Source organism: Streptomyces canus, assembly GCF_041435015.1.
In the GTDB taxonomy this organism is placed as follows: Bacteria; Actinomycetota; Actinomycetes; order Streptomycetales; family Streptomycetaceae; genus Streptomyces; species Streptomyces canus_G.
Window position 1 is genome coordinate 5194524 of record NZ_CP107989.1, and the last position, 57156, is coordinate 5251679.

Consider the following 57156-nt stretch of genomic DNA (forward strand, 5'->3'; position numbering starts at 1 on the left):
CCGCCAGATCGTCAACCTCGCGCAGATCCCGAAGGCGATGCAGTATGCCGTCGTCTCGCAGGAGAACAAGACCTTCTACACCGACAGCGGCATCGACCCCAAGGGCATCGCCCGTGCCGTGTTCAACATGGCCCGGGGCGGCAACACGCAGGGTGGCTCCACCATCACCCAGCAGTACGTCAAGAACGCGCGCCTGGACGACCAGTCCCAGACCGTCACCCGTAAGTTCAAGGAGATCTTCATCTCCATCAAGGTGGGTGCCACGGTCAATAAGGACGAGATCATGGCCGGCTACCTGAACTCCGCGTACTACGGTCGCAACGCCTACGGCATCCAGGCGGCCGCGCGCGCGTACTTCAACAAGGACGCCAAGAACCTCGACCCGGGCGAGTGCGCCTTCCTGGCTGCCATGCTGAAGGGCGCCACGTACTACGACCCGGCGGGCGCACGGTCCATCGACCCGGCGAACGCCACGCCGGACGCCAACGCCAAGCGTGCTCTACGGCAGATGCAGGACACCCTCGACAAGATGGTCGAGTACGGCCACCTCAGCGCGACGGAGCGCGCCAAGTACACCGCGCTTCCCGAGTGGCAGAACCCCCGGTCCAACACCCAGCTCAAGGGCCAGACCGGCTACCTGGTCGACCTCGCCAAGGCCTACCTGATCAACAACAAGATCGTCAGTGCCGACAAGCTCCAGCAGGGCGGCTACTCGATCTACACGACCTTCGACAAGAAGAAGGTCAGCGAGCTCGAGGCAGCGGTCAAGAAGGTCCGCAAGGAGAACATCGATCCGAAGAAGCGCCCGACGAAGGACACCTATGTCCAGTTCGGCGGGGCGTCCGTGGAGCCGTCCACCGGGGCGATCCGGGCCTGCTACGGAGGCGAGGACGCGACCACCCACTTCACCAACAACTGCGACTCGACCGGTGCCCAGGTCGGTTCGACATTCAAGACGTTCGTGCTCGCCGCGGCGATGAAGTGGGGCGTACGCAATCCGGATCTCGGCGAGAGCCAGGCGCAGGACGAGCGCACGGTCGTCAACGCAAAGAGCCTGTTCAGCGGCAAGAACGACCTCAAGATCCAGAACTACGACCGTTCGATCTGGAAGAACGAGGAGGGCAAGGAGTGGCTCCAGGAGAACGACGGCAAGCAGTCCTACGGCTCTCCGCCCAAGTACCAGATCGACCTTCGTGAGGCGATGCGGGAGTCGGTGAACTCCGCCTTCGTGCAGCTCGGCATGGACGTCGGCCTGGACAAGGTGAAGGAGTCGGCCATGGATGCGGGCCTCAAGGAGAACAGCCTGGCCGGTACCAACTTCCCGTCCTTCTCCATCGGTATCTCCGACCCCAGCGCGATCCGGATGGCGGGCGCGTACGCCACCTTCGCGGCCAGCGGCAAGCAGAACGAGCCGTACTCCGTCGAGAAGGTCACGAGCAAGGACGGCGACGTCTTCACACATGAGGCGAAGCCCAAGCAGGCCTTCGAGAAGAAGGTCGCCGACAACGTCACTGATGTCCTCAAGACCGTGGTGGATGACGGTACGGGCACCAACGCCCAGCTGACCGGCCGTGATGTGGCGGGGAAGACCGGCACCACGGACGGCAACAAGTCCGCCTGGTTCGTCGGGTACACCCCGCAGCTGTCCACGGCGATCACGATGTTCCGGCTGGACGACGACGAGACCAAGAAGAACCGCACCTTCCTGGAGATGTACGGCACGGGTGGCCAGGAGAAGATCCACGGTGCCTCGTTCCCGTCGGAGATCTGGCACGACTACATGGAGCAGGCACTGAAGGACGAGAAGTCGATCGACTTCCCGACGCCGGAGCCCATCGGCGAGATCCTCAACGACGAGCCCAGCCCGACGCCCACTCCGACACCCAGTGAGACCGAGTCGGCCACCCCGACTCCGACTCCGACGCCGAGCCAGACGCTCATCACACCGACGCCCACTGCGTCCGAGTCCTGCCGGTTCGACTGGCAGTGCAGCGACTCGGGCGGCACGAACAACGGTGGCACCGACGGAGGTGTGACCTCGACGCCTACGGCCACATCGACGGACACGAACGGCGGCAACACCAACGGCAACGGGAATGGGGGCCTCTTCGGCGGCTCAAGCGGTTAGCCGCCATATGCCCCGTCGAGGGTGTTTCACGTGAAACATGGGCCGTCGCACCCACCAGGTGCGGCGGCCCTCGGCGTACTCCTAGCCTCGTACGGCAGGATGGGTCGCATGCCCAGTGCTGAATCGACGCCAACGAGCGTGCACGAGTCGGACCCAGTGCATCCGACCAAGGACGACGAGGTCTCCAGGAGCGGCAGCGAGTTCATCGGCGGCCCTCTAGGGCGGCGTGCCCTGCTGGGGACGTCCTGGTGGACCCCCGTCCGGATCATCGCGCTCGTGGCCATCGGCGTGTTCGCGCTGGGCCTGGTCCAGAAGGCGCCCTGCTACAACGGTGGCTGGTTCTTCGGCGCCAGCTCCCAGTACACCCACGCGTGCTACTCGGACATCCCGCACCTCTACCAGGGACGCGGCTTCGCCGACGGACTCGTCCCGTACTTCGACAAGCTCCCAGGCGACATGCAGTACCTCGAATACCCGGTGCTGACCGGTGTGTTCATGGAGGTCGCCGCCTGGCTGACGCCCGGCAGCGGCAGCATCCAGCACCAGGAGCAGTGGTACTGGATGGTCAACGCCGGGATGCTGATGGTGTGCGCGGCCATCATCGTCGTCTGCGTGAGCCGTACGCATGCCCGTCGGCCCTGGGACGGTCTGCTCGTCGCTCTGGCGCCCGCCTTCGCGTTGACGGCCACCATCAACTGGGACCTGCTGGCGGTCGCTCTGACGGCCTCCGCGATGCTGATGTGGGCGCGGGGACGCTCGCTCGCCTTCGGCGTCCTCCTGGGGCTCGCCACGGCCGCCAAGCTCTACCCGATCTTCCTGCTCGGGCCGCTGTTCGTGCTGTGCTGGCGGGCGGGCAAGTGGCGGGACTTCGGCAAGGCCCTGGGCGGTGCGGCCGTCTCCTGGCTCGTGGTGAACCTGCCGGTGATGTTCTTCGCCTTCGACGGCTGGTCGAAGTTCTACACGTTCAGCCAGGAGCGGGGCGTGGACTTCGGCTCCTTCTGGCTGATCCTGGCCCAGAACTCGACCGACCCGTTCAGCACCGACACCGTCAACACGCTTGCCACGCTGCTGATGCTGCTGGCCTGCGCCGGTATCGCGGTGCTCACCCTGACCGCTCCGCGCCGGCCGCGTTTCGCCCAGCTCGCGTTCCTGATCGTCGCCGCGTTCATCCTCACCAACAAGGTCTACTCGCCGCAGTACGTCCTGTGGATGGTGCCGCTGGCCGTGCTGGCGCGGCCGAAGTGGCGGGACTTCCTCATCTGGCAGGCGTGCGAGGTGGCGTACTTCCTGGGGATCTGGCTCTACCTCGCGTACACGACCAGCGGCAACGCCCACAAGGGCCTGCCGACCGACGGCTATCACTGGGCCATCGGACTGCATCTCCTGGGCACGGCCTACCTGTGCGCGATGGTCCTGCGCGACATCCTCATGCCGGAACGGGACGTGGTACGGCGGGCCGGCGACGACGATCCCTCGGGCGGTGTGCTCGACGGAGCGGAGGACGTCTTCGTGTTCGGCCCCGCCGCCCATCCACCACGGCACGCGGCCCACTTCGACGGACCGCAGGTGGAGTGGGGCAACGATCAGGGGGCCGCCGACCGTTCGCTCTGAGCGAACAGATCCGGCGGAGCGTAGGCCAGTTGGGTCACGTACGAGAAGGGCCGTACACGGAAGCTTCCGTGTACGGCCCTTTGTCCGGTCCAGGGGGGCTCAGCGGTCGACGATCCGGTCGAACTGCGTGGTGGTGTGCCGCAGATGGGCCACCAGTTCCTCGCCGACCTTCGGTTCCGGGGCGTCCGAGGGCACGAACAGGATGGACACCTGCATGTGTGGCGGTTCGGCGAACCAGCGTTGCTTGCCGCCCCAGACGAACGGAGAAAGGTTCCGGTTGACCGTGGCCAGGCCGGCGCGGGCGACGCCCTTGGCGCGCGGCATGACGCCGTGCAGGGCCTTCGGAGCCTCCAGGCCCACGCCGTGCGAGGTACCGCCGGCCACGACGACCAGGAAGCCGTCGGAGGCCGCCTTCTGCTGCCGGTAGCCGAAGCGGTCCCCCTTGGAGACGCGGGTGACGTCCAGGACGGCGCCGCGGTACTCGGTGGAGTCGTGGTCCCCGAGCCACAACCGGGTCCCGATGCGGGCGCGGAAGCGGGTCTGCGGGAACTGCTGCTGGAGCCGGGCGAGGTCCTCGGCCTTGAGATGACTGACGAACATCGTGTGCAGCGGCAGCCGAGCCGCGCGCAGCCGGTCCATCCAGCCGATGACCTCCTCGACGGCGTCCGAGCCGTCGGTGCGGTCCAGCGGCAGGTGGATCGCGAAGCCCTCGAGGCGGACATTCTCTATAGCGGCGTGCAGCTGCGGCAGATCCTGCTCGCTGATGCCGTGCCGTTTCATCGAGGACATCACCTCGATGACCACGCGCGCGCCCACGAGGCCGTAGACCCCGTCGATCGACGACACCGAGCGGATCACCCGGTCGGGCAACGGCACGGGCTCCTCGCCTCGTCGGTACGGCGTCAGCACCAGCAGGTCACCGCCGAACCAGTCCTTGATCCGCGCGGCCTCGTAGGTCGTGCCGACGGCGAGGACGTCCGAGCCCAGCCGGGTGGCCTCCTCCGCCAGCCGCTCGTGCCCGAAGCCATAGCCGTTGCCCTTGCAGACCGGGACGAGCCCCGGAAACTGCTCCTGCACGTGCTTGTGGTGCGCCCGCCAGCGCGCGGTGTCGACGTAGAGCGTGAGCGCCATGGCCGGACCCGGAACCTTTCTAGTGGCTGCGGTGTATCAGAGGTATGGAAGCTATTGAAGCGAAGATCGCGACGTCAGCGGCGCGACATGTAGATGTCGAGCGCCTTGTGGAGCAGCTTGTTGAGCGGGAAGTCCCACTCGCCGAGGTACTCGGCGGCCTGGCCGCCCGTGCCCACCTTGAACTGGATCAGGCCGAAGAGGTGATCGGTCTCGTCCAGCGAGTCGGAGATGCCCCGCAGGTCGTAGACGGTCGCGCCGAGCGCGTAGGCGTCACGCAGCATCCGCCACTGCATCGCGTTCGAGGGCCGGACCTCACGGCCGATGTTGTCGGAGGCACCGTAGGAGTACCAGACGTGCCCGCCGACGATCAGCATGGTCGCCGCCGAGAGGTTCACGCCCTCGTGCCGGGCGAAGTACAGCCGCATCCGGTTGGGGTCCTCGGTGTTGAGGGCCGTCCACATACGCTGGAAGTACGACAGCGGGCGGGGCCGGAAGTGGTCGCGCACCGCGGTGATCTCGTACAACCGCTGCCATTCCTCGAGGTCCTGGTAACCGCCCTGGACGACCTCGACGCCGGCCTTCTCGGCCTTCTTGATGTTGCGGCGCCACAGCTGGTTGAAGTTCTTGTGCACCTCTTCCAGGGAGCGGTTGGCGAGTGGCACCTGGTAGACGTAGCGGGGCTGCACGTCACCGAAGCCGGCTCCCCCGTCCTCGCCCTGCTGCCAGCCCATGCGACGCAGCTTGTCGGCGACCTCGAAGGCACGCGGTTCGATGAAGTCGGCCTCGATGTCGCGCAGGCGCTTCACGTCCGGGTTCTGGATGCCCGCCTTGATGGAGGTGGCCTCCCAGCGCCGGATGATCACCGGCGGACCCATCTTCACAGAGAAGGCACCCTGGTGCTTGAGGTGCGCGAGCATCGGTTCCAGCCACTCGGTCAGATTCGGCGCGAACCAGTTGATGACCGGGCCTTCGGGCAGATAGGCGAGGTAGCGCTTGATCTTGGGCAGCTGACGGTAGAGGACGAGACCTGCGCCGACGAGTTCGCCGGTCTTGTCGAACCACCCGAGGCTCTCGGAGCGCCATTCAGCCTTCACGTCTGCCCAGGCCGGAACCTGCATGTGGCTCGCCGACGGCAGGCTCTGGATGTATGCCAGATGCTGCTCGCGACTGATCGTCCTCAGGGTCAGGCTCATTGTGGGGCGCTCCTCGGGCTGGTGTGTCCCCATGGGTACAGGGGCTCCGGCTCTCGCGCCGAAGCCTACTGCGCCTGGCGAGCGCCCCGACTGGGCATACGGAACCTGCGCCCCGGCTCATGGGCCGCCGAGGCGTAACGCGGTGCTTTGGGTGGTGTCAGGCGGACCGTGCCCGTGGCGTCGGCTAGAAGAGTCCACCGAAGAGGCCGCCGTGCGCCATGCCGAGGAAGAAGCCGACCGCGGACGCGCCGAGACCGAGGATCAGTCCGAAGCGCTCGCGGGTCGTCTCCGAGATCCACTGGCCGTACGCGCCGGTGAGGATGCCCACCAGGCCCGTCCAGGAGCTGAGCAGGTGCAGGTTGTGGAACATCGCCGTGACGAACGCCGTGATGCCCAGCACCAGGGTCACCGCGAGCAGCGTGTCCTGGAGGGGGTGGGGCTTTCCGTCCGTGGCGAAAAGGCCTCCGGCGGTGTTCGGTCGCATTGCCTGTGCCATAGGGCACCTCCTGCGGAAGACGGCGCACGGTAGCGCCATACACACCCGATGTGTACAGAGTGACCGCCTCCGGGGCCGGATTTCAACCGGAAGCCGGTGTGCGGGTAGTCTGTACCGTCTGCACGGTGTCTGCCCATGTCACGACCGGGACTACCGCGAGGAAGCCCCGATTGTCAGTGGCGGCCGATACCGTTGCGTACGCATCACAACCCTCCTGCCACGGAACGACCGTGGCCGTTGAGTCCAAAGGAGGTGGGTTCCACATGCGTCACTACGAGGTGATGGTCATCCTCGACCCCGATCTGGAGGAGCGCGCTGTCTCCCCCCTGATCGAGAACTTCCTCTCCGTCGTCCGTGAGGGCAACGGCAAGGTGGAGAAGGTCGACACCTGGGGCCGTCGTCGGCTCTCGTACGAGATCAAGAAGAAGCCCGAGGGCATCTACTCGGTCATCGACCTGCAGGCCGAGCCTGCGGTCGTCAAGGAGCTCGACCGCCAGCTGAACCTGAACGAGTCGGTCCTCCGGACCAAGGTCCTCCGCCCCGAGACCCACTGAGCTTTCCCGCTCAGCTGATCTCGGGATTCGAGTAGCAGCAACCAAGCAGCCAGAGCAGCAAACCCGCCGAGAGGTTCCCCATGGCAGGCGAGACCGTCATCACGGTCGTCGGCAATCTTGTCGATGACCCCGAGCTGCGCTTCACCCCTTCCGGTGCGGCGGTCGCGAAGTTCCGTGTCGCGTCCACCCCTCGCACCTTCGACCGCCAGACGAACGAGTGGAAGGACGGCGAAAGCCTGTTCCTGACCTGCTCGGTCTGGCGTCAGGCGGCGGAGAACGTCGCCGAGTCGCTCCAGCGAGGCATGCGCGTCATCGTGCAGGGCCGGCTGAAGCAGCGGTCCTACGAGGACCGTGAGGGCGTCAAGCGCACGGTCTACGAGCTGGACGTCGAGGAAGTCGGCGCCAGCCTGCGCAGTGCCACGGCCAAGGTCACCAAGACCGCCGGCGGTGCCGGGCGCGGTGGCCAGGGTGGGTTCAGCGGCGGTGGCGGTGGCGGCCAGGGTGGCGGCGGCTGGGGTGGAAACTCCGGCGGCGGCCAGCAGGGCGGCGCTGCTCCCGCGGACGACCCGTGGGCCACCGGTACTCCCGCCGGTGGCAGCCAGGGCGGCCAGGGTGGCGGCGGCTGGGGTGGAAACTCCGGCGGCGGCCAGCAGGGCGGCGGCTACTCGGACGAACCCCCCTTCTAGGCCTCGGCCCGGAGGGTGGGTCGTACCCACACTTCTTGATCACACAGGAGAAACACCATGGCGAAGCCGCCTGTGCGCAAGCCTAAGAAGAAGGTCTGCGCTTTTTGCAAGGACAAGGTCACGTACGTGGACTACAAGGACACGAACATGCTGCGGAAGTTCATTTCCGACCGCGGCAAGATCCGTGCCCGCCGCGTGACCGGCAACTGCACGCAGCACCAGCGTGACGTCGCCACGGCTGTCAAGAACAGCCGTGAGATGGCGCTGCTGCCCTACACCTCCACCGCGCGATAAGGGAAGGGTGACCGACTAATGAAGATCATCCTCACCCACGAGGTCTCCGGCCTCGGTGCCGCGGGCGACGTCGTCGACGTCAAGGACGGTTACGCTCGCAACTACCTGATCCCGCGGAACTTCGCGATCCGTTGGACCAAGGGTGGCGAGAAGGACGTCGAGCAGATCCGTCGTGCTCGCAAGATCCACGAGATCCAGACCATCGAGCAGGCCAACCAGGTCAAGGCCCAGCTCGAGGGTGTCAAGGTCCGTCTGGCCGTCCGCTCCGGCGACGCCGGTCGTCTCTTCGGTTCCGTCACCCCGGCCGACGTCGCTTCCGCGATCAAGGCTTCCGGTGGCCCCGAGGTCGACAAGCGCCGCATCGAGCTGGGCTCGCCGATCAAGACCCTGGGCGCCCACGAGACGTCCGTGCGTCTGCACCCCGAGGTTGCCGCCAAGGTCAGCATCGAGGTCGTCGCGGCCTGATCGCTGCGTCTGGCTTGAGCAGCTTTGGCTGATCAGCTGAGAAGGGGCCGCACCCGGTGGGGTGCGGCCCCTTCTGCCTGCTGGCGACCAGGGCGCGGCCATGTTTCACGTGAAACGGTGAGTGCGGCTGCCAAGGTGTGTTTCACGTGAAACGGTCAGCGTGTAGCACCTGTCACCAACCAGCGACCCGAGCGGGATCGCAGCCACAGCGTCAGCATTCGTACCGTCATCATCAGGGTCATGGCGGCCCAGAGAGCGGTCAGGCCACCGCCCAGGGTGGGGATGAGCAGGGCGACCGGGGCGAAGACCACCAGAGTCAGAATCATCGCCTTGGCGAGGTACGGGCCATCTCCGGCACCCATGAGTACGCCGTCGAGAACGAAAACGACACCGCAGATCGGCTGGGAGAGAGCCACGATCACCAGAGCGGGCAGCGCGGTGTCCTTGACCGTGGAGTCACCTGTGAACAAGGGGAGGAAGAGCGGTCGGGAGAGTACGACCAGTACGCCGAGAGCGACTCCGACCGCGATCCCCCACTCCACCATCCGGCGGCATGCCTGGCGGGCGCCGTCGGTGTCATCGGCGCCCAGATAGCGTCCGATGATGGCCTGCCCGGCGATGGCGATGGCGTCGAGGGCGAAGGCGAGCAGACTCCACAGGGACAGGATGATCTGGTGGGCGGCAATGTCGGCGTCACCCAGGCGAGCTGCGACGGCCGTGGCAATCATCAGGATCGCTCTCAGGGAGAGCGTGCGGACCAGTAGAGGTGCGCCGGCTTGGGCGGAGGCTCTGATCCCCAGGGCGTCGGGACGCAAGGAGGCGCCGTGCCTGCGGGCTCCGCGAACGACGACCACGAGATAGGCCGCGGCCATGCCGCACTGAGCGATGACCGTGCCCCAGGCGGAGCCGGCGATGCCGAGGTCGGCGCCGTAGACGAGGCCTGCGTTGAGGACGGCGTTGGCTACGAAGCCGGCGATGGCCACGTAGAGCGGGGTCTTGGTGTCCTGTAGTCCGCGGAGTACCCCGGTCGAAGCGAGCACGACCAGCATGGCCGGAATGCCGAGGGCCGAGATCCGCAGGTAGGTGGTCGCGTAGGGGGCCGCTGTGTCGGAGGCGCCGAAGAGTTCCACGATCGACGGAGCGGCAGGGAGGACGACGGCGATGACGGCTGCACCGAGCAGGAGGGCCAGCCAGATGCCGTCCATGCCCTGACGGATGGCGGCCTGGAGGTCTCCGGCGCCCACGCGGCGGGCGACGGCAGCCGTGGTGGCGTAGGCGAGGAAGACGAAGATGCTGACGGCCGTCGTGAGAAGGGCCGAGGCGATACCGAGGCCGGCGAGTTGGGCGGTGCCCAGATGGCCGACGATCGCACTGTCGACCATGACGAAGAGAGGCTCGGCGACGAGCGCGCCGAAGGCCGGAACGGCGAGTGCGACGATCTCGCGGTCGTGCTGTCGCCGGGTGGCCTTGGGAGTCGCGGACGCCTGTGTCATGTGCACCAATCTAATCGTCCACAGGTAAGAGATGCAACGGAGATTAGACCCTTACGTGTGTTCGGGAGGTGTGCGCCGCTGTGTACAGTTCGAACTGATCTTGAGCCGACCGGGAAAGTTTTTCTTCTGCACAGCCGGTGGACGGCGAAGGTGCAGGTCAAGTCACCTCTTTCAGGATGAGAAGCAGCTTGTTCACAGGCCTGTCCACCGAGTCGTGCACAGGTTTTGCGGAGTTCTCCACAGCATCCGGGCCGTCGTCCACATGGCCTGTGGATAACCAGATTGGCTGACGGTGCCGACGGGCCTACCGTGGTCCGGCGCCCGCTCCGTTCGTCGGCCTGGGAATCAGCACAAAACCGACGCGCCAGAACCGGAGTTGGGCGTCTCATTTGTCAGTGCCGTGCCGTAGAACTGAGAAGCACGGCGAGGTCCGCTCGGCGGACGGGAGGAGGTGGCTCGGTGAGCATTTCCGAGCCTTTGGACGACCCCTGGGCCGACAGCGGTCCCAGTGATCGTCTGCCTTCCTCGCGCCGCCGCGGCGACGGAGGCCGGGGCCGAGACGAACAGCACGACCGTGGCAGGGACACCGGCGAGTGGGACGGCGGAGGCACCGCCTTCGAGAGGGTCCCTCCCCAGGACCTGGATGCCGAGCAGTCCGTCCTCGGCGGCATGCTCCTGTCCAAGGACGCCATCGCGGACGTCGTCGAAGTCATCAAGGGCCACGACTTCTACAAGCCCGCCCACGAGACGATCTTCCAGGCGATCCTTGACGTCTATGCCAAGGGTGAGCCGGCCGACCCCATCACGATCGCCGCCGAGCTCACCAAACGCGGTGAGATCAACAAGGTCGGCGGCGCATCGTATCTGCACACTCTCGTCCAGACCGTTCCGACGGCGGCGAACGCCGAGTACTACGCGGAGATCGTCCATGAACGGGCGGTCCTGCGGCGCTTGGTCGAGGCGGGGACGCGCATCACTCAGATGGGATACGCGGCGGACGACGACGTCGACGAGATCGTCAACCGTGCGCAGGCCGAGATCTACGCGGTCACCGAGCAGCGCACCAGCGAGGACTACCTGCCGCTCGGCGACATCATGGAGGGCGCGCTCGACGAGATCGAGGCGATCGGCTCGCGCAGCGGCGAGATGACCGGTGTGCCCACCGGTTTCACGGACCTCGACTCGCTCACCAACGGCCTGCACCCGGGCCAGATGATCGTCATCGCCGCCCGCCCCGCCATGGGCAAGTCCACCCTCGCGCTGGACTTCGCGCGTGCGGCTTCGATCAAGCACAACCTGGCCAGTGTCATCTTCTCCCTCGAAATGGGGCGCAACGAGATCGCGATGCGTCTCCTGTCGGCGGAAGCGCGTGTGGCTCTGCACCACATGCGTTCGGGCACCATGACGGACGAGGACTGGACCCGGCTGGCGCGCCGAATGCCCGAAGTGTCCTCCGCGCCCCTCTACATCGACGACTCGCCGAATCTGTCGATGATGGAGATCCGGGCGAAGTGTCGGCGGCTGAAGCAGCGCAACGACATCAAGCTCGTGATCATCGACTATCTGCAGCTGATGCAGGCCGGTGGTTCCAAGCGTTCCGAGAGCCGTCAGCAGGAGGTCTCGGACATGTCCCGTAACCTCAAGCTCCTGGCCAAGGAGCTTGAGGTCCCGGTGATCGCGCTCTCACAGCTCAACCGTGGTCCCGAGCAGCGTACGGACAAGAAGCCGATGGTGTCCGACCTGCGTGAGTCCGGCTCCATCGAGCAGGACGCCGACATGGTGATTCTGCTGCACCGCGAGGACGCCTATGAGAAGGAGTCACCGCGCGCCGGCGAGGCCGACATCATCGTGGGCAAGCACCGAAACGGCCCGACGGCGACGATCACCGTAGCCTTCCAGGGCCACTACTCGCGCTTCGTGGACATGGCACAGACCTGATACCCGTGCGTCGTCGCATCGTGCTGGTCGCCGGGCGCCCCGACCTGGCGTCCCCGCGCCGTTTGGGCGCCGCGGCCATGCGGCTTCTTTGTGCGCCCGCCATGTGCTGACTTGAGGCTGTCCCGGCGAACGCAAAGCGGTGGTCGAGGGCCACTTGCGCCTGTCGCCGGAGGAGGGGGACGCAACCGAGTGGCCGGTCGAACTGAGCCAGCACCTCGGGCGTGAGTTCGCGGACCCCATGGACCAGTTGGGTCGCGGCGGTGGTCGGCCCCCCCCCGCAAGGCCCGCGGGGCTAAAGAAGTCGACGTCGGCGTCCCCGGCGGGATGGACTGGGGGCATGACGACATCTCAGGGAGAGCTGCTTCCCGGTACACGCAGGGCGTTGCTGCACCGGATCGCCGTGGCCCAGGCCGAGGGGCGGGCACCGTCGCTGGTAGCGGCGGTCGTGCGGGGCGGACGGACGGTGTGGCACGGTTCGCGTACCTCGGTGGACGGGCACGGCCCGGATGAGAACGTGCAGTACCGCATCGGGTCGATCACCAAGACCTTCACCGCCGTTCTCGTCATGCGACTGCGGGACGAGGGACTGCTCGACCTCGGTGACCCGCTGGAGAAGCACGTGTCCGGCACGGGAGCGGGGGAGGCCACGCTGGCCGAACTCCTCGCCCACACCAGCGGATTGGCGGCCGAGTCTCCCGCGCCCTGGTGGGAGCGCACCTCCGGAGAACTGCGCCCGGAAATCGCCGACGTCCTGGGCGAGCAGCCCTTCCTGCACCCCGTCGGACGCCGCTTCCACTACTCGAACCCCGGGTACACCCTGCTGGGCGCACTCGTCGAGAAGCTGCGGGGGGCTCCGTGGGAGGAGTTGCTCCGACGTGAAGTGCTCGTACCTCTGGGTCTCGACCGCACGAGCGTCCGCCCGGAAGCGCCGCATGCGGGCGGCTGGGCAGTGCATCCCTGGGCCGATGTGATGCTGCCCGAACCCTCCGAGGACCTCGGACGGATGGCTCCCGCAGGTCAACTCTGGTCCAGCACAGCTGACTTGGCGCGATTCGCGGTCTTCCTCGCCAACGGCGACGATCGCGTACTGAGCGCCGAGACCGTGAGGGAAATGCGCATGCCCACGGCTCCGGCCGGGATGGGGGATCTCGCCGACGGCGCTTCTTACGGGCTCGGATTGCAGGTCCAGCACCGCGACGGGCGACTACTCGTGGGCCATTCGGGCTCGCTGCCGGGCTTCCTGGCGAATCTCACGATCGGTGTGACGGACGACGTGGCCGCAGTGGTGCTGGCCAACTGCACCTCCGGCCCGCTGCTGTCCGTCGTAGGGGCCGATCTCGTACGGATCGTCGCCGAGGCCGAGCCCAGGATCCCCGAGCCCTGGCGTCCGATGCGCGAATCCGACTCACCCTCACTGGAGTTGGCGGGTCAGTGGTACTGGGGAACGCACGGGTTCGCCCTCCGGCTGACTGCGGACGGACTTGCCTCCCTGGAGCCCCTGTCGGGCACAGGCCGGCGCTCGCGATTCCGGGCCAACGGTGACGGCACCTGGACCGGGCTGGAGGGCTACTTCCACGGGGAGCTCCTGAAGGCCGTACGGCGGCCTGACGGGTCCGTGGACCACCTCGACCTCGGCTCGTTCGTGTTCACTCGGCAGCCGTACGACGAGGGGTCTTCCGTGCCGGGTGGAGTCGATCCGGTGGGGTGGCGCGGCATCGGCTAGACACACCTGTCCGGTCGGCACGGCAAGGCGCCCTGTTTCACGTGAAACAGGGCGCCTTGCCGTGCGGCGGACGAGTGGCCATGGGGGAGGGTCACAGGGCCAGCTTGAAGCCCACGTGCGAGGCCGTGAAACCGAGCCGCTCGTAGAAGCGGTGGGCGTCCGTGCGTGTGTTGTCGGACGTCAGCTGCACCAAGTGGCAGTTCTGACACCGGGATTCCTCGATCGCCCACTCGATGAGCCGGGTCCCGAGTCCACTACTCCGCGCGTCGGCGTGGACGCGCACCCCCTCGATGATCGATCTGGTGGCGCCGCGCCGGGAAAGGCCCGGAACGACTGTGAGCTGAAGCGTGCCGACCACTCGACCCTCTCGCGTGGCGACGACCAGATGCTGGTTCGGGTCGGCGGAGAGGCGCTCCAGCGCGCTCACATAGGGCGCCAGGTTGCCCGGGGACTCGCGCTGGGCGCCCAGGGGGTCGTCGGCGAGCATGCCGACGATCGCGGAGAGGTCGTCCAACGCGGCGGGCCGAATTTCAAGATCTCCCATGGCCGCACCCTATGCCGGGGGGCGAGTTCGGGGCTGGTGGGTGCTCTCCCTGTGGCGCGGACGGGGATCGAGGCCGCATCGAGCGCCCTACGGGCCGGTACTACTCCCTGCTCACCTGCGAGGCAGAAACATCCCGAGGTAACCATCGTTTGCAGATATAGAGCGTCTGCAATTATTGTGGACGTGTACAACACGCTCCTGCAATCCTCTGGGAAGGTGTCACCCCCATGCCGCTCGCGCTTCTGGCTCTCGCGATCGGGGCCTTCGGAATCGGAACGACCGAGTTTGTGATCATGGGGCTGCTGCCCGAGGTTGCGGAGGACTTCGGGGTCTCCATCCCCACCGCCGGCTTCCTGGTCACCGGCTACGCGCTCGGCGTCATGTTCGGCGCTCCTCTTATGACCGCCCTCGGCACCAAGGTCTCCCGCAAGCGGATGCTGATGCTGCTGATGGGGTTGTTCATCGTCGGCAATCTGCTCTCTGCCCTCGCTCCGGCCTTCACTGTCATGCTGATCGGCCGAGTGGTCGCCTCCCTCGCCCATGGAGCCTTCTTCGGCATCGGCTCGGTCGTCGCCGCCGACCTGGTGGCCCCGGACAAGAAGGCCGGAGCCATAGCGATGATGTTCACCGGTCTGACCGTCGCCAATGTCGTCGGCGTCCCGCTCGGCACGCTGATCGGCCAGACCGCCGACTGGCGTCTCACTTTCACGATCGTCGCGGTCCTCGGTGTGGTCGGTCTGATCGGCGTCGCCAGGCTCGTCCCCGAGATGCCCCGGCCGGAGGGCGTGCGTCTGCGCCACGAGCTGGCCGCCTTCAAGAATGCCCAGGTGCTGCTCGCCATGGCGATGACCGTCCTCGGCTTCGGCGGTGTCTGCGCCGCCATCACCTACATCGCGCCGATGATGACCCACGTGGCGGGCTTCGCCGGCAGTTCGGTGACCTGGCTGCTGGTCCTCTTCGGACTCGGCATGGTCGGCGGCAACCTCGTAGGCGGCAAGTACGCCGACCGCGCTCTGATGCCCATGCTGTACATCTCCCTGGGCGCCCTGGCCCTCGTGCTCGCGCTCTTCACGCTCACCGCGCACAACAAGGTCCTGGCCGGCGTCACGATCGCTCTCATCGGCGCTCTGGGCTTCGCCGCCGTGCCGCCGCTCCAGAAGAGGGTCCTCGACCAGGCGCACGACGCTCCCACGCTGGCCTCAGCAGTGAACATCGGTGCCTTCAACCTCGGCAACGCCCTCTCGGCCTGGCTCGGCGGCCTGGTCATCTCGGCCGGCTTCGGCTACACCGCTCCCAACTGGGTGGGCGCCACCCTGGCAGCAGGGGCTCTCCTCCTCGCATTCCTCTCGGCTGCGCTGGAGCGTCGGGACGGCGTTCCCAGCGCCGTGGTCGCGGGGGCGACGCCCGCCGGACAGAGGACCGCAGTGCACCCCTGAGCCGACCTGAACCGCAGCCAGGCACTACGACGACGCCGACGGAATCCCGAAGTCCGGGGAGCCGACGGCGTCGTACAGACGTGCCTCAGAGCGCCGCCACGGTCAGCGGAGCGAACCGCCGGCTCCAGTCGCCCGGCAGTTCCGGGATTCCGTACGTCATGACCGAGTTGAGGCCTACCGGCGCCAGACCGTGTTCTGTGGCCCACGCCCGCAGCTCTTCGTGTCGTACGTCGATATCAGTGCGCAGCGGACGGTCGGTCGCTGCGGCGAGCGATGTGAGGAGTGCCTGTGCCGTCTCGGTGTCACGGGCGATCAGCGGGCCCACGACATGGGTGTTCATGTTGGGCCAGGCGGCCGCGTATCCGATGATCCGGCCGCTCTCCTCGGCTACGCGCAACTGGTCGGCGAAGGCAGGCAGCCGGGTGATGAGGTGGGTGCGATCCGTGCCGAGCACCTCCTCGTCGAGCCGGAGGATTGTGGCGAGGTCCTCAGCGGTGGCCGGACGCGTGCTCACCGTCGGCGCCGGGCCGGCCGGAGTGAAGTGCCCCTGGAGCATCTCCGCCCGGCCGGTCGGCTTGAAGCCCAGTTCCTCGTAGAGCGGACGGCCATAGGGCGTCGCGTGAAGAGTCAGCGGGGTGGTGCCCATCGCGGAGAGAATGTGACGCATGAGCCGACGGCCGATGCCCTGTCGGGCGTGCCGTTCGGCGACCAGTACCATCCCGATCGCTCCCAGGTCAGGCTCGCTGTAGGGGCCGTACTCCGTGACCACGCAGGCGGTGACGAGCCCTCCGTGAGGGTCGTCGATGCCGTAGCCCTTTCCGGCCGCGAGCAGGAGGCCCCACTTGTGCTCCTCGCGCGGCCACCCCCGGTCCTCGGACAGGTCCGCGCAGGCGGTGAGATCGCGAAGCGTCAGACGGCGGATGGGGAGAGCGGCGAGGGAAGGAGTCGGCACGCAGGTCAGGCTGTCCGATGGGTGCCCTCGGCGTCCACCTGTTTCCCGGGGTGCGTACGAGCTTTTGGCCATGTCGTAGCCAAGCGCACAACAGGCGATCAGATGCCGGGTGTTTCACGTGAAACATCGGAGAACGGCGACCGTCAGGCGATCGACCGGAAGCGCATCTGCCGCTTCACCGGGTTCATGGACCGCTAGCCTCAAGAACATGGCGAGACTTCATCTCTTCGACCTCGATGGCACTTTGCTGCATGGGACCAGCGCTCCCGTGCAGATTTCCCGGCAGCTCGGGCTCGAGGCCGAGACGGTGGCACTCGACCAGGCGATCGGGGCCGGACTGATAGGCCCGCCCGAATATGCGCAGCAGGTGTACACGTTGTGGGCGTCCCTGACCGAGGCACACGTCGTCGCGGCCTTCGAAGGTGCCCCGTGGCTGGCTCGCATTCGTGACGTCTGGGCGGAGATCAGGGGACAGGGCGACTACTGCGCGGTGGTGTCGCTCTCGCCGTCCTTCTTCGTGGAACGGCTCATCGGTTGGGGAGCGCATGCCGCCTACGGGTCCCTCTTTCCGGCCGTCCCCTTCACCGAGCCCGTGGACCCTGCCGGAGTGCTCAGTGCGGCCGCCAAGGTCCTGGTCGCGGACCGGCTGTGTGAGCAATTCGGAGTGACACGGGGGGACTGCATTGCCTATGGAGACTCGTCCTCCGACAAGGACCTGTTCGCCGCGGTGCCGATCTCCGTGGCGGTCAATGCGGACCATCATCTGTCCGATATCTCGACCCACTCCTACAAAGGCATGGATCTGTGGGAAGCCTATGAATTGGTGCGTGACGCCCGGTAATTGAGTCAATTCACGGTTCGCCCCGCGAACACCCTGCGAGCAATTCGTGGAGGAGGAGGGGGGACTTGTGTGCGGAGCGGTGACCGGTAGGGTCGACTCCGGTTCTTGTCCGTACGGGGGTGCGACCACTCCTGTGCGGCCGAGAGCGGGGCAATGCAGCCTAAGGGGACGGAGAGATCGAAGAACCGCATTTGTGGTTGTACGGCCAGGGCATCCATACGTGGTGGGACGCTGCAGTGAGCGTGATGCGGCCAATGTCACACTCTCGCCTACTTGTCCGTACGGACGGCGCATACAGGTTGAATATGGCTGTGTTGGCCGTGACGTCGAGCGGGGAAAGCAAGCCGTCTGCGGGGGAAAGCAGGCATCTTCCGACCGAGGAAGTGCGCAGACCGACCGAAAGATGTTCGAGGCGAGGCACACCATGGACGCTCCGACCACCATGTCGGCCGACAACGGCGCATCCGAGGGCGGGGGCGGCTGGTTCACCCCACGCAATCAGCCGACGGCGGCGCCCGGGGCCGAGCAGGAGACGGCGGAGGGAAGCAGGCTGGCCGCGCTGCGCCCGGTCCGCAGGCCCAGGCCGGGTAACTCGCCAAGGTCCTCGACGGCCATCGAACGGGAGCTGTCGGAGCCGACCGTAGTGCCGCCCGATACGGAGGCCGGCCGCGACGAAATGACACCGGCCGAGGAGATGGCCGCCCCGGCCGGCGAGACACAGCTCCCGGCACGGCCGGAGGAGATACGCACCTCGGAGGAGATACACATCCCTGAGCAGACCTCGCAGGACCCGAGTCCCACCCCCGCTCAGCCCCCGGAAGCGCCGGACGACACCCCTTCGGCGGACCTCCGAGTGCCCGTCCAGCGCTCCTCCCCGCCTCAGGACGCCACCAATCCGCTCAGTACCAACCCGCCGCATTCCCCAGGCCTGTCCCCGAGAGACCAACCGCCCTCCCCGGACGCCGTCCGTATCCGTCGGACCATGGCCGAGGTCGCTCCTGTCGCCGAGAAGGTCACGTCGTACTTCTACGCGCTGCTCTTCGTGCGCCATCCCGATCTGCGCCCGATGTTCCCCGCCGCCATGGACGCCCAGCGGGACCGGCTGCTCAGGGCACTGCTGACGGCGGCCGAGCACATCGACAACGCCCCGGTCCTGGTCGACTACCTGCAGAACCTGGGCCGGGGCCATCGCAAGTACGGCACCCGCGCCGAGCACTATCCGGCGGTCGGGGAGTGCCTCATCGGCGCGCTGAGCAAGTACGCCTCCGGCATCTGGGACACGGAGACGGAAGCGGCCTGGGTCCGGGCGTACACGACGATCTCGCAGGTGATGATCGACGCGGCGGCCGCGGACGAGCTGCGCGCCCCCGCCTGGTGGTATGCCGAGGTCGTGTCACACGACCTGAGGACCCCGGACGTCGCCGTCGTCACTGTCCGGCCCGACCAGCCCTACCCGTTCCTCGCCGGCCAGTACACCAGCCTGGAGACGCCGTGGTGGCCGCGCATATGGCGGCACTACTCCTTCGCCTCGGCGCCACGCTCGGACGGTCTGCTGTCGTTCCACGTGAAGGCCGTCCCCGCGGGCTGGGTCTCCAACGCCCTGGTGCACCGGGCCCACCCCGGCGACATCATCCGGCTCGGTCCGCCGACCGGGGCCATGACCGTGGACCACACCACCGACAGCGGACTGCTCTGTCTGGGCGGCGGCACGGGCATAGCTCCGATCAAGGCGCTGGTCGAGGACGTGGCCGAACACGGCGCGCGACGGTCGGTGGAGGTGTTCTACGGAGCCCGCACCGACAACGATTTGTACGACATCGACACGATGCTCAGGCTCCAGCAGTCCCACCCCTGGCTGTCCGTCCGCGCCATCATCGACCAGCAGGCCCATCTCCAGCTCCCGGACGCCGTACGTGAGTATGGCCCCTGGCACGAGTACGACGCCTATCTCTCGGGCCCGCCCGGCATGATCCGCAGTGGTGTGGACACGCTCAGGTCCATCGGGATCCCGTCGGAACGCATACGCCACGACTCCGTGGAGGAAATCGTTCTGGCGCAGTGACCAGGCGAGAGGTCAGCCCAGATCCGGTGCGTGCATGGCCCGTACGCCTTCGATATTGCCGTCCAGATAGTGCCGCAGGGACAGCGGGACGAGGTGGACGGAGGCGATCCCGACGCGGGTGAACGGCACCCGGACGATCTCGTACTCTCCGACGGGCTCGTCCACTTCCGGCCCGTGCCGCAGGGACGGGTCCATCGACTCCAGGTGGCAGACGAAGAAGTGCTGCACCTTCACTCCGGTAGCGCCCCCGTCGTCGCCGATGTGCTCGACGGTGTCCACGAAGCAGGGCACCACGTCGGTGACCTTGGCGCCGAGCTCCTCGTACACCTCGCGGTGCAGAGCGTCGACGACGGTCGTGTCCGTCGGCTCGACTCCACCGCCGGGAGTCAGCCAGTAAGGATCCATGCCGGGCTTGGTGCGCTTGATCAGGACCAGGTCGTCACCGTCCAGCAGGACGGCACGGGCGGTGCGCTTGACCACGGGTCGGACGGTCATGGGGGGAATGTGGCCCGGATGGTTCCACGTGAAACATCGCATGGGGTGACCGACCGGGCTCGCTGCGTGAAGAGCGGAAAATACCTGCTCAACACCAGTCGGCAGCCGCCCGCAGTAACCACTCGTGCGCCCGTGCGATGTGCGGCATGGCCAGCGTTCCGGTGCGCACCACCAGGAAGTACGTCCGAAGAGGCGGCACGGTGGGCTCGTGGAGGGCGACGACCTCACCACGTTCCAGGGCTGCCGCGCACAGATAGCGGGGCAGCACCGCGAGCCCGGCGCCCGCGACCGCGCAGGCGAGCACCGCACGCAGATCGGGGACGACCACGGTGCCCGGTGCGGCCGGGCGGGAGTCGAAGACGGAGGCCCAGTAGCGCGAAACGAAGGGGAGTGACTCGTGCACCTCGATCACGGGGATGTTCTCGAACGCGGGGGCTTGCTTGCCCGACCGAACAGTCTTGAGCGCCTCCCCTGAGCCGATCTGACCGGCCCACTTCGGGGCGGCGACCAGGACGTGCTCCTCGTCGCAGAGCGTGCTCGCCGTGAGCAGCGCACCCCGTGGACGAGCCGTGGTGATGGCCAGATCGTGATGCCCGGCAGCCAGACCCTCCAGTGTTTCCTCGGCGTTCCCGAAGGACGCCCGAAGAGCGTAGCCCTGGCCGTCCTCGCCGGTCAGCTCGGTGAGCGCGGGCAGCGCCCGCTCGGCGGTGAACTCGGGCGGCCCCGCGAGATGCAGTGTCCTCAGGGACGACTCGTCGTCGAGGCCGGTCTCGGTGATTTCCACCAGGGCGTCGAGATGAGGGGCGGCCTTGTGGGCGAGTTCGTCGCCGATGGTCGTCGGGGTCACTCCGCGGGCCTGTCGCAGGAAGAGGGGGCGTCCCAGCTGCCGCTCCAGGGTGCGGATCTGCGAGGTCACGGCCGGCTGCGAGAGGCCCAGCAGCGCGGCGGCACGGGTGAAGGAGCCGGCTCGGTGCACCGTCACAAAGGTGCGCAGCAAAGCCAGATCCATGGCGATCCCCCTTCCCTGTCCTTCTCCCGGCCTCGAAGCAGGGCCCAACTATAAATATGTCGATAGGTCTCTGTCGCTACTGTGATTGGACACTGACAGAGAGTCAACTAGCCTTGTTCGCGCGGTTCTTCGCGCGCAGAACCGGGGCGGTCCGAGCCACGAGGGGGGAGGCTCGGACCGCCCGTTGTACGTAGCCGGACACCTGTGAAGCCCTGAGGAATCGGTCAGTCCGTCGACTCGTCCAGCGCACGCAGCACATCCGCCACGAGATCCTCGGGATCCTCCGCCCCCACCGAGAATCGGATGAAGCCCTCCGGCACGTCGTCCCCACCCCAGCGCCGACGCCGCTCGGCCGTGGAGCGCACCCCGCCGAAGCTCGTCGCGTCGTCCACGAGCCGCAGGGTGTCGAGGAAACGGTCGGCACGCGCCCGCGTGGGCAGCGTGAAGGACACCACGCATCCATAGCGGCGCATCTGCTGCGACGCGATCTTGTGCGACGGGTCGTCGGTCAGACCCGGATAGCGCAGCCCGGTCACCTCCGGCCGTTGGCGCAATGCCCGGGCGAGCACGAGCGCGGTCGCGTTCTGCCGGTCGACCCGCATCTGGAGCGTGGCGATCGAACGATGCGCGAGCCAGGCCTCCATCGGTCCCGCGATCGCACCGACGATCTTCCGCCAACGGCGTACGGCGTCCATGGCCTCGCCCTCGCGGCCGGTGACGTACCCCAGGAGGACGTCTCCGTGCCCCGTGAGCTGCTTCGTGCCGCTGGCCACGGAGAAGTCCGCGCCGAGCTCCAGCGGGCGCTGCCCGAGCGGAGTGGCGAGCGTGTTGTCGACGGCTACGAGCGCCCCACGCGCGTGTGCCGCCTCGACGAGCCGCCGGATGTCGCACACGTCGAGGCCTGGGTTCGACGGCGTCTCGATCCACAACAGCCGCGCGCCGTCCAGGATGTCGAGCTGGGCGTCACCGGCGGTCGGAGCGGTGCGCACCTCGATGCCGTACGCCTCCAGCTGTGCCTGCACCAGAGGCATTGCCTGGTAGCAGTCGTCGGGCAGGACCACGGTGTCGCCCGCGCGCAGTTGGGAGAAGAGCACAGCGGATATGGCCGCCATGCCCGAGGCGAAGACCAGCGTCTCCACGCCGTCCTGCCCGGGTGCCTCCAGCTCGCCAATGGCGCTTTCCAGCAGGTCCCAGGTCGGGTTGGTGTCGCGGCCGTAGGTGTACGGGCCGTCGACCTCCCCGGGCAGATGGAAGTGGGCGGCGAAGGCCGGACCGGGCAGAGTCGGCTCGTTCTTGGCCGCCTCGGGCAGTCCGGCGCGCACCGCGCGCGTGCCCTCTCCCTTGTCCGCAGCCCTGTCGCTCATCCCACCCGTCCTTCCGTCTGCTCGCGCACCTCGGCGAGCAGACCCTCGCTCGCCGCCTCCACCATCTCAAGGCACTCCTCGAAGCCGTCCAGGCCCCCGTAGTACGGGTCCGGAACGTCGAGCTCGTCGCCCGCGGCGGGGTCGTACGAACGCAGCAGCCGTACCTTCCCGGCATCCTGCGGGGTGGGTGCGAGGTGTCGCAGGGCCTTGAGGTGGCCGGTGTCGAGGGCGATGACGAGGTCGAGGCGGGAGAACCAGGACGGCTGGAACTGCCGGGCCGTGTGGCCGCCGTCATAGCCGTGCTCCTCCAGGACGGACACGGTGCGCGGGTCGGCGCCGTCGCCCTCGTGCCAGCCGCCCGTTCCGGCGCTGTCGACCTCGACCAGACCGTCCAGGCCGGCCTCCGCCACGCGGGCGCGGAAGACCGACTCCGCCATCGGGGAACGGCAGATGTTGCCCGTGCAGACGAAACAGACGCGGTAGGTCATACCTCCTCAGTCCTCGTCGGGCAGGACGACGTGCAGGGCCCAGGCCACTATCGAGATGATCAGGCCGCCCAGGACGGCGGTCCAGAACCCCTCGACGTGGAAGCTCAGGTCGAGCTTGTCGGCGAGCCACGACGTGAGCAGCAGCATCAGCGCGTTGACGATCAGCGTGAACAGGCCGAGCGTCAGGATGAACAGCGGGAAGGTCAGTACCTGCACGACCGGCTTGATCAGGAAGTTCACCAGGCCGAAGACCAGGGCGACGAGGATCAGCGTCCAGACCTTCTTGCCGGTGCTGTCACCGGTCAGGGTGATCTTGTCGAGCAGCCACACCGCGACCGCCAGAGCACCCGCGTTGGCGATCGTCTTGACTACGAAATTCTTCATGTGTCTGATCGTGACAGAAGAGATCGGTTACGGGCACTGACGAGGGCGGACTAAGTCGATGAAGGCATTCCGGTTGGATGAACTGGAGGCGGAGCGCGCCGCCAACGACGGTGCCTACCTGCAGTTCCTGCGGGAGCGGAACATGTCCGTCGGCCTGTACGCACTCGACGCGGGCGCCCAGGACCCACAGCAGCCGCACCGCCAGGACGAGGTCTACTTCGTGGTCAGCGGCCGCGCGGCGATCACCGTGGGCATGGAGACCACCCAGGTGTCGCGCGGCAGCGTGGTGTACGTACCGGCCGGGGTCGCCCACAAGTTCCATCACATCAGCGAGGACCTCAGGGTCATGGTGGTGTTCTCTCCCCCGGAGAGCTGACCTGCGGTCTCAGGGTTCCCTAGGGGATCAGTCAGGGGAGGACAAGGGGTGCGAGGCCCCCGCAGAGGCACCTCTCGGACCTAGCATCGAGTGCAGGACATTGATGGATCCGGTACCAGAAGGGCCGGACGGTGCAGGACTTCAGAGAGGTTGAGTGCGATGGGAGAGATCTTCGCGGGGCTGCCGTGGTGGGTGAAGTGGATCGCTGTGCCGGTCATTGCCCTGGTCGTGTTCGGTGGGTTGATAGCCACGGTCGTCGGCTTCGTCATCGGCCTGCTCTTCAAGCTGCTGGTCTTCGTAGCCCTGGTCGGCGGACTCGTCTACGTCGTACGGAAGTTCATGTCGAGCTCCTCGTCGCGCAGCGACTGGTGAGCGTCCGGAGCGGGCGGGGGAACCGGTAACAGGAATTCCCCGTTCCCTCGGGGGAGGGAAGTTTTCCGGACGGGCCGTATAAGTGCGGTGGCGGACCGTTAAAGTCCGGAACTCGACGCGGGGACGACCCCGCGAGCGGCGTACACCCCCTCCCGTGTTCCCCGCACGGGCTGCCCCCTCGCGCTCCGGGAGTGACCCTTGGCCACGGTTGACACCGCACCCGCACAGATCGACGCCCGTTCGGCGACGGCTCCCGCACAACCGACGGCTCCCGTACGGTCGACAGCTCCGCTGCAACCGTCGGCTCTCGTACGGCGGCCGTCAGCGTCCGTACAGACATCCGCTCCCGTAGGGCCGTCAGCTCCCGTCCAACGCCACGCGGCACCCTCCTCCGAAGCGCCCGAACAGACCCACTCCGCAACGCTCATCGGGTCCGTCCAGCGTGCGATGCGCCTGCTCGAGTCCGTCGCGGAGCACGAGCACGGAGCTCCCGCCAAGCAACTCGCCCGTGAGACCGGGCTGGCGCTCCCCACGGCGTACCACCTGCTGCGCACCCTCGTGCACGAGGGCTATCTGCGCCGTGACAAGGGCCTGTTCTTCCTCGGAGAGGCAGCCGAGCGGCTGAGCAGCAGCGGAGCCGAGCAGAAACGTCGCAGCACCGTCGTCGAGGCACTCGCGCACTGGCGCGACCTGATCGGTGTGCCGGTGTACTACGCGCAGTACCGGAACGGCGAGATCGAGGTCCTCTGCGTCTCCGACAGCCCTGGAAACCCGGCGGTCGATGAGTGGGCCGACTTCCGCGAGACCGGGCACGCGCACGCCATCGGACAGTGTCTCCTCGCCCAGCTCGACGACGAGGCTCGGCGTGATCACCTCGACCGGTACCCCGTGCAGTCCATCACCCCGTACACCGTGCGCGACGGGCACAGCCTGCTCCGGCGTCTCGAGCGGACCGCGCGGATGGAACCGGTGATCGAGCGTCAGGAGTACGCGCTGGGGACGGTGTGTGCGGCCATTCCGATCACATTGGGTAACGCCGCGGCCACGATGGCCATCTCCCTGCCCGCCCATCAGGCGGACCGGTTGCTGGCCGCAACCCAGCAACTGCAAGAGGAAATCGGGCGGCTGATGGGCTCGCTGGCGATCTCTATCAGTATCTGAAAACTCACTCCTTGTGATCTGCCGTGCACGTTCAGCAAGATGCCACCAGTGTCAGAGGGATCATTCCCGGCCAACGAAGGCAGATGACGGGGTAGGCAATGCGCGAGTCCGTACAGGCAGAGGTCATGATGAGCTTTCTCGTCTCGGAGGAGCTCTCCTTCCGCATTCCGGTGGAGCTGCGCTACGAGGCCTGCGATCCCTACGCAGTCCGGCTGACCTTCCATCTCCCGGGCGACGATCCAGTGACCTGGGCTTTCGGCCGTGAGCTGCTGATCGACGGGGTAGGTCGGCCATGTGGAGAGGGCGACGTGCGGGTCTCGCCCGCCGGTTCCGACCTGCTGGGCGACGTCCTGATCAGGCTTCAGGTCGGTGGTGATCAGGCACTGTTCCGCTCGTCGACGGCGCCGGTCATCGCGTTCCTCGACCGCACCGACAAGCTGGTGCCGCTGGGGCAGGAGACCGCGCTGGCCGATTTCGACACCCATCTCGACGAGGCGCTGGACCGGATCCTGGCGGAGGAACAGAGCGCGGGATGACGCCTACGGCAGTGAGGTGACCTAAGGCTTCATTGTGAGGCGGGAGGGCGCAGGAACGCTTCTGCCGACGCGGGACCGTGGCGCGCAGGAACGCCCAGGCGACGGGCCGCTCCGTGCCCGTGGCGACGAGGTCGGCGCGGAAGCTGACGCGGCGTGATCCAGAGGGCGTGCCCGCACATGTTCTACGGCGAGCGGGTCTCATCGTTGGAGCCGGGAGCCGGGAGCCGGGAGCCGGGAGCCGGGAGCCGTGGGTGCTTCTGGCGCATCTTGAAGTCGTCCCCGCGCTGGAGCGGGTGCGCTTGACGGCCCATCTCAGCGCCTGCGCCGCCGCCCCTTGCCACCGCGTGCCGCTACCGGCCGGCTGTCGGCCGTGCCCGCGCTCGCGCTTGTCGCCGGTACGGGTACGGGAGTCCCCGCTCCCGCACTCACCGCCGCTGGTCGGTCCGCCGAGACCACCAGGGCCGCGAGGACCGTGGTCACCGGGACCGAGGCGACGAGGCCGATCGAGCCGACCAGCGTGCGCACGATCTCCTCCGCCACCAGTTCACTGTTGGCGACCGTCCCCACGCTGGACTGGGCGATGGAGAAGAGCAGCAGCAGCGGCAGCGCGGCACCCGCGTAGGCGAGGACGAGCGTGTTGACGACGGAGGCGATGTGGTCCCGCCCGATCCGGATACCCGCGCGGTAGAGCCCGCGCCAGCCCATCGTCGGGTTGGCCTCGTGCAGCTCCCAGACGGCCGAGGTCTGCGTGACCGTCACGTCGTCGAGGACACCGAGCGAGCCGATGATGACGCCGGCGAGCAGCAGGCCGCTCATGTCGATCGACGGATACAGCCCATGGATGAGCCCGGTGTTGTCGTCCGTGTTGCCCGTCAGCGCGGCCCAACCGATGAACTGCGATCCGAGGATGCCGATCAGAATCAGGGAGATCAGCGTGCCCAGCACCGCCACGGAGGTTCTGGCCGACAGGCCGTGGCACATGTAGAGGGCGATCAGCATGATGGCGCTCGACCCGACCACCGCCACGAGGAGCGGGTTCGAGCCCTGCAGGATCGCGGGCAGGACGAAGAAGTTCAGCAGCAGGAAGCTGATGGCCAGAGCGACCAGTGCCATGACACCGCGCAGTCGCCCGACGATCACCACAGCGAGCGCGAAGATGCCGGCGAGCAGCCCCATGGGGAGCCTACGGTTCACGTCGGCGACCGAGTACTGCAGATCCCTCGGCGCCGAGGGTTCGTACGCGACCACGACCTTCTGGCCCTCGTGCAACTGCCGAGGCTGGTCCGGCTGGACGATCTCCGTGAAGGTGCGGCCCTTGTCGTTGCCGGTGTCGACCCGGACGGTCGCCTTCTTGCAGGTGCCGTTCGCCTGCTGCGCGGCGGAAGAGCCCTCGGCCGTGGAGGTGTCTCCGGTCGGGGTCTCCCCCGAGGCGTTCACCGACTTGCAGCTGACGCTCACGACCTTGCTGACAGTGGCCTGCTGGGTCTGCCGGTCGAAGCCGACCCCGGTGCGTTCGTGCGCCGGGGCGCCACCGGGCCACAGCACTGCCAGCCCCACCACCACGGCAACGCCGAACGGGATGAGGATCGCCGCGATGACCTTGCGCAGGTGCTTGGAGACGGGAGTTGCCGGTCCGTGGCTGTGACTGTGACCGTGCCCGCCACCGCTGCCGGACCCGGAACCGCCCCCCTGAGCGTGCGCGTGCCCGAGCCCGTCACCGTGTCCGTGCCCATGGCCGTCATCACCACCCCGGCCCCCGCCACTCTGGTCGCCACCCAGGTCACTGCCGCCGCCCTGGCCTTCGCCACCGGCTCTGGGCCCGTACCCGTAGCCCTGCCCGTTGTGCCCGCCCGGCCCGCCGTGCTCATGCTCGTGCCAGCCACCGGCCCCGCCGTTTCCGAAGCTCCCGCCGGAGCCATTGCCGGGGCCAGGCCCGGGGCCGTTTCCGGAGCCCGGTCGGCGCCGAGGCTCGGGAGGCGGGTACGGGGGCTGATGCGTCGTGGTCACCGACCGATCATCGCAAGAACGACAGGGGCCCTCTGTTCACCGCGCCCGAATTGACGCTAGCGTGGAGCCACCTTTGTACACGCGGGAGCTCGGAGCACCGGGCTGAGAGGGCGCTGACCTCCGTCCCAGCGATGTTTCACGTGGAACGTCATCTCAAGCGAGTGACGTTCCCCACGAAACATCGGCAGACGGAAACCGCTGCGTCGACCGCCGAACCTGTTACCGGGTAATGCCGGCGTAGGGAGTAGGTCTCATGACCATCAAGGACGCGCGCACGCCTGCCTCCGATCAGCTCGACGGGGAGGCCGGGAAGTCCATCGGCTGGCACAAGGCGTACATCGAGGGCTCGCGCCCAGATCTGCGGGTGCCGGTCCGTCAGGTGCACCTCACCAACGGGCAGTCGGTCACGCTGTACGACACGTCCGGCCCGTACACCGATCCGCTCACCGAGACGGATGTCCGACGGGGACTTGCGCCTCTGCGGGACAATTGGATCATCGCCCGCGGGGACACCGAGGAGTACGCGGGACGTCCCGTGCGTCCCGAGGACGACGGGATCAAGCACACCTCACCGCGGGGTGGCCTCCGTAACCTCGACGCGGTCTTCCCGGGGCGGCCACGCCAGCCGCGCCGGAGCCGTGACGGCAACGCGATCACGCAGCTCGCCTACGCCCGTCGCGGTGAGATCACACCGGAGATGGAGTACGTGGCCATCCGGGAGAACGTCTCTCCCGAGGTCGTCCGCGAGGAGATCGCGGCGGGGCGTGCGGTGCTGCCCGCGAACGTCAACCACCCGGAGATCGAGCCGATGATCATCGGCAAGCGGTTCCTGGTGAAGGTCAACGCCAACATCGGCAACTCCGCGGTGACGTCCTCCATCGAGGAGGAGGTGGAGAAGATGACCTGGGCCACTCGCTGGGGCGCCGACACGGTCATGGACCTGTCCACCGGCCGCAACATCCACACCACTCGCGAGTGGGTACTGCGCAACTCCCCCGTCCCCATCGGCACGGTGCCGCTCTACCAGGCGCTGGAGAAGGTCGACGGCCGCGCCGAGGAGCTGACCTGGGAGATCTACAAGGACACGGTCATCGAACAGGCCGAGCAGGGCGTGGACTACATGACGGTCCACGCGGGCGTGCGCCTGCCGTACGTACCACTGACGGCCAATCGCAAGACCGGCATCGTCTCGCGTGGCGGCTCGATCATGGCGGCCTGGTGCCTCGCGCACCACAAGGAGTCGTTCCTGTACGAGAACTTCGAGGAGTTGTGCGAGATCCTCGCCGCCTACGACGTCACGTACTCGCTCGGCGACGGTCTCAGGCCGGGGTCGATCGCTGACGCCAACGACGAGGCGCAGTTCGCGGAGTTGCGCACGCTCGGGGAACTCAACCGGATCGCCAAGCGTTTCAACGTACAGACCATGATCGAGGGCCCGGGACACGTCCCGATGCACAAGATCAAGGAGAACATCGACCTTCAGCAGGAGATCTGCGATGAAGCTCCGTTCTATACGCTCGGCCCGCTGACCACCGACGTCGCACCGGCCTACGACCACATCACCTCCGGCATCGGCGCCGCCATGATCGCCTGGTGGGGCACCGCGATGCTCTGCTACGTCACGCCCAAGGAGCACCTGGGCCTGCCCAACCGGGACGACGTCAAGACGGGTGTCATCACCTACAAGATCGCCGCCCATGCGGCCGATCTCGCCAAGGGACACCCCGGCGCCCAGGAATGGGACGACGCCCTCTCCGACGCCCGCTTCGAGTTCCGCTGGGAGGACCAGTTCAACCTGGCCCTCGACCCCGACACGGCCCGGGAGTTCCACGACGAGACTCTCCCGGCCGAACCGGCCAAGACGGCTCACTTCTGCTCCATGTGCGGGCCGAAGTTCTGCTCGATGAAGATCAGTCAAAGCATCACAGCGCAGTTCGGCGGTACGGCGGCCGCGGGAGCGACGGCCGAGGAGGTCGCTGAGGGCATGCTCCAGAAGTCGAAGGAGTTCGCGGCGAGCGGGAACCGGGTGTATCTGCCGCTCGCGGACTGAGCCCGACGGGTACGTGGGTCCGCGCCGCCGAACCACCCGAGTCCGGGAGGTGGCGCGGACCCATGAGTCCGTCAACGGCCAAGGAAGCTCAGGTGGTGAGCAAGGTGACGACCCGGTTGATCATGTCCTCACTCGCGGCCAGAGGCGTCGGGGTGTACGACAGCACGAAGCGGAGCCGTAGATCACGGGTGGCGAACATGCGGGTGCGGTACCCGTACGTGTCACCGGTCTTGCCCCAGAACGTCACCCCGTTCACCGTGGCCGTCTGCAGACCCATGCTGTAGCGGGCTGGACTGCCATCCACCATGCGAACGGATTCCGGCGGCAGAGCGAAGAGGTGGCTCATGGCCTCGGCCGGCAGTAACACGCCGGAGAACAGGGCTTCCTGGAAGCGGAAGAGGTCGTCGGCGGATGAGACCAGTTCTCCCTCGCCCCAGGAGCTCGACTGTTCGTACGTCGTGACGTCCTGGAGCGACTTGTCGGTCATGCGGAGGTAGCCGTGCACATGCGGGCCGTGCAGGTGGGGGTCGTCACCGGGCAAGAGTGTCCGTGTCAGGCCCAGGGGACGCAGGACGCCGGACTTGATCGCCTCGCCGTAGTACCGGCCGGTGAAGGTCGTCCCTGCACGGGGCACGGCCGCTCCTGAGGTCGGACACTCCTGCTGTGCCGTACCAGTGCGTTCCCCGGCCCTCGACGCGCAGTTGCGCGGAGGTGGCCGGCGGGTGGGACAGATCGCTGATCGCAGCTTGCAGGGCACTGGGGTCCGCTGACGCAAGGCGCCCCCGATCAGCCACCTGGTCGGAAGTGGTGGTCCCGGCTGAGGCGCGGGCACCGGTGCTTGCGGTGACAGCCGGCATGGCACCGGCCGCGCAAGCGCCCATGAGGGAACGTCGGGAGAGAGAAGTCATGGTCTGTCATGCTGCCGACGTCGACTGGTGGTGCCATCCGGGATGTCCCCCACGCCTACCCGGACCGGACCCCGAGGCCGTTGTGACGCGCCGACGCAGAGACCCAAGAGGGCGTGGCGCATCGTCGTGCGACCGGCCCCCGGCCGGGTCTTCGGCTTGCGCTCCCCGTGGTGGGGGCGCAAGCCGAGGGGCTGTGCCGGGTGCTACTCCGGCTGGTGTTCCGGCCCCCCGAAGTCCGGGCTGGTGTAGTCCGGGCTGCTGAAGCTCGGGCGGGCACCGGAAGCTCCGTCGTCCGGGCTGCTGAAGCCCGGACGGTCGTAGCCGAGGCTGGGCATCCGGCTGGTCGGTGCGGGTGGGGCCGTGTGGTGCAGTGCGGCGGTGCCGGGGTCGGCCAGGGCTTCCCTGAGGAAGGGGAGGATGCCGCGCTCCAGCAGGGCTTCGCGCCAGGCGTCCCTGGCCCGTGCCACCTCCTCGCTCAGCTCGCCGTACCCCGCGTCCGGCGAGGGCCGGTTGCGCAGGGCGGTGAGCAGCAGCCCGACGGCGGCGACCAGGATCGCGGCCGCGGTCAGGGCGCCGAACACCCATCCGATGGTGATCATGGCGTGGGCGAACGCCGGCTCGGGGTCGAGCATCTGCAGGATGTAACCCACGAGCAGGAAGATCGCCGCGGCTATTCCGGCGAGGACGGGCGTCAGGACCGCGGCGACGGCGACGGCGCCCGCACCGGTGGTCTCGGCGACCTCTCCCATGGTGGTGGCGAGCCCCATCGCACCCGCGCCCGACTCGGCGGGACCGGGTTCATGCACGGACGACAGGGTGGACGGCGCCGCCGGGCGGCGCTGTTCCTCGCGGACCTTCACGTAGTGCTGGTACTCGGTCGCCGCGGCCGCCGTGACGAGTGCGGTGGCGTTGAGCGCCATGGTGCGCAGCTGTTCGGGATTCAGCCGCTGTCCGACAGCGGCCAGTTCGGGACGGTGTGGGGCGGAGCGCAGCGCCTCATCAAGGATCCGCTCGTACTCCTGGCGGTCCTCGCTGTGCAGGTGCTGCGGAACGCTGTTCATGTGCATCCCCCGATGCTCCGTAGGGCTTGGGGCTCGCATGCCAACGAGCCGTCGGGCAGAAACGGAGGGGAGCCTGCTACGGATAAGCAGATGGTAGAGCTGTCACGGCACAGGGTGACAGGGGGTTTCCAGAAATTGGCCTCTGGCCTGCGCGGTCGACGGTCAGTCCGTCCTGCGGGAACGACTGCCCCGCGAACGTTCACATATCCAGGGGCAGTTGCTGGACCAGCAGTTTTCCGGCCATGGTCACCCCGCCGTCCATCGCGATGGCCAGTCCGTCGGCGTAGACGTGCGGTCCCTCGACCACCGGACCTGATTCGTCCTCGTCGTCCTCGGAACCCACTTCGCCGAGCAGATAGGGGATCGGGCTGTGCCCGTGAACGATGCGGGTGCCGCCGTACGTATCGAGCAGCGAGCGCACATGGCCGGCGCCGCCCTCGTCGCGGAAGGAGAAGCGCTTGGTCAACTTGCGGAACAGATCCCACACCTCGTCCGCGTCGTTGCGCGTGAGGGTCTCGCGGACGGTGTCGTTGACCGCCTCGATCGAGTCGCCGTAGTCGAGATAGGCCGTGGTGTCCGAATGGACGAGCAGATGTCCGTCGACCTCCTCGACGGCGTCCAGTCGCGCCATCCACTGCAGATGGTGGTCCTGGAGGCGGTCCATGTCGGTCTTCTGTCCGCCGTTGAGCAGCCAGGCCGCCTGGAAGGTGGCGGTGCCCGCGCCCGAGTTCACGGGAGTGTCGCCGAACCGCTTGGCGCCGAGCAGCAGCAGTTCGTGGTTGCCCATGAGGGCCTTGCAGTAGCCGCCGGCCGCGGCGGCCTCCGCGGACAGCCTCATCACGAGGTCGATGACGCCGATGCCGTCGGGCCCACGGTCGGTGAAGTCGCCGAGGAACCACAGCCGGGCGGTGCCCGCGCACCAGTTGCCGGCCGCGTCGACGAGGCCCTTCTCCTGGAGCGCGGACGTCAGTTCGTCGAGGTAGCCGTGGACGTCGCCGACGACGAACAGCGGACCGGGACCGTCCACCGCCCGTGCCGCGGGGTCGACGGCCGCCTGGAGCTCGTCACCGTGATGGATGACGGGCAGGTCCTGCTCGGTGGGGGTGTACCCCTCCGGGTAGGCCTCCTCGTCGGCCGGGACGACGTCGCCGGGGTGCGTGCTGTGGCCGTACGGACCGGTGTCGTTGACGTACGCGGGCACCCGGAAGTCGCGCAGCACCGCCGTGCGCTCCACCTCGGGTCCCTGACCGGCCCCCTGAGTCATCAGACCCCTCCACCATCGCGCCGCATCTGCACCGCTTCGGACTGCCTGGTCGCAGCGGCCCGCGGTGTCGTGGGCCCATCATAGGAATGCGGATCGCGCCATGTGATGACCCAGGGGTAGTGAATCGGAGCGAGACTCCTGTTCACCGCGGCATTCGCCCCGATTGGGCCGGGCTTGAACCCTCGCCCGGCCGCTTCCTGCTACTTCTCCTCGGGTGAGCGCGGCGAGCTGACCGTCGTGCGCGGGGCACGCCGCTGGGAGGAGGTGCGCACGATCAGCTCGGTCGGTATCACCTGCTCGACCGGTTGGTCCGATTCGACCCCCTCGATGGCGTCGATGAGGAGCTGGACCACGGCCGTGCCGATGCGGCGCGGCTTGAGGGAGAGCGTGGTGACGGGCGGCTCGGTGCTGGCGTACACGGTGGACTCGCTGCAGCAGACGATCAGCAGGTCGTCGGGTACGCGCAGCCCGTACCGGCGGGCGGCGGCCAGCAGGTCGGTGCCGTTCGGGTCGAACAGGCCGTAGACGGCGTCCGGCCGGTCCGGGCGGGCGAGCAGCCGGTCGGCCGCGACGGCGCCGGCGCACGGATCGTGCGCGGGATAGGCCTCGTACACGGGGTCCTGCCCGACCCGCTCGCACCAGCGCAGATACGCGGTGGTCGACAGATGGGTGTACGTGTCCGTCGTCGTCCCCGTCAGCAGGCCGATGCGGCGGGCGCCGGCGTCGGCCAGATGGTCGAGGATGCCGAGGACGGCGGCCTCGTGGTCGTTGTCCACCCAGGCGGTGACCGGGAGGGAACCTGCCGGGCGGCCGTCGGAGACCACCGGTAGACCCTGCCGGACCAGCTCGCTGACGACCGGGTCCTGGTCGGACGGGTCGATGACCACGGTGCCGTCCAGGGCGACGTTCGACCACACGTCGTGGCGCGAGGTCGCGGGCAGGATGACGAGGGCGTAGCCGCGGGCGAGCGCGGCGGAGGTGGCGGCCCGCGCCATCTCGGCGAAGTACGCGAACTCGGTGAAGGTGAAAGGTTCATCCCCGTACGTCGTCACGGTCAGGCCGATGAGTCCCGACTTGCCGGTACGGAGGGTTCTGGCCGCGGCCGAGGGCCGGTAGCCCAGCCGGTCTGCGACCTCCCTGACGTGCCGGCGGGTGGCGTCCGGGAGCCTGCCCTTGCCGTTCAGGGCGTCGGAGACGGTCGTGATGGAGACTCCGGCGGCGGCGGCCACGTCTCTGATGCCCGCCCGGCCCGGCCGGCTGCCTCGACGGGAGGTTTCCGCGCGGCTCACCTGGTGCTTCCCTGCTGCTGTCATGGCGAGCCGATAGTAGGGCTCATGCGGTGGGGTAGGGCGGACGCATATGCACGCGTTGACAGGCACGTTTCTGCAAGGTCATCTGGCGTCAACTACCTTTGAAATAGAGACAGTTAAACGATCCAATGGCACTACGTAACTTGTCGGCACGCATGGGCCTGCCAAGTCCCCGATGTTTCGAAGAGGTCTCAACTCACCTGCACGGGTGACGCGCGCTACGGCGCGAGCCACCGGCGCATAGATATATGTGACCGCGCCCCCTGATTCGTCTGCCTTCGTACGGTGATGCCCCTGATGCCTGTGGGGCTGATGAGGTTGGTTCTCACCTGTACGCAGCGGCGCCCAATCCTCATAAGGTGAGCAGTATTGGAGCCGGCTGCCCGAGTCGGCCGCCATGCGTCGGTGGTCATGAGGAGGACTGCGGTGAGCGAGACAAGCCCCAAGCTGCGCGCCGAGCTGGAGGGTATCCCCACGTACAAGCCGGGCAAGCCCGCCGCTGCCGACGGCCCGGTGGCCTACAAGCTGTCCTCCAACGAGAACCCCTATCCGCCGCTGCCGGGGGTGCTCGAGACCGTGACGGCCTCGGTCTCCTCCTTCAACCGCTACCCGGACATGGCCTGCACGGGCCTGATGAACGAGCTGTCCGAGCGCTTCGGTGTTCCGCTCTCCCATCTGGCCACCGGCACCGGCTCCGTCGGCGTCGCCCAGCAGCTGATCCAGGCGACCTCGGGCCCGGGCGACGAGGTGATCTACGCCTGGCGGTCCTTCGAGGCGTACCCGATCATCACGCAGATCAGCGGCGCCACCTCGGTGAAGGTGCCGCTGACGGCGGGTGACGTGCACGACCTGGACGCGATGGCCGCAGCGATCACCGAGCGCACGCGGCTGATCTTCGTCTGCAACCCGAACAACCCGACGGGCACGGTCGTGAAGCGGGCCGAGCTGGAACGGTTCCTCGACCGGGTGCCCAGTGACGTGCTGGTGGTGCTGGACGAGGCCTACCGCGAGTTCATCCGTGACCCCGAGGTGCCGGACGGTGTGGAGCTGTACCGCACGAGGCCGAACGTCTGTGTGCTGCGCACCTTCTCCAAGGCGTACGGCCTCGCGGGCCTCAGGGTCGGCTTCGCGATCGCCCACGAGCCGGTGGCCGCGGCGCTGCGCAAGACCGCGGTGCCCTTCGGGGTGAGCCAGGTCGCGCAGGAGGCGGCGATCGCCTCGCTCCGGGCCGAGGACGAACTCCTGGGCCGGGTCGGCTCGCTGGTCTGTGAGCGCAACCGCGTGATGGAGGGATTGCGGGCCCAGGGCTGGACGGTGCCCGAGACCCAGGCCAACTTCGTGTGGCTGCGGCTGGGGGAGCGCACGGTCGACTTCGCGGCGGCGTGTGAGCGGCACGGCGTGGTCGTACGGCCGTTCCCGGGCGAGGGTGTGCGGGTGACGGTCGGCGAGACCGAGGCGAACGACATCTTCCTGAAGGTGGCGGAGGGGTTCCGCAAGGAGCTCTAGCTCACACCGACTGCGCGTCTGCGCAGGTCAGAGCAGGCTGGCAGAGGGGGTTCCGGAGGTAACCGGGACCCCCCTTCGTCTAGCGAAACCAGGTGCGGCATACTGGCTTGTGAATGTGAACGCTTTCACAAGCGGTCGCTTCGCAAGCATTTGTTCCACAAGCCTGTGAGGTAAGGAGCGGCGACGTGGACCTGGCTCTGGCGCCGGAGACCCTGGCGCGCTGGCAGTTCGGCATCACCACCGTCTACCACTTCCTGTTCGTCCCTCTGACGATCTCTCTGGCCGCCCTCACGGCCGGCCTCCAGACCGCCTGGGTGCGCACGGAGAACGAGAAGTACCTCAGGGCCACCAAGTTCTGGGGCAAGCTCTTCCTGATCAACATCGCGATGGGTGTGGTCACCGGCATCGTGCAGGAGTTCCAGTTCGGCATGAACTGGTCCGACTACTCGCGTTTCGTCGGCGATGTCTTCGGCGCCCCGCTCGCCTTCGAGGCCCTGATCGCCTTCTTCTTCGAGTCCACCTTCATCGGCCTGTGGATCTTCGGCTGGGACAAGCTGCCCAAGAAGATCCACCTGGCCTGCATCTGGATGGTCTCGATCGGCACGATCCTGTCGGCGTACTTCATCCTCGCGGCCAACTCGTGGATGCAGCACCCCGTCGGCTACCGGATCAACAAGCAGAAGGGCCGGGCCGAGCTGACCGACTTCTGGGCCGTACTGACCCAGAACACCGCGCTCACCCAGGTCTTCCACACGATGTCGGCCGCCTTCCTGACCGGTGGCGCCTTCATGGTGGGTATCGCGGCCTTCCACCTGTTCCGCAAGAGGCACATCGCCGTGATGAAGACCTCTTTGCGCCTGGGCCTGGTCACCGTGGTCATCGCCGGCATGCTCACCGCGATCAGCGGTGACACCCTCGGCAAGGTCATGTTCAAGCAGCAGCCGATGAAGATGGCGGCCGCCGAGGCCCTGTGGGACGGTCAGGACTCCGCGCCCTTCTCGATCTTCGCTTACGGCGACGTGGAGAAGGGCCACAACACCGTGGCCATCGAGATCCCGGGCCTGCTGTCCTTCCTCGCCGACGACGACTTCACCTCGTTCGTCCCCGGCATCAACGACGTCAACAAGGCCGAGCAGGAGAAGTACGGTCCCGGCGACTACCGGCCCAACATCCCCGTCACCTTCTGGGCCTTCCGCTGGATGATCGGCTTCGGGATGGCGTCCTTCGCCATCGGCCTCGCCGGACTCTGGCTGACCCGCAAGAAGTTCATGCTCCCGCAGCACCTGCGCGTCGGCGAGGACGAGGTTCCGCATCTGGTCCTCTTCCACAAGGCCCTCAGCCCCAAGCTCGGCAGGCTCTACTGGCTCGTGGCGATCTGGACCCTTGGCTTCCCGCTGATCGCCAACTCCTGGGGCTGGATCTTCACCGAAATGGGCCGCCAGCCCTGGGTCGTCTACGGCGTCCTGCAGACCCGGCACGCGGTCTCCCCCGGCGTCTCCCAGGCCGAGGTCCTCATCTCGATGATCGTCTTCACGGCCCTGTACGCCATCCTCGCCGTCGTCGAGGTCAAGCTGCTCGTGAAGTACGTCAAGGCCGGCCCGCCCGAACTCACCGAGGCCGACCTCAACCCGCCCACGAAGATCGGCGGCGACACCCGTGACGCCGACAAGCCGATGGCCTTTTCGTACTAGGCCGAGGGAGATCGAGTCATGGAACTTCACGACGTCTGGTTCGTGCTCATCGCCGTCCTGTGGACCGGCTACTTCTTCCTGGAGGGCTTCGACTTCGGGGTCGGCGTCCTCACCAAGCTGCTCGCCCGCGACCGGGTCGAGAAGCGTGTCCTGATCAACACCATCGGTCCCGTCTGGGACGGCAACGAGGTGTGGCTGCTGACGGCGGGCGGTGCGACCTTCGCCGCCTTCCCCGACTGGTACGCCACGCTCTTCTCCGGCTTCTACTTGCCGCTGTTGCTCATCCTGGTCTGCCTGATCGTTCGAGGTGTCGCCTTCGAGTACCGGGCCAAGCGGCCCGAGGAGAACTGGCAGCGCAACTGGGAGACCGCGATCTTCTGGACCTCACTCATCCCGGCGTTCCTGTGGGGCGTGGCCTTCGGCAACATCGTCCACGGGGTGAAGATCGACCAGCACTTCGAGTACGTCGGCACCCTCTGGGACCTGCTCAACCCGTATGCCCTGCTCGGCGGACTGGTGACGCTGACGCTGTTCACCTTCCACGGAACGGTCTTCACGGCGTTGAAGACCGTCGGGGAGATCCGGGAGCGGGCGCGGAAGCTGGCGACCCGGGTCGGCCTGGTCTCTGCCGCGCTGGCGCTGGTTTTCCTGCTCTGGACGCAGGTCGACAGCGGCGACGCCAAGAGCCTGGTCGCGCTGGTCGTCGCCGTGGCCGCGCTGGTCGCCGCCCTGGTGGCCAACCAGGCCGGGCGTGAGGGCTGGTCGTTCGCCCTGTCGGGCGTCACCATCGTGGCCGCCGTGGCCATGCTCTTCCTGACGCTCTTCCCGAACGTCATGCCGTCCTCGCTCAACGCGGACTGGAGCCTGACGGTCACCAACGCCTCGTCGAGCCCGTACACCCTGAAGATCATGACCTGGTGCGCGGGGATCGCCACACCGGTCGTCTTGCTCTACCAGGGCTGGACGTACTGGGTGTTCCGCAAGCGGATCGGCACGCAGCACATCGCCGAAGCCGCGCACTGAGCCCGAGGTGGGCGTGTTTCACGTGAAACACGCCCCTTGAGAAGAGGGTGTGTTTCACGTGAAACCGATCGACCCGCGTCTGCTCCGATACGCCCGGGCCACCCGTCTCTTCCTGGTGGCCGTGGTCGGCCTGGGCGGCCTCGGTGCCCTGCTGGTCATCGCCCAGGCGACGCTCGTCGCCGAGGTCGTGGTCGGCGCGTTCCAGCATGGTCTGGCGGTCGCGGAACTCCGCACCCCCTTGCTGCTGTTGGCGGCCGTCGCTGTCGGTCGCGGGCTCGTCTCCTGGCTCACCGAGCTCGCGGCGCACCGCGCGAGTGCCGCGGTGAAGTCAGAACTGCGGGGGCGGCTGCTGGAGCGGGCCACGACGCTGGGGCCCGGGTGGCTGAGCGGGCAGCGGACCGGGTCGCTGGTCGCCCTGGCCACCAGGGGAGTCGACGCCCTCGACGATTACTTCTCGCGCTACCTCCCGCAGTTGGGACTGGCGGTGGTCGTGCCGGTGGCGGTACTGGCTCGGATCGTGACTGAGGACTGGGTCTCAGCGGCCATCATCGTCGGGACCCTGCCACTCATCCCCGTGTTCATGGTGCTGATCGGCTGGGCCACTCAGTCCCGGATGGACCGTCAGTGGCGGTTGCTGTCCCGATTGTCGGGGCACTTCCTGGACGTCGTCGCGGGGCTGCCGACGCTGAAGGTTTTCGGCCGGGCCAAGGCGCAGGCCGAGTCGATCCGGCGCATCACCGGCGAGTACCGGCAGGCGACCATGCGGACGCTGCGGATCGCCTTCATCTCCTCCTTCGCCCTGGAGTTGTTGTCGACGCTCTCGGTGGCACTGGTCGCCGTGACGATCGGGATGCGGCTCGTCCACGGCGAGATGCACCTCTACGACGGCTTGGTCATCCTCATCCTGGCTCCCGAGGCGTATCTGCCCCTGCGGCAGGTCGGCGCGCAGTATCACGCGGCGGCGGAGGGGCTGGCCGCCGCCGAGGAGATCTTCTCGGTGCTGGAGACGCCGGTGCCGAGGGCGGGTACCGCTGCGGTGCCCGCGGGTGCGCTGGTCTTCGAGCAGGTCACCGTCGCGTACGCCGGGCGTTCGGATGACGCCGTCGCGGACGTGTCCTTCGAGGTCGCGCCCGGGGAGACGGTCGCGTTGGTCGGGCCCAGCGGCGCGGGCAAGTCGACACTGCTGAACGTCCTGCTGGGATTCGTGCGGCCGACCGAGGGGCGGGTGCGGATCGGGGGGACCGATCTCGCCGAGGCCGACCTGGAGGAGTGGCGGTCGCGCATCGCGTGGGTGCCGCAGCGGCCGCAGTTGTTCGCCGGGACGATCGCCGAGAACGTACGGCTGGCCCGGCCCGACGCCGACGAGGCCGCAGTACGAAGGGCGTTGCGGGACGCGGGGGCGCTGGAGTTCATCGACGCGCTGCCCCTGGAGGCCGGAACCGTGCTCGGCGAGGACGGGGCCGGGCTGTCCGCCGGGCAGCGGCAACGGCTCGCGCTGGCCCGGGCGTTCCTCGCGGATCGGCCGGTGCTGCTCCTCGACGAGCCGACGGCTGCGCTCGACGGAGCCACCGAGGCGGAGGTCGTGGCGGCGGTACGGCGACTCGCGGCCGGGCGGACGGTGTTGCTGGTGGTGCACCGGCCGGCGCTTCTGGGGGTGGCGGACCGGGTGGTGCGGCTGGCAGAGCCGGCGGTACAGGCTCCGGTGGAGGCCATGGCCAGGGTGTCCGCGGCACGTACGGTCGAGGACAGCAGCCCTGCTTCGGTCGAGCCCGGAACGACCGAGCCGCCGGCAGAGGCGCGCAGCGTTCTCTCCCGTGTCCGCGCCATGTCCGGACCCCGACGAGGCCGACTCGCGCTCGCGCTGCTGCTCGGGAGCCTCGCGCTCGGCAGTGCCGTGGGTCTGATGGCCACCTCCGGGTGGCTGATCTCGCGGGCCTCGCAGCAGCCGCCCGTGCTGTATCTGATGGTGGCTGTGACGGCGACCAGGGCCTTCGGGATCGGCCGGGCCGTGTTCCGGTACGCGGAGCGCCTGGTGTCGCACGACGCCGTGCTGCGGATGCTCGCCGACACCCGGGTCGCCGTGTACCGGCGCCTGGAGCGCCTGGCGCCTGCCGGTCTGCGCACGGCCCGCCGGGGTGATCTGCTCTCACGGCTCGTCTCCGACGTGGACGCCCTCCAGGACTACTGGCTGCGCTGGCTGTTGCCCGCCGGTGCCGCCCTCGTCGTGTCCGCGGCCTCCGTGGGCTTCACGGCCTGGTTGCTGCCCGAGGCAGGTGCCGCGCTCGCCGTCGGCCTGCTGGCCGCCGGTGTCGGTGTCCCGCTCATCACCGGAGCCGTGGCTCGCCGCGCCGAACGCCGGCTCGCCCCCGCCCGCGGGGAACTGGCGACGCGGGTGACCGATCTTCTCACCGGGACCGCGGAGTTGACCGTCGCCGGTGCCCTGCCCGCCCGTACCGCCGAGGCACGGCGGGCGGACGGCGTCCTCACCCGGATCGCCTCACGCGCCGCCACCGCCACCGCACTCGGTGACGGACTCACCGCCCTGATCTGCGGCCTGACCGTCACCGCCACCGCCCTCGTCGGCGCCCAGGCGGTCGCCTCCGGTCGGCTCGGCGGGGTTGCCATGGCCGTGGTCGTGCTCACTCCGCTGGCAGCCTTCGAGGCCGTGCTCGGGCTGCCGCTCGCCGTGCAGTACCGGCAGCGGGTGCGCAGGAGCGCCGAGCGCGTCCATGAGGTGCTGGACACGCCCGAGCCCGTAAGGGAGCCGGAGGCCGCTCGGCACGCGCCCGCCTCCCCGTTCCCGGTCGTCCTCAAGGGGCTGACGACGCGGCACGAGGGCCAGGACCGGGACGCGCTCACAGGCCTCGACCTGAGCCTGGCGGAGGGGCGGAGGATCGCCGTCGTCGGCGCATCCGGCTCCGGGAAGACCACGCTCGCGCAGGTGCTGCTGCGTTTCCTGGACGCGGACGCCGGTACCTACACCCTGGGCGGCGTGGACGCCTACGGGCTGCGCAGCGACGACGTACGGCGGCTGGTGGGGCTGTGCGCGCAGGACGCACATCTCTTCGACAGCTCGGTGCGTGAGAACCTGCTCCTCGCCAAGAAGGACGCGACCGAGGACGAGCTGCGGGGCGCCCTGAAGCGGGCCCGTCTGCTCGACTGGGCCGAGAGCCTGCCCGACGGGTTCGACACTCTGGTCGGCGAGCACGGGGCGTGGCTGTCCGGTGGTCAGCGGCAGCGGCTCGCGCTGGCCCGGGCACTGCTCGCCGACTTCCCGGTCCTCGTCCTGGACGAGCCCGCCGAGCACCTCGACCTGCCCACCGCCGACGCGCTCACCGTCGATCTGCTGGCAGCCACCGAGGGCCGCACGACACTCCTCATCACCCACCGGCTGGCAGGACTCGAGTCGGTGGACGAGGTGGTCGTACTCGATGAGGGACGGGTCGTGCAGCGGGGTTCCTACACGGAGTTGGCGGGCGTGGAGGGACCTTTGCGCGCGATGGCCGAGCGGGAGGCGGAGTCGGAGCTGCTGGTGGCGGCACGCTGACGCCTCGACGTGCGGGTCACGCAAGGAGTGGCCCTCCGCTGAGCCGCAGCAACCCCTACCGCCGCTCCAGCATCCGCTCGATCACGACGGCCACCCCGTCGTCGTTGTTGGCGACGGTCCGGCCCGAGGCCGCGGCGATCACGTCCGGGTGGGCGTTGCCCATCGCGTACGACTGTCCGGCCCAGGTGAGCATCTCGACGTCGTTGGGCATGTCCCCGAACGCGACGACCTCCTCGTGCGAGATTCCGCGCTCGGCGCAGCACAGGGCGAGCGTGCTGGCCTTGGAGACGCCGGGTCCGCTGATCTCCAGCAGGGCGCTGGGGCTGGACCGGGTGACGTTGGCACGGTCGCCGATGGCGAGGCGCGAGAGAGTGAGGAAGGCGTCCGGGTCGATCGATGGGTGGTAGGCGAGGATCTTCAGCACCGGTTCGGCGGCACCGGGACCGTCCTCGGCCAGCAGTTCCTCGGCCGGTGCGAGGTTGTCGGGGGTCTCCATGTGCAGCTTGGGATAGTCCGGCTCCTGGTGGAAGCCGTAGGTCTGCTCCACCGCGTACACCGTGCCGGGCGCCGCCTCCCTCAGCAGCACTACGGCGTCCAGCGCGTTCTCCCGGGCCAGCTCGCGCACCTTCACGAACCGGTGGGCGCCGGGGCCGCCGTGCAGGTCGACCACCGCGGCGCCGTTGCCGCAGATGGCGAGACCGTGGCCGTGGACGTGGTCGCTGACGACATCCATCCAGCGGGCCGGGCGGCCGGTGACGAAGAAGACCTCGATGCCTGCCTTCTCGGCGGCGGCGAGAGCCGCGACCGTGCGAGGGGACACCGACTTGTCGTCGCGCAGCAGAGTGCCGTCGAGATCGGTGGCAATCAGGCGCGGATGTATGTCGGCGGCCGGGGTCTCGGGCTGTCGAGTAGCTGAGGTCACCGGCTCATTCTCCCGCATGTATCTGCACGACCGGGTGGGTGCCCGCACAGGTGAGACATAGATGACGCAGGAGCGGACCCCACCGGCCCCGGTGCTGCCGCCTCAGCCCAGCTGTGCCGGTGCCTCCATGGCGATCTGCTCGAAGACCTTCTCGTCGGCGGCGAAGTCCGAGTCCGGGACCGGCCAGTGGATCACGAGCTCCGTGAAGCCGAGCTCCCGGTGGCGGCCCGCGAAGTCGACGAAGGCGTCGAGGGACTCCAGCGGGCGCCCGCGGTCCGGGGTGAAGCCGGTGAGCAGGATCTTGTCGAGCGAGTTCACGTCCCGGCCGATCGACACGCAGGCGTCGGTGAGCTTCTCGACCTGGCTGCGGAGGGCTTGGAGGGACTGCTCGGGTGTGCCGTGCTCGTACAGCTTCGGGTCTCCGGTGGTCACCCACGCCTGCCCGTGGCGTGCGGCGAGCCGCAGGCCGCGTGGCCCGGTGGCGGCCACGGCGAAGGGCAGCCGGGGCCGCTGGACACAGCCGGGGATGTTGCGGGCCTCGTGCGCCGAGTAGAAGTCGCCCTCGTAGGACACCGAGTCCTCGCGGAGCAGGCGGTCGAGCAGCGGGACGAACTCGGCGAGCCGGTCGGCACGCTCGCGCGGGCTCCACGGATCCTGGCCGAGCGCGGTGGCGTCGAAGCCGGTGCCGCCCGCGCCGATACCGAGGGTGACGCGGCCGCCGGAGATGTCGTCGAGGGTGATCAGTTCCTTGGCGAGGTTCACCGGGTGCCGGAAGTTCGGCGAGGTCACCAGGGTGCCCAGGCGCAGCCGGTCGGTGACGCCCGCGGCACCGGTCAGCGTGGGCAGGGCACCGAACCAGGGGCCGTCGCGGAAGGTGCGCCAGGACAGGTGGTCGTAGGTGTATCCGGTGTGGAAGCCGAGCTGGTCCGCGCGCTGCCAGGCCTCGCGGCTCCCCTCGTTCCAGCGGCGGTAGGGGAGGATCACGGTGCTCAGGCGCAGACTCATGTGTCCGAGCGTATGCGCCGGGCCGTGTTTCACGTGAAACCGTGACTCACGGTCACCGTGTGGCCGCTGAGCCAGGGGCTGAGTCCGACCGGGATGAACTCCTTGTGCACGCGGTCGCCCGGCAGCGGCACCATCAGGAAGTGGCTGGGCGGGAACCGGCGCGTCTTCACCCAGGCGTGGCCTTCGTAGAGGGCGCGGAGGAAGGCGGGGACGTCGTCGCGGGCGATGTCGGGGCATTCGACACCGTCGATGGTGGTCAGGGCGTCGTGGTCCGGGAACAGCCGCACATCCACCTGGGGCCGGCCGCCGAGCTCGACATAGGCCTCGTGGGGCAGGGTGCCGTCCGGGTCGGAGGTGACGCCGACGCCCGCGGCGCTGCGGCGGGAGGTCTGGTCGGCGCCGATGTCGTGGGTCACCTCGATCGCGAGCCCGTACGCGGCGGCGAGGGCGCGGAGCGCGGTGACGGCGGCCTCGGTGGTGGGGAGGTGGTCCATGCCGTTGTCCATGCCATGTTGCATGGCGTCGATCATCTTCCGTCGGTGCTCAGTGCTGCTTGGGAAACCGCAGGTAGCGGGGTGGGACGGACTGGGTCAGCCACACGCCGTTCGCGCTGACGTGGAAGACATGGCCGTCGTGGTGCATGGCTTCCGCGTCCACGGAGAGCACGACGGGGCGGCCGCGGCGGGCGCCGACGCGGGTCGCGGTCTCGCGGTCGGGCGAGAGGTGTACGTCGTGCCGGTTCATGGGGCGCAGTCCCTCGGCGCGGATCGCGTCCAGGTGGCGTGCCACCGTGCCGTGGTAGAGGTACGACGGCGGGGTCGCCGGTGGCAGGCCGAGGTCGACGTCGATGCTGTGGCCCTGGCTGGCGCGGATGCGCGTGCCGTCGATCGCGAAGCGCTGTTTGTCGTTGGCGGCGACCACGTGGTCCAACTCGTCCCGGGTGAAGCGGAAGCCGTGCGCGGTGGCCGCGGCGATCAGCGCGTCGATCTCGACCCAGCCGGCCTCGTCGAGCGTGATCCCGATGCGCTCGGGCTGATGGCGCAGATGCTTGGAGAGGTACTTCGAGACCTTCACGCTGCGTCTCTCGTCCCTCTCGCGTGGCTTGTTCTCGTTCATCCCGCCAGGGTGCCGGGAGAGACGTGAATCACGCGAATGATTTTGGCCCGGATGTTTGATCCACAACCAACTGTAGTTATCCACAGGTTACTTGGCGTTTCTGTGGACAACTCCCTGTCATGTCAGCCCTCTTCGCCAAGATCGACTGGGGGCGGTCCACTTGACGTGAGCGCATCCAACCCCCTTGCCCGCACCTCCCGTTCAGCCGCCAGCACAAAGAACTCCGCCGCCCGCTCCACCCCAACCAGCCCTTCCACCGCCCGCATCGTCTCCTCGGGCACGGACACGGAACGTGACGCCGGACGCCCATCCGAGCTCTTCCCGGAACCGAGGTGGTGCCGCAGGTGTCGTACCGCCAATGTCCGCATTGCGCGGGCGAGTTCGGCGTCCACGGTCTGCTGCGCGAGCGGCCGCAGTCGACGGACGAGTGAGGCCGCTTCGGTGGCGTCCGTGTCGGTCGGCCGGTGCGGGCCTTCCAGGTAGCGCGCGAAGACGTGCTCGGTGGTGAACTCCAGGAAACGGGCGGCGATGTGCTCGACCTGTCCCCTCAACTCCCGCAGGTGGCCGGAGATCGCGGAGAGCGGGACCCCGGCCGCGTGCAACTCGACTGCCACGGCGAGCTCTTGGGGGCTCGGTACGAGGAAGGATCCGTCATCGCCGGGTACCGGCTCCAGTACGCCGAGCTCCACCGCCTCGGCTACCGCGGCCTCGTCGGGGGTGCCGCCGAAGCGGGCGTCCAGCTCGGCGCGGGAGATCCGGACGGCCTCCTCGTCGGTCCAGGGACCGTCGACCTCGGCGACAAGACCGAGGATGCCGCCGAGGCCACGGCCGGAGTCGTAGGCCTCCAGGAGCTCCTTGATGGAGGCCAGGCCGTAGCCGCGGTCGAGGAGATCGGCGATCTGGCGCAGCCGGACGAGGTGCGTGTCGGTGTAGATGTTGGCACGGCCGCGGCGCTCGGGGCGGGGGAGCAGTCCGCGGTCCTGGTAGGCGCGGATGGTGCGGACGGTGGCGCCGCTGAGGTGGGCGAGGTCCTCGATCCGGTGGGCGGGGGCGTCGCTCACGCGGCGGCCCTCGCCGCCGGTGACCGCTTCAGGTATTCCACCGCACGGCTCAACGACCCCTCCTGCGACGGGTGGTAGGACCGCCGGAGGTACCGCGGTATGGCCGCGCCGAGCTCCCGCCAGGCCGGCAGCAGCCCTTTTCGTACGGCCCTCTCGTGCTCCTTGAGGGAGTAGCGCAGGCGGCCCGCGAGCTGAGGGTCGTGGCGGATCAGGTAGGCCGTCCCCCACAGCCACAGGTGGAGCATCACCGGGGCGGTGACCGCCATGCCCGCGATCCGGCGGGCGTATCGGGGCGTTCCGGTGCCGCCGCAGTGCTGGTACACGTCGAAGGCGACCGCGCGGTGTTCGACTTCTTCGGCGCCGTGCCAGCGCAGCAGGTCGAGCATGATCTCGTCGGCGCCGGCCCGGTCGAGTCCGTCGGCGGCCAGCACCCAGTCGCCGAGCACGGCCGTGAACTGCTCGATGGCGGCGACGACCGACAGCCGGAAGCGCAGCCACTCGCGCGCGGGGATGGGCGCGTTGAGGGGCGGGCGCTCGCCGAGCAGCCGCTCGAAGAGGAAGTCGACGTACTTGGTGAAGTCGGCGGTGTCGAGCCGCTGCGCGGCCAGGTGGTCCAGTACGTGCGTGTGCTGGACGCTGTGCGTGGCCTCCTGGCCCATGAACCCCTTGACGTCGGCGCGGAGTTCGGGGTCGCTGACCAGCGGCAGGCCTTCCTTGAGGACTTTCACGAACCAGCGCTCCCCCGCCGGCAGCAGCAGGTGCAGCACGTTGATGACGTGGGTGGCGGTGGGCTCGCCGGGGATCCAGTGCAGGGGCGTGCGGGACCAGTCGAAGGACACCCGGCGCGGGGCGATCGCGTGGCTCACAGCGGTGGCTCCAGCCGTGCGATCGCCCGGAGTGCCTTCGGCGCCCATCGGGCCATGGCGCGCGCGCCGCGGGCCTCGGGTGTGACCGGTACGACGGCCTGGTTGCGCACGACCGCTCGCAGGATCGCGTCGGCGACCTTCTCGGGTGGGTAGTTCCGCAGTCCGTAGAGGCGGGCCGTGCGTTTCTGGCGGCGTTTCTCCTCGTCGGCGTCGACGCCCGCGAAGCGCGCGGTGGAGGTGATGTTGGTGTTGACGAAGCCGGGGCAGATCGCGCTCACCCCGATGCCCCGGCCCGCGAGTTCGGCGCGCAGGCTCTCGCTGAGCATGAGGACGGCCGCCTTGGAGGTGCCGTAGGCGGACAGCGCTTTGGAGGGCTGGTAGGCGGCCGCCGAGGCGGTGTTGACGATGTGGCCGCCCTGTCCGCGCTCCGCCATCTGCTTGCCGAAGAGCCGGCAGCCGTGGATGACGCCCCACAGGTTGACGTCGAGGACCTTCTTCCAGTCCTCGGTGGTGGTGTCGAGGAAGGAGCCGCCGAGGCCGATTCCGGCGTTGTTGACCAGGACATCCACCACGCCGTACTCGGCGGCGACCTTGCCGGCGAGTTTCTCCATGGCCTGTTCGTCGGAGACGTCGACGGTCTCCGCCCAGGCCTCGGGGGCGCCGAGCAGCCGGGACAGTTCCGCGGTGCGGGCGGCGGACTCGGCGTCCCGGTCGACGGCGACCACGCGCGCGCCGGCCTCCGCGAAGGCGAACGCCGTGGCGCGGCCGATGCCGCTGCCCGCGCCGGTGATCAGCACGAGTTGTCCGCCGAACCGGTCGGCGTACTTCCCGGTCGCCCGCACGGCGGTCCGGCCGCCTTCGACGGATGTCACGAACTCCGTGATCCACGCGGACAGCTGGTCCGGGCGTGAGCGCGGGATCCAGTGCTTGGCGGGGAGGGTGCGCCGGGTCAGCTGTGGTGCCCACTGCTCCAGGCCGTCGCAGAGTTTCTCCGAGAGGAACGCGTCCCCCAGGGGCGTGATGAGCTGCACGGGCGCGTGTGCGTACGCGTCGGTGCGCGGGCGGCGCAGCCGGGCCCGGACGTTGTCCCGGTACAGCCACGCGCCGTGGGCCGCGTCGGTGGGCAGCGAGGAGGTCGGGTAGCCGTCGGCGGGGACCTTCTCGGCGCGCTCGAGGAGGCGGGGCCAGACCTTGCCGAGCGGACCGCGCCAGGCCAGTTCGGGCAGGCCGGGGGTGTGCAGCAGGTAGACGTACCAGGATTTGGCGCTCTGCCCGAGCAGCTGGCCGGCCCGGCGCGGGGTGGGGCGCTTGAGGCGTCCCGCGATCCAGTGGCCGAGGTGGTCGAGGGACGGTCCGGACATCGAGGTGAAGGACGCGATGCGCCCCTCGGTGCGTGGGACGGTGACGAACTCCCAGGACTGCACCGAGCCCCAGTCGTGTCCGACCAGGTGCACGGGCCGGTCCGGGCTGACGGCGTCAGCGACGGCCAGGAAGTCGTCCGTCAGCTTCTCCAGGGTGAACCCGCCGCGCAGCGGTTTCGGTGCCGTGGAGCGGCCGTGGCCCCGGACGTCGTAGAGGACGACGTGGAAGCGGTCGGCGAGACGGGTCGCGACCTCGGCCCAGACCTCCTTGCTGTCCGGGTAGCCGTGCACCAGGACCACGGTCGGCTGCCCCGGGTCGCCGAGTTCGGCTACGCACAGTTCGACGCCGCCGGTCCGCACCCGGCGCTCCCGCGCACCCTTCAGCAAGCTCACTTCGCCTCCGCCCAGCGCCGCACGTGCGGCAGATCGTCGTCCAGCCAGAAGGCGCTCTGCTCGGGTTCCCTGGAGTCGGTGACGACCAGGATCTCCTCGAACTTCGCGCCCGTGCCCCGGAATCCGAGGTGGGGTTCGACCGCCCACAGGCCCGGCCGCGGCGGGTGGTCGGAGAAGCGGTACGGCGACCACAGGGGCGACCAGCCCTCGCGGTGGCCGTGCAGCGCGTCGGCGGCCAGGCCCTTCAGGGACTGGGTGCCGAACCCGAAGAGGTGCGGTGACCAGCGGCGCTGCTTGACCTGGTCGACCTTGTGGGCGATCACGCCGAAGGGGTACGCGCGGTGCCGGTTGGCGTAGCCCTGGCGGACCATGAGGCGGTCCACGTCCTCGTAGATCTCGCGCAGCGAACGCCGCTCACGGACCTCGCGCAGGATCAGCTCGCGGTGCGCCTCGAGGTCGGCCATCAGTCGGTCCTGGACGGGGTTGATCCCCAGCGAGCCGGAGTAGCCGATGTCGGCGGTGAAGCCCTCGTACACGGGGGCCATGTCCAGGATGAACGGCATGCCGGGCGCCAGGCGGCGGTCGGTCGGGAAGAACTGCAGCGGAATGCGGAAGCCGGTGAACGCCGTACGGTCCCCGAACCAGGCGAACGGCAGATGGAACCAGTCCCGTACGCCCCGCTCGCGCAGCCATTCGCGCTGCATCCGGGCGGCCTGCCGCTCGCTCATGCCGGGCTCCAGACGGGCCGCGACCGCCTCCGCGCATTCGTACGCGAGCCGCTGGACCTGCCTGAATCCCCGCAATCGGGTGGAGAGTTCGCTGTTCGCTGCCGTCGTCATGCCGCCTCGTCCCCGTCGACTGCGGTACGTGCCCGTAACGTGACACTGGCGAATGTGACAGTTGTTAGAGGTTGCGTCAATAGGGCTGGGTCGGGCTGTGGAAAACCTGCCGATGTGGAAAACGGAGGCCGCGTTGTTCTACTTCAGGGTGACCCCTAGGTGCCCGTACGTCTGGAGTCTGATGCCGATGCAGCTCTGCGGGGTGACGACCTGAGTGGTCCGCGTCACTACTGTCGACGACGTGACTGTGATCGCGACCGAAAGCCTGAGCAAGCGGTTCCCCCGGGTGACCGCTCTTGACCGGCTCTCCTTGGACGTCGGACCCGGTGTGACCGGACTCGTCGGAGCCAACGGAGCCGGCAAGTCCACCATGATCAAGATCCTGCTGGGTCTGTCCCCCGCCTCCGAGGGCCGTGCCGAAGTGCTCGGGCTCGACGTCGCGACCAAGGGCGCCGCCATCCGCGAGCGTGTCGGCTACATGCCGGAACACGACTGCCTGCCGCCGGACGTCTCGGCCACCGAGTTCGTCGTGCACATGGCCCGCATGTCCGGTCTGCCGCCCACCGCCGCGCGCGAGCGCACCGCGGACACGCTGCGCCATGTCGGCCTGTACGAGGAGCGCTACCGCCCCATCGGCGGTTACTCCACCGGCATGAAGCAGCGCGTGAAGCTCGCGCAGGCCCTGGTGCACGACCCGCAGCTGGTCTTCCTCGACGAGCCGACCAACGGCCTCGACCCGGTCGGCCGCGACGACATGCTGGGCCTGATCCGCCGTATCTACACCGACTTCGGCATCTCGGTCCTGGTGACCTCGCACCTCCTGGGCGAACTGGAGCGCACCTGCGACCACGTCGTCGTCATCGACGGCGGCAAGCTCCTGCGCTCCAGCTCCACCACCGACTTCACCCAGACCACGACGACCCTCGCGGTCGAGGTCACCGACAGCGACGAGCACCCGGACGGCACCCGCGCGGTGCGCGAGGCGCTCCACGCGCGCGGGGTGGAGGCCCTCGACTCCCAGAGCGGTCTGCCGGGCGCCGGCCACATCCTGCTGCTGACCGCGCAGGGCGAGGAGACCTACGACCTCGTCCGGGACGTCGTCGCCGACCTCGGTCTCGGCCTGGTGCGCATGGAGCAGCGCAGGCACCACATCTCGGAAGTCTTCACGAACGAGGACGAGCAGCGGAAGGAGGCCGTCGGCCATGGCAGTTGAGAACCCGGTCACCGCCCCCTCGGGCGACCAGACCCGCATCCACAACATCGGCTACCGCACCTACGACGGCCCTCGCCTGGGCCGTTCCTACGCCACCCGCTCGCTCTACTCGCAGTCCCTGCGCGGCGCGTACGGCCTCGGCCGCTCGGTGAAGTCCAAGGTGCTGCCGATGCTGCTCTTCGTCGTGATGTGCGTGCCCGCGGCCATCATGGTGGCGGTCGCGGTGGCCACGAAGGCGAACGACCTGCCCGTCGACTACACGCGCTACGCGATCATCATGCAAGCCGTCATCAGCCTGTACGTCGCCTCGCAGGCCCCTCAGTCCGTCTCGCGCGACCTGCGCTTCAAGACCGTGCCGCTCTACTTCTCGCGGCCCATCGAGACCGCGGACTATGTGCGCGCGAAGTACGCGGCGCTGGCCTCGGCGATGTTCATCCTGACCGCCGCCCCGCTGATCGTGCTCTATGTGGGCGCGCTGCTGGCCAAGCTGGACTTCTCCGACCAGACCAAGGGGTTCGGGCAGGGACTCGTCTCCGTGGCGCTGCTCTCACTGCTCTTCGCCGGTATCGGCCTGGTCATCGCGGCGGTCACTCCTCGCCGCGGCTTCGGCATCGCGGCGGTGATCGCCGTGCTGACCATCTCCTACGGCGCGGTCTCCACCGTCCAGGCGATCGCCGACGCCCAGGGCAGCTCCAGTGCCGTCCCGTGGATCGGCCTGTTCTCGCCGGTCACGCTCATCGACGGACTGCAGTCCGCGTTCCTCGGCGCGAGCTCGGCGTTCCCGGGAGCGGTCGGCCCCTCGAACGGCGAGGGCGTGGTCTACGTCCTGGCCGTCCTCGGCCTGATCGCCGGCAGTTACGGCCTCCTGATGCGCCGCTACAAGAAGGTGGGACTGTGACCACGCTCCAGATCGACCATGTCTCCCGCTGGTTCGGCAACGTGGTCGCCGTCAACGACATCACCATGACGATCGGCCCCGGCGTCACCGGCCTCCTCGGCCCCAACGGCGCCGGGAAGTCCACCCTCATCAACATGATGGGTGGCTTCCTCGCCCCCTCCACCGGCACCGTCACCCTCGACGGCCGGCAGGTGTGGCGCAACGAGGCGATCTACAAGCACATCGGCATCGTCCCCGAGCGCGAGGCGATGTACGACTTCCTCACCGGCCGCGAATTCGTCGTCGCCAACGCCGAGTTGCACGGCCTGGGCGCCAAGGCCGCGCAGAAGGCGCTGGCCACGGTCGAGATGGAGTACGCGCAGGACCGCAAGATCTCGACGTACTCCAAGGGCATGCGCCAGCGCGTGAAGATGGCGAGCGCGCTCGTCCACGACCCGTCGCTGCTCCTGCTCGACGAGCCCTTCAACGGCATGGACCCCCGTCAGCGCATGCAGCTCATGGACCTGCTGCGGCGCATGGGCGACGAGGGCCGCACCGTGCTGTTCTCCTCGCACATCCTCGAAGAGGTCGAGCAGCTCGCCTGGCACATCGAGGTCGTCGTCGCGGGCCGGCACGCGGCCAGTGGCGACTTCCGCAAGATCCGCCGCCTGATGACCGACCGTCCGCACCGCTACCTGGTGCGTTCCAGCGACGACCGCGCCCTCGCGGCCGCGCTGATCGCCGACCCGTCGACGTCAGGCATCGAAGTCGACCTGGCGGAGGGCGCGTTGCGCATCCAGGCCGTCGACTTCGGCCGATTCACCGCGCTGTTGCCCAGGGTCGCGCGCGACCACGGCATCCGGCTGCTCACGGTCTCGCCCTCCGACGAGTCCCTCGAGTCCGTCTTCTCGTATCTCGTCGCGGCGTAGGAGGCCCAAAGATGTACGACCCCACAGTCGCCCGACTCACCTACCGGGCCCTCCTCGGCCGCCGCCGGGCCCTCATCCTGGGCGCCCTGCCCCTGCTGCTGATCGTGATCTCCGCGATCGTGCGCGCCCTGGTCGGCGCCGACGACCAGACCGCCTCCGACCTGCTGGGCGGGCTCGCGCTCGCCACCATGGTGCCGATCATCGGCGTCATCGCGGGCACCGGCGCGATCGGCCCGGAGATCGACGACGGCTCCGTGGTGTACCTGCTGTCCAAGCCGCTCAAGCGGCCGACCATCATCTTCACCAAGCTGATCGTGGCGATCGCCGTGACGATGGTGTTCTCGGCGCTGCCGACGCTGATCGCGGGGTTCATCCTCAACGGCAACGGTCAGCAGATCGCCGTCGCCTACACGGTGGCCGCGCTGGTCTCCTCGATCGCCTACGCGGCGCTCTTCCTGCTGCTCGGCACCGTGTCCCGGCACGCGGTGGTCTTCGGGCTCGTCTACGCGCTGGTCTGGGAGGCCCTGTTCGGCTCCCTGGTCGCCGGGGCGAGGACCCTGAGCGTCCAGCAGTGGTCGCTGGCCGTCGCCCACAAGGTCGCGGGCGGGGACCTGGTCACCTCGGACGTCGGCCTGCCGACTGCCACGGTGCTGCTGGTCGTGGTGACCGTCCTCGCCACCTGGTACGCGGGACAGAAGCTGCGGTCGCTGACGCTGGCGGGCGAGGAGTAGGCGCCCCCGACGTACCACTGATGTCCCGCTTACTGACAGGGACTTCATCTTTGTCCGGGCAGACTGGACAAAGGGGAACGTTCGGCTGCGAGTCGAAGGGAACGGGCATGGCAGACGACTGGGACGACCTCGTCCTGGACGAGGACTTCATACAGTCCGCGGGGACGACCGAGCCGTCTGCCCGCGCCCGGATGCTGGCGGCGCGCTGGCGTGACGAGGAGCCCGAACCCCAGCCCTGGCGCTCCGACGAGCCGCCCGCGGGGTGGTTCTTCAGCAAGCGCCGTCGGCGCTGGCGGCGCCGGTAGGTTCGAACGCACGGCCCATTTAATCGGTGGCGCCCAACTCGTCGTCCAGGCAGAGTGGTTGATGTCCACACCGCCGGACGACGGTCCGGCGCCACGTTCTGGGGAGGAGCCGGGCGATGTCCATGCACGACAGTACGTCCGGTTCCCGCCAGGGCAGCCGGCGGAGGACTCCGGTGTAGTTACGCCACCGTGGAGTCCACCCGCAGGAACTGCCCGGGGCGGCCGCTTCGAGCACGCGATGTCGCTCTCGCGTGAGGCCGCCCACCCGGAGGATTGGCCGAGCGGTAAGGCACCGGCTTGCTAAGCCGTGGTCGGGCCTGGAAAGCCCGCGCACGTTCGATTCGTGCATCCTCCGCAAGACGTTGTCACTGGGCCGTGGCCAGGGTTCGCGGCCGGAGTACGTCAAGAAGGGCCGGCGAAGAGTGCGGCGGTGGGTCGGCCGGTTGCAGCGTGATCGTCGACCAGCTCGGCCCGGGCGGCGAAGCGGCCGTGGGGCCGGTGCACGCGCTGCCGAGCCCGTCGACGAGCTCCCGGTCCAGCCGGACGGCGCGTAGCCGTCAGCCGAGCAACCGCTCCAGCACCATCGCGATCCCGTCCTCCTCGTTGGAGGACGTCACCTCGTCGGCGACCGCCTTCAGCTCCTCGTGGGCGTCCGCCATCGCCACGCCGTACGACGCCCAGGCGAACATCGGGAGGTCGTTGGGCATGTCGCCGAAGGCGATCGTGTCCGCGGCCTTCACTCCCAGGCGGCGAGCGGCCAACGACAGGCCCGTGGCCTTGGACAGGCCCAGCGGGAGCAGTTCGACGATGCCCTCGCCCGACATGGCGACCGTGACGAAGCCGCCCGCGGCCCGATGGGCCGCCTCGGCCAGCTCGTCGTCCGACAGCTTCGGATGCTGGATGTAGATCTTGTTCAGCGGGGCGGCCCACAGATCCGACGCGTCCGTGAACGGCGTCGACGGCAGGGCGCCCGTCACCGCGTACCCCGGCCCGACCATCACGTCGCCGTCGAGGCCGTCCCGGCTGGCCGCCAGATACAGCGGGCCGACCTCCGCCTCGATCTTCGCGAGGGCCACGCCCGCCAGCTGCCGGTCCAGCGTCACCGACGTCAGCAGACGGTGCTCACCTGCGTGGTACACCTGCGCGCCCTGGCCGCAGACCGCGAGACCGTCGTAGCCGAGGTCGTCAAGGATGTGCCGGGTCCACGGGACGCCGCGCCCGGTCACGACGATGTGGGCGGCGCCCGCCGCGGTGGCCGCGGCGAGCGCGTCACGGGTGCGCTGTGAGACCGACTCGTCGGAGCGCAGGAGCGTTCCGTCTAGGTCGGTCGCGATCAGCCGGTACGGAAAGCCACTGCTCACTTGGCGACCGGTTCCAGCAGCTCCCGGCCGCCCAGGTACGGACGCAGCACCTCGGGCACCCGCACCGAGCCGTCGGCCAGCTGGTGGTTCTCCAGGATCGCCACGATGGTGCGCGGGACGGCGCACAGCGTGCCGTTGAGCGTGGCCAGCGGCTGGACCTTCTTGCCGTCGCGCATGCGGACGGACAGGCGGCGCGCCTGGAAGCCGTCGCAGTTGGAGGCCGAGGTCAGCTCGCGGTACTTGCCCTGGGTCGGGATCCACGCCTCGCAGTCGTACTTGCGGGACGCCGAGGCGCCGAGGTCGCCCGAGGCCACGTCGATGACCTGGAACGGCAGCTCCAGGCCGGTCAGCCACTGCTTCTCCCAGTCCAGGAGCCGCTTGTGCTCGTTCTCCGCGTCCTCGGGGGCGACGTACGAGAACATCTCGACCTTGTCGAACTGGTGCACGCGGAAGATGCCCCGGGTGTCCTTGCCGTAGGTGCCGGCCTCGCGGCGGAAGCACGGCGAGAAGCCGGCGTAGCGCAGCGGCAGCTTGTCGGCGTCGAGGATCTCGTCCATGTGGTACGCGGCGAGCGGGACCTCGGAGGTGCCGACCAGGTAGTAGTCGTCCTTCTCCAGGTGGTAGACGTTCTCCGCGGCCTGGCCGAGGAACCCGGTGCCCTCCATGGCGCGCGGGCGGACCAGCGCGGGGGTGAGCATCGGGGTGAAGCCCGCCTCGGTGGCCTGCGCGATCGCCGCGTTGACGAGGGCGAGCTCGAGCAGGGCGCCGACGCCCGTCAGGTAGTAGAAGCGGGAGCCGGACACCTTGGCGCCGCGCTCGACGTCGATGGCGCCCAGCGCCTCGCCGAGCTCCAGGTGGTCCTTGGGCTCGAAGCCCTCGGCGCCGAAGTCGCGAATGGTGCCGTGCGTCTCCAGGACGACGAAGTCCTCCTCGCCGCCCACGGGGACGTCGGGGTGGACGAGGTTGCCGAGCTGCGAGGCGAGGCGCTTGGTCTCCTCGTCGGCGTCGTTCTGCGCGGCCTCGGCTTCCTTGACGTCCGCCTTGAGCTGCTCCGCCCTCTTCAGGAGCTCGGCGCGCTCCTCCGGAGTGGCCTTGGGGATGAGCTTGCCGAGCGACTTCTGCTCGGAACGCAGCTCGTCGAAGCGGACGCCGGACGACCTGCGCCGCTCGTCGGCAGACAGGAGGGCGTCGACGAGGGCGACGTCCTCTCCACGGGCGCGCTGGGAGGCACGCACTCGGTCGGGGTCCTCACGGAGCAGGCGAAGGTCAATCACGCGGTCAAGGCTACCGGTGCGGGGATACGGCACACGACTCACTATTCCCGGCCGTGCCGAATGATGGCTTACGTTCTGTTATGGGTGAATTGCGGTGAGTGTCAATGAAAAGCACCTCGGATCCCCGGGACGAAGCATGCGCGAGGTGTGGGGTTGACTCGACTCCCCTGCGGGGAGCGGGACTTGGCGCGCGGTTGTCCACAGAAATCCACACCCTCCGAGAAGTTATCCACAGGGTGTGCGGGAGATCTGTGGATTTCGGAATTGATCACTCCGAAACTTGAGGGTCACGCCGAGGATTCCCATCGCAAACCCCCGTGTACCCCTACTTTCGAGTGGAAAGCGGTCACTCCAAAGGGTTATCCAAGGGAAAAGAATGGACGAAGGGTGATGTGCGCGCCCGTGAACGCCGGAGGGGTCTGTAGGCCGATTTGTCGACAGGGCCGCGCTTTGGTGTCGACTTGTCCCCAGGTCGAGATGCATGCCTGTGGATAACTTCTGTGGATAACTAAAATCTGCAGGTAAGACAGGTCAGAAGCGCCCGTCCTGGCAGCGGGCCACCCAGTCCGAGGCCGCCATGAACGCCTCGTCCGAGGTGCCGGTCAGCGGCGCCCGCAGGTCCGCCGGTCCCTTGTCCGCACGCGGGTACGAACCGAGGAAACGCACCTCGCGGCAGATCCGCTTCAGCCCCATCAGCGCCTCCGCCACCCGGCGGTCGGTGATGTGGCCCTCGGCGTCGATGCAGAAGCAGTAGTTGCCGATGCCCGCACCCGTGGGCCGGGACTGCAGCAGCATCAGGTTGAT

Annotated in this window: 52 protein-coding genes and 1 tRNA gene (2 of these 53 running past the window's edge); 26 read left to right on the top strand and 27 right to left on the bottom strand. The window is 68.5% G+C overall.

Features of this window, described 5'->3' with window-relative positions; all coding sequences use genetic code 11:
* Positions 1-2128 carry the 3' portion of a transglycosylase domain-containing protein gene (locus OG841_RS23595; protein ID WP_328639672.1) on the top strand. 557 nt of this gene lie to the left of the window's left edge, so 2128 of the gene's 2685 nt are visible here — the last part of the coding sequence; the start codon falls outside the window, past its left edge; its stop codon occupies positions 2126-2128.
* A gap of 108 nt (positions 2129-2236) precedes the next feature.
* Positions 2237-3739, top strand: coding sequence for a glycosyltransferase family 87 protein (locus OG841_RS23600; RefSeq protein ID WP_328639671.1), 1503 nt, complete (start codon positions 2237-2239; stop codon positions 3737-3739).
* 99 nt (positions 3740-3838) lie between these two features.
* On the opposite strand, the gene OG841_RS23605 is transcribed toward OG841_RS23600, so the two are convergent.
* The 3 genes from OG841_RS23605 to OG841_RS23615 all read right to left on the bottom strand — a co-directional run bounded on the left by OG841_RS23605 (position 3839) and on the right by OG841_RS23615 (position 6559).
* The gene (locus tag OG841_RS23605) at positions 3839-4870 is read right to left on the bottom strand and encodes an alanine racemase (RefSeq protein ID WP_053846236.1); all 1032 of its coding nucleotides are present in this window, start codon (positions 4868-4870) and stop codon (positions 3839-3841) included.
* A 74-nt stretch (positions 4871-4944) separates the two neighbouring features.
* On the bottom strand, positions 4945-6063 hold the full coding sequence (gene femX / locus OG841_RS23610) for a peptidoglycan bridge formation glycyltransferase FemX (RefSeq protein WP_057609122.1): 1119 nt from the start codon (positions 6061-6063) through the stop codon (positions 4945-4947).
* Between the two features lie 184 nt (positions 6064-6247).
* Positions 6248-6559, bottom strand: a complete 312-nt coding sequence (locus OG841_RS23615) for a hypothetical protein (RefSeq protein ID WP_328639670.1) — start codon at positions 6557-6559, stop codon at positions 6248-6250.
* 263 nt (positions 6560-6822) lie between these two features.
* On the opposite strand from OG841_RS23615, the gene rpsF reads away from it, so the two are divergent.
* From rpsF to rplI, 4 genes are all read left to right on the top strand, one after another.
* Complete coding sequence (rpsF, locus tag OG841_RS23620; RefSeq protein WP_030827724.1) at positions 6823-7113, top strand: 30S ribosomal protein S6; 291 nt, start codon at positions 6823-6825, stop codon at positions 7111-7113.
* Positions 7114-7193: 80 nt separating this feature from the next.
* On the top strand, positions 7194-7799 hold the full coding sequence (locus tag OG841_RS23625) for a single-stranded DNA-binding protein (RefSeq protein ID WP_328639669.1): 606 nt from the start codon (positions 7194-7196) through the stop codon (positions 7797-7799).
* A gap of 57 nt (positions 7800-7856) precedes the next feature.
* Entirely contained in the window at positions 7857-8093 is a 237-nt protein-coding gene (gene rpsR, locus OG841_RS23630; RefSeq protein ID WP_003949403.1) for a 30S ribosomal protein S18, read from the top strand.
* Positions 8094-8111: 18 nt separating this feature from the next.
* Positions 8112-8558 (top strand): 50S ribosomal protein L9, encoded by a 447-nt coding sequence (gene rplI / locus OG841_RS23635; RefSeq protein ID WP_031040024.1) that lies wholly within the window; start codon positions 8112-8114, stop codon positions 8556-8558.
* A 155-nt stretch (positions 8559-8713) separates the two neighbouring features.
* On the opposite strand, the gene OG841_RS23640 is transcribed toward rplI, so the two are convergent.
* The gene (locus OG841_RS23640) at positions 8714-10051 is read right to left on the bottom strand and encodes an MATE family efflux transporter (protein ID WP_328639668.1); all 1338 of its coding nucleotides are present in this window, start codon (positions 10049-10051) and stop codon (positions 8714-8716) included.
* A gap of 459 nt (positions 10052-10510) precedes the next feature.
* Between OG841_RS23640 and dnaB the strand changes: the two genes are divergently transcribed.
* Positions 10511-11989: a replicative DNA helicase gene (gene dnaB, locus OG841_RS23645; RefSeq protein ID WP_037707244.1), complete on the top strand. Its 1479-nt coding sequence runs from the start codon at positions 10511-10513 to the stop codon at positions 11987-11989.
* 337 nt (positions 11990-12326) lie between these two features.
* Positions 12327-13712, top strand: a complete 1386-nt coding sequence (locus OG841_RS23650; RefSeq protein ID WP_371566799.1) for a serine hydrolase domain-containing protein — start codon at positions 12327-12329, stop codon at positions 13710-13712.
* Positions 13713-13803: 91 nt separating this feature from the next.
* On the opposite strand, the gene OG841_RS23655 is transcribed toward OG841_RS23650, so the two are convergent.
* Positions 13804-14256, bottom strand: coding sequence for a GNAT family N-acetyltransferase (locus tag OG841_RS23655; protein WP_371566800.1), 453 nt, complete (start codon positions 14254-14256; stop codon positions 13804-13806).
* A 227-nt stretch (positions 14257-14483) separates the two neighbouring features.
* Here OG841_RS23655 and OG841_RS23660 point away from each other — a divergent pair, with 227 nt between their 5' ends.
* Entirely contained in the window at positions 14484-15692 is a 1209-nt protein-coding gene (locus tag OG841_RS23660) for an MFS transporter (protein ID WP_371566801.1), read from the top strand.
* Positions 15693-15777: 85 nt separating this feature from the next.
* Here the strand turns inward: OG841_RS23660 and OG841_RS23665 are convergent, their stop codons facing one another.
* Positions 15778-16644 carry a GNAT family N-acetyltransferase gene (locus tag OG841_RS23665; protein ID WP_371566802.1) on the bottom strand — a complete coding sequence of 289 codons (867 nt, stop codon included), beginning with the start codon at positions 16642-16644 and terminating at the stop codon, positions 15778-15780.
* A gap of 208 nt (positions 16645-16852) precedes the next feature.
* Between OG841_RS23665 and OG841_RS23670 the strand changes: the two genes are divergently transcribed.
* Complete coding sequence (locus tag OG841_RS23670; RefSeq protein WP_371566803.1) at positions 16853-17485, top strand: HAD family hydrolase; 633 nt, start codon at positions 16853-16855, stop codon at positions 17483-17485.
* A gap of 424 nt (positions 17486-17909) precedes the next feature.
* On the top strand, positions 17910-19547 hold the full coding sequence (locus OG841_RS23675; RefSeq protein WP_371566804.1) for a globin domain-containing protein: 1638 nt from the start codon (positions 17910-17912) through the stop codon (positions 19545-19547).
* Between the two features lie 12 nt (positions 19548-19559).
* Here the strand turns inward: OG841_RS23675 and OG841_RS23680 are convergent, their stop codons facing one another.
* From OG841_RS23680 to OG841_RS23700, 5 genes are all read right to left on the bottom strand, one after another.
* Positions 19560-20042 (bottom strand): NUDIX hydrolase, encoded by a 483-nt coding sequence (locus tag OG841_RS23680; protein ID WP_328639660.1) that lies wholly within the window; start codon positions 20040-20042, stop codon positions 19560-19562.
* 88 nt (positions 20043-20130) lie between these two features.
* Positions 20131-21051: a LysR family transcriptional regulator gene (locus OG841_RS23685; protein WP_328639659.1), complete on the bottom strand. Its 921-nt coding sequence runs from the start codon at positions 21049-21051 to the stop codon at positions 20131-20133.
* 224 nt (positions 21052-21275) lie between these two features.
* Positions 21276-22415, bottom strand: coding sequence for a cystathionine gamma-lyase (locus OG841_RS23690; RefSeq protein ID WP_371566805.1), 1140 nt, complete (start codon positions 22413-22415; stop codon positions 21276-21278).
* Positions 22412-22903 carry a low molecular weight protein-tyrosine-phosphatase gene (locus OG841_RS23695; RefSeq protein ID WP_328639657.1) on the bottom strand — a complete coding sequence of 164 codons (492 nt, stop codon included), beginning with the start codon at positions 22901-22903 and terminating at the stop codon, positions 22412-22414. The genes OG841_RS23690 and OG841_RS23695 overlap by 4 nt, the downstream gene beginning before the upstream one ends.
* Before the next feature lie 6 nt (positions 22904-22909).
* Positions 22910-23287: a phage holin family protein gene (locus OG841_RS23700; RefSeq protein WP_266562470.1), complete on the bottom strand. Its 378-nt coding sequence runs from the start codon at positions 23285-23287 to the stop codon at positions 22910-22912.
* A gap of 58 nt (positions 23288-23345) precedes the next feature.
* Here OG841_RS23700 and OG841_RS23705 point away from each other — a divergent pair, with 58 nt between their 5' ends.
* The 4 genes from OG841_RS23705 to OG841_RS23720 all read left to right on the top strand — a co-directional run bounded on the left by OG841_RS23705 (position 23346) and on the right by OG841_RS23720 (position 25732).
* A complete protein-coding gene (locus tag OG841_RS23705) occupies positions 23346-23663 on the top strand; it encodes a cupin domain-containing protein (RefSeq protein ID WP_031039972.1) in 318 nt (105 codons plus the stop codon).
* Positions 23664-23822: 159 nt separating this feature from the next.
* Positions 23823-24035: a DUF5326 family protein gene (locus tag OG841_RS23710; protein ID WP_037711649.1), complete on the top strand. Its 213-nt coding sequence runs from the start codon at positions 23823-23825 to the stop codon at positions 24033-24035.
* A gap of 426 nt (positions 24036-24461) precedes the next feature.
* On the top strand, positions 24462-25196 hold the full coding sequence (locus tag OG841_RS23715) for an IclR family transcriptional regulator (protein WP_371570800.1): 735 nt from the start codon (positions 24462-24464) through the stop codon (positions 25194-25196).
* A gap of 98 nt (positions 25197-25294) precedes the next feature.
* Entirely contained in the window at positions 25295-25732 is a 438-nt protein-coding gene (locus tag OG841_RS23720) for an SsgA family sporulation/cell division regulator (protein ID WP_266562472.1), read from the top strand.
* 312 nt (positions 25733-26044) lie between these two features.
* Here OG841_RS23720 and OG841_RS23725 read toward each other — a convergent pair whose 3' ends face one another.
* Positions 26045-27739 (bottom strand): YibE/F family protein, encoded by a 1695-nt coding sequence (locus OG841_RS23725; RefSeq protein ID WP_371566806.1) that lies wholly within the window; start codon positions 27737-27739, stop codon positions 26045-26047.
* Positions 27740-27992: 253 nt separating this feature from the next.
* Between OG841_RS23725 and thiC the strand changes: the two genes are divergently transcribed.
* Entirely contained in the window at positions 27993-29789 is a 1797-nt protein-coding gene (gene thiC / locus OG841_RS23730) for a phosphomethylpyrimidine synthase ThiC (protein WP_328639656.1), read from the top strand.
* An 88-nt stretch (positions 29790-29877) separates the two neighbouring features.
* Here thiC and OG841_RS23735 read toward each other — a convergent pair whose 3' ends face one another.
* The 4 genes from OG841_RS23735 to OG841_RS23750 form a co-directional block, all read right to left on the bottom strand.
* On the bottom strand, positions 29878-30423 hold the full coding sequence (locus tag OG841_RS23735; protein ID WP_328639655.1) for a serine hydrolase domain-containing protein: 546 nt from the start codon (positions 30421-30423) through the stop codon (positions 29878-29880).
* A 477-nt stretch (positions 30424-30900) separates the two neighbouring features.
* Complete coding sequence (locus tag OG841_RS23740; protein WP_328639654.1) at positions 30901-31764, bottom strand: hypothetical protein; 864 nt, start codon at positions 31762-31764, stop codon at positions 30901-30903.
* Positions 31765-31957: 193 nt separating this feature from the next.
* A complete protein-coding gene (locus tag OG841_RS23745; RefSeq protein WP_328639653.1) occupies positions 31958-33022 on the bottom strand; it encodes a metallophosphoesterase in 1065 nt (354 codons plus the stop codon).
* A gap of 200 nt (positions 33023-33222) precedes the next feature.
* The gene (locus tag OG841_RS23750; RefSeq protein ID WP_328639652.1) at positions 33223-34335 is read right to left on the bottom strand and encodes a LacI family DNA-binding transcriptional regulator; all 1113 of its coding nucleotides are present in this window, start codon (positions 34333-34335) and stop codon (positions 33223-33225) included.
* Positions 34336-34758: 423 nt separating this feature from the next.
* On the opposite strand from OG841_RS23750, the gene hisC reads away from it, so the two are divergent.
* The 4 genes from hisC (at position 34759) to cydD (ending at position 42099) form a co-directional block, all read left to right on the top strand.
* Positions 34759-35838 carry a histidinol-phosphate transaminase gene (gene hisC, locus OG841_RS23755; RefSeq protein ID WP_328639651.1) on the top strand — a complete coding sequence of 360 codons (1080 nt, stop codon included), beginning with the start codon at positions 34759-34761 and terminating at the stop codon, positions 35836-35838.
* Positions 35839-36023: 185 nt separating this feature from the next.
* The gene (locus OG841_RS23760) at positions 36024-37529 is read left to right on the top strand and encodes a cytochrome ubiquinol oxidase subunit I (protein WP_328639650.1); all 1506 of its coding nucleotides are present in this window, start codon (positions 36024-36026) and stop codon (positions 37527-37529) included.
* Positions 37530-37547: 18 nt separating this feature from the next.
* On the top strand, positions 37548-38552 hold the full coding sequence (cydB, locus tag OG841_RS23765; RefSeq protein ID WP_328639649.1) for a cytochrome d ubiquinol oxidase subunit II: 1005 nt from the start codon (positions 37548-37550) through the stop codon (positions 38550-38552).
* 58 nt (positions 38553-38610) lie between these two features.
* Positions 38611-42099: a thiol reductant ABC exporter subunit CydD gene (cydD, locus tag OG841_RS23770; RefSeq protein WP_328639648.1), complete on the top strand. Its 3489-nt coding sequence runs from the start codon at positions 38611-38613 to the stop codon at positions 42097-42099.
* 55 nt (positions 42100-42154) lie between these two features.
* Here cydD and OG841_RS23775 read toward each other — a convergent pair whose 3' ends face one another.
* From OG841_RS23775 to OG841_RS23810, 8 genes are all read right to left on the bottom strand, one after another.
* On the bottom strand, positions 42155-43039 hold the full coding sequence (locus OG841_RS23775) for an HAD-IIB family hydrolase (RefSeq protein ID WP_365116406.1): 885 nt from the start codon (positions 43037-43039) through the stop codon (positions 42155-42157).
* Positions 43040-43123: 84 nt separating this feature from the next.
* Positions 43124-44026, bottom strand: a complete 903-nt coding sequence (locus OG841_RS23780; RefSeq protein ID WP_328639646.1) for an LLM class flavin-dependent oxidoreductase — start codon at positions 44024-44026, stop codon at positions 43124-43126.
* A gap of 29 nt (positions 44027-44055) precedes the next feature.
* Positions 44056-44520 carry a hypothetical protein gene (locus OG841_RS23785; protein ID WP_371570801.1) on the bottom strand — a complete coding sequence of 155 codons (465 nt, stop codon included), beginning with the start codon at positions 44518-44520 and terminating at the stop codon, positions 44056-44058.
* Between the two features lie 49 nt (positions 44521-44569).
* A complete protein-coding gene (locus OG841_RS23790) occupies positions 44570-45142 on the bottom strand; it encodes an RNA 2'-phosphotransferase (RefSeq protein ID WP_365116402.1) in 573 nt (190 codons plus the stop codon).
* Between the two features lie 122 nt (positions 45143-45264).
* Positions 45265-46203 carry a MerR family transcriptional regulator gene (locus tag OG841_RS23795; RefSeq protein ID WP_371566808.1) on the bottom strand — a complete coding sequence of 313 codons (939 nt, stop codon included), beginning with the start codon at positions 46201-46203 and terminating at the stop codon, positions 45265-45267.
* Positions 46200-47117 (bottom strand): metal-dependent hydrolase, encoded by a 918-nt coding sequence (locus OG841_RS23800; RefSeq protein WP_371566809.1) that lies wholly within the window; start codon positions 47115-47117, stop codon positions 46200-46202. Before OG841_RS23800 ends, OG841_RS23795 begins: the two co-directional genes overlap by 4 nt.
* A complete protein-coding gene (locus tag OG841_RS23805; RefSeq protein ID WP_371566810.1) occupies positions 47066-48823 on the bottom strand; it encodes an SDR family oxidoreductase in 1758 nt (585 codons plus the stop codon). The genes OG841_RS23800 and OG841_RS23805 overlap by 52 nt, the downstream gene beginning before the upstream one ends.
* Positions 48820-49662 carry a M24 family metallopeptidase gene (locus OG841_RS23810; RefSeq protein WP_371566811.1) on the bottom strand — a complete coding sequence of 281 codons (843 nt, stop codon included), beginning with the start codon at positions 49660-49662 and terminating at the stop codon, positions 48820-48822. Before OG841_RS23810 ends, OG841_RS23805 begins: the two co-directional genes overlap by 4 nt.
* Before the next feature lie 247 nt (positions 49663-49909).
* Here OG841_RS23810 and OG841_RS23815 point away from each other — a divergent pair, with 247 nt between their 5' ends.
* The 6 genes from OG841_RS23815 to OG841_RS23840 all read left to right on the top strand — a co-directional run bounded on the left by OG841_RS23815 (position 49910) and on the right by OG841_RS23840 (position 54072).
* Positions 49910-50875 (top strand): ABC transporter ATP-binding protein, encoded by a 966-nt coding sequence (locus OG841_RS23815; RefSeq protein WP_306986622.1) that lies wholly within the window; start codon positions 49910-49912, stop codon positions 50873-50875.
* Positions 50865-51773: an ABC transporter permease gene (locus OG841_RS23820; RefSeq protein WP_328639640.1), complete on the top strand. Its 909-nt coding sequence runs from the start codon at positions 50865-50867 to the stop codon at positions 51771-51773. Before OG841_RS23815 ends, OG841_RS23820 begins: the two co-directional genes overlap by 11 nt.
* The gene (locus OG841_RS23825) at positions 51770-52681 is read left to right on the top strand and encodes an ABC transporter ATP-binding protein (RefSeq protein WP_328639639.1); all 912 of its coding nucleotides are present in this window, start codon (positions 51770-51772) and stop codon (positions 52679-52681) included. Before OG841_RS23820 ends, OG841_RS23825 begins: the two co-directional genes overlap by 4 nt.
* A gap of 11 nt (positions 52682-52692) precedes the next feature.
* A complete protein-coding gene (locus OG841_RS23830; RefSeq protein ID WP_328639638.1) occupies positions 52693-53412 on the top strand; it encodes an ABC transporter permease in 720 nt (239 codons plus the stop codon).
* Positions 53413-53519: 107 nt separating this feature from the next.
* Complete coding sequence (locus OG841_RS23835) at positions 53520-53717, top strand: SGM_3592 family protein (protein ID WP_069759589.1); 198 nt, start codon at positions 53520-53522, stop codon at positions 53715-53717.
* Positions 53718-53984: 267 nt separating this feature from the next.
* Positions 53985-54072 (top strand) — tRNA-Ser (locus OG841_RS23840).
* A gap of 202 nt (positions 54073-54274) precedes the next feature.
* On the opposite strand, the gene OG841_RS23845 is transcribed toward OG841_RS23840, so the two are convergent.
* From OG841_RS23845 to pheA, 3 genes are all read right to left on the bottom strand, one after another.
* Positions 54275-55078 (bottom strand): HAD family hydrolase, encoded by an 804-nt coding sequence (locus tag OG841_RS23845; protein ID WP_371566812.1) that lies wholly within the window; start codon positions 55076-55078, stop codon positions 54275-54277.
* Entirely contained in the window at positions 55075-56352 is a 1278-nt protein-coding gene (gene serS, locus OG841_RS23850; RefSeq protein WP_328639636.1) for a serine--tRNA ligase, read from the bottom strand. Before serS ends, OG841_RS23845 begins: the two co-directional genes overlap by 4 nt.
* A gap of 531 nt (positions 56353-56883) precedes the next feature.
* A protein-coding gene (pheA, locus tag OG841_RS23855; protein ID WP_328639635.1) for a prephenate dehydratase crosses the window boundary here: on the bottom strand, positions 56884-57156 show its end. It continues 660 nt past the right edge of the window; 273 of the gene's 933 nt are visible here — the last part of the coding sequence; the start codon falls outside the window, past its right edge — the gene reads right to left on this strand; its stop codon occupies positions 56884-56886.

Excerpts from the sequence above, each read along its gene's own strand:
- OG841_RS23740 (WP_328639654.1), bottom strand. The coding sequence starts at position 31,764 with ATGCACATGAACAGCGTTCCGCAGCACCTGCACAGCGAGGACCGCCAG.
- OG841_RS23835 (WP_069759589.1), top strand. The coding sequence starts at position 53,520 with ATGGCAGACGACTGGGACGACCTCGTCCTGGACGAGGACTTCATACAG.
- OG841_RS23800 (WP_371566809.1), bottom strand. The coding sequence starts at position 47,117 with ATGGGCGCCGAAGGCACTCCGGGCGATCGCACGGCTGGAGCCACCGCT.
- OG841_RS23660 (WP_371566801.1), top strand. The coding sequence starts at position 14,484 with ATGCCGCTCGCGCTTCTGGCTCTCGCGATCGGGGCCTTCGGAATCGGA.
- OG841_RS23700 (WP_266562470.1), bottom strand. The coding sequence starts at position 23,287 with ATGAAGAATTTCGTAGTCAAGACGATCGCCAACGCGGGTGCTCTGGCG.
- OG841_RS23600 (WP_328639671.1), top strand. The coding sequence starts at position 2,237 with ATGCCCAGTGCTGAATCGACGCCAACGAGCGTGCACGAGTCGGACCCA.
- OG841_RS23810 (WP_371566811.1), bottom strand. The coding sequence starts at position 49,662 with ATGACGACGGCAGCGAACAGCGAACTCTCCACCCGATTGCGGGGATTC.
- OG841_RS23745 (WP_328639653.1), bottom strand. The coding sequence starts at position 33,022 with ATGACTCAGGGGGCCGGTCAGGGACCCGAGGTGGAGCGCACGGCGGTG.
- OG841_RS23695 (WP_328639657.1), bottom strand. The coding sequence starts at position 22,903 with ATGACCTACCGCGTCTGTTTCGTCTGCACGGGCAACATCTGCCGTTCC.
- OG841_RS23675 (WP_371566804.1), top strand. The coding sequence starts at position 17,910 with ATGGACGCTCCGACCACCATGTCGGCCGACAACGGCGCATCCGAGGGC.
- OG841_RS23720 (WP_266562472.1), top strand. The coding sequence starts at position 25,295 with ATGCGCGAGTCCGTACAGGCAGAGGTCATGATGAGCTTTCTCGTCTCG.
- OG841_RS23780 (WP_328639646.1), bottom strand. The coding sequence starts at position 44,026 with ATGAGTCTGCGCCTGAGCACCGTGATCCTCCCCTACCGCCGCTGGAAC.
- OG841_RS23710 (WP_037711649.1), top strand. The coding sequence starts at position 23,823 with ATGGGAGAGATCTTCGCGGGGCTGCCGTGGTGGGTGAAGTGGATCGCT.
- OG841_RS23640 (WP_328639668.1), bottom strand. The coding sequence starts at position 10,051 with ATGACACAGGCGTCCGCGACTCCCAAGGCCACCCGGCGACAGCACGAC.
- OG841_RS23750 (WP_328639652.1), bottom strand. The coding sequence starts at position 34,335 with ATGACAGCAGCAGGGAAGCACCAGGTGAGCCGCGCGGAAACCTCCCGT.
- OG841_RS23820 (WP_328639640.1), top strand. The coding sequence starts at position 50,865 with ATGGCAGTTGAGAACCCGGTCACCGCCCCCTCGGGCGACCAGACCCGC.
- OG841_RS23790 (WP_365116402.1), bottom strand. The coding sequence starts at position 45,142 with ATGAACGAGAACAAGCCACGCGAGAGGGACGAGAGACGCAGCGTGAAG.
- cydB (WP_328639649.1), top strand. The coding sequence starts at position 37,548 with ATGGAACTTCACGACGTCTGGTTCGTGCTCATCGCCGTCCTGTGGACC.
- OG841_RS23670 (WP_371566803.1), top strand. The coding sequence starts at position 16,853 with ATGGCGAGACTTCATCTCTTCGACCTCGATGGCACTTTGCTGCATGGG.
- OG841_RS23685 (WP_328639659.1), bottom strand. The coding sequence starts at position 21,051 with ATGGATCTGGCTTTGCTGCGCACCTTTGTGACGGTGCACCGAGCCGGC.
- OG841_RS23690 (WP_371566805.1), bottom strand. The coding sequence starts at position 22,415 with ATGAGCGACAGGGCTGCGGACAAGGGAGAGGGCACGCGCGCGGTGCGC.
- OG841_RS23605 (WP_053846236.1), bottom strand. The coding sequence starts at position 4,870 with ATGGCGCTCACGCTCTACGTCGACACCGCGCGCTGGCGGGCGCACCAC.
- femX (WP_057609122.1), bottom strand. The coding sequence starts at position 6,063 with ATGAGCCTGACCCTGAGGACGATCAGTCGCGAGCAGCATCTGGCATAC.
- rpsR (WP_003949403.1), top strand. The coding sequence starts at position 7,857 with ATGGCGAAGCCGCCTGTGCGCAAGCCTAAGAAGAAGGTCTGCGCTTTT.
- OG841_RS23625 (WP_328639669.1), top strand. The coding sequence starts at position 7,194 with ATGGCAGGCGAGACCGTCATCACGGTCGTCGGCAATCTTGTCGATGAC.
- rpsF (WP_030827724.1), top strand. The coding sequence starts at position 6,823 with ATGCGTCACTACGAGGTGATGGTCATCCTCGACCCCGATCTGGAGGAG.
- OG841_RS23680 (WP_328639660.1), bottom strand. The coding sequence starts at position 20,042 with ATGACCGTCCGACCCGTGGTCAAGCGCACCGCCCGTGCCGTCCTGCTG.
- rplI (WP_031040024.1), top strand. The coding sequence starts at position 8,112 with ATGAAGATCATCCTCACCCACGAGGTCTCCGGCCTCGGTGCCGCGGGC.
- OG841_RS23775 (WP_365116406.1), bottom strand. The coding sequence starts at position 43,039 with ATGCGGGAGAATGAGCCGGTGACCTCAGCTACTCGACAGCCCGAGACC.
- OG841_RS23785 (WP_371570801.1), bottom strand. The coding sequence starts at position 44,520 with ATGGACCACCTCCCCACCACCGAGGCCGCCGTCACCGCGCTCCGCGCC.
- OG841_RS23615 (WP_328639670.1), bottom strand. The coding sequence starts at position 6,559 with ATGGCACAGGCAATGCGACCGAACACCGCCGGAGGCCTTTTCGCCACG.
- OG841_RS23655 (WP_371566800.1), bottom strand. The coding sequence starts at position 14,256 with ATGGGAGATCTTGAAATTCGGCCCGCCGCGTTGGACGACCTCTCCGCG.
- thiC (WP_328639656.1), top strand. The coding sequence starts at position 27,993 with ATGACCATCAAGGACGCGCGCACGCCTGCCTCCGATCAGCTCGACGGG.
- OG841_RS23650 (WP_371566799.1), top strand. The coding sequence starts at position 12,327 with ATGACGACATCTCAGGGAGAGCTGCTTCCCGGTACACGCAGGGCGTTG.
- OG841_RS23705 (WP_031039972.1), top strand. The coding sequence starts at position 23,346 with ATGAAGGCATTCCGGTTGGATGAACTGGAGGCGGAGCGCGCCGCCAAC.
- OG841_RS23830 (WP_328639638.1), top strand. The coding sequence starts at position 52,693 with ATGTACGACCCCACAGTCGCCCGACTCACCTACCGGGCCCTCCTCGGC.